General features: G+C 70.6%; 58 protein-coding genes (2 of these 58 only partly in view). 21 read left to right on the top strand and 37 right to left on the bottom strand.

What is annotated here, in order from left to right; genetic code table 11:
• The 6 genes from secA2 to J4573_RS05965 all read right to left on the bottom strand — a co-directional run.
• Positions 1-2,017, bottom strand: the 5' portion of a protein-coding gene (gene secA2 / locus J4573_RS05940) for an accessory Sec system translocase SecA2 (RefSeq protein ID WP_208254212.1). Its footprint begins 512 nt before the window's first position; the window shows 2,017 of its 2,529 coding nt (coding positions 1-2,017); its start codon is at positions 2,015-2,017; the stop codon falls past the left edge of the window.
• 77 nt (positions 2,018-2,094) lie between these two features.
• Complete coding sequence (locus tag J4573_RS05945; RefSeq protein ID WP_208254213.1) at positions 2,095-2,817, bottom strand: hypothetical protein; 723 nt, start codon at positions 2,815-2,817, stop codon at positions 2,095-2,097.
• A 310-nt stretch (positions 2,818-3,127) separates the two neighbouring features.
• Complete coding sequence (locus J4573_RS05950; RefSeq protein WP_208254214.1) at positions 3,128-4,666, bottom strand: glycoside hydrolase family 3 protein; 1,539 nt, start codon at positions 4,664-4,666, stop codon at positions 3,128-3,130.
• Positions 4,663-5,517, bottom strand: coding sequence for a carbohydrate ABC transporter permease (locus J4573_RS05955; protein WP_208254215.1), 855 nt, complete (start codon positions 5,515-5,517; stop codon positions 4,663-4,665). Before J4573_RS05955 ends, J4573_RS05950 begins: the two co-directional genes overlap by 4 nt.
• Entirely contained in the window at positions 5,514-6,485 is a 972-nt protein-coding gene (locus tag J4573_RS05960; protein WP_208254216.1) for a carbohydrate ABC transporter permease, read from the bottom strand. Before J4573_RS05960 ends, J4573_RS05955 begins: the two co-directional genes overlap by 4 nt.
• Positions 6,486-6,662: 177 nt before the next feature.
• Positions 6,663-7,937: an extracellular solute-binding protein gene (locus J4573_RS05965; protein WP_208254217.1), complete on the bottom strand. Its 1,275-nt coding sequence runs from the start codon at positions 7,935-7,937 to the stop codon at positions 6,663-6,665.
• Positions 7,938-8,220: 283 nt separating this feature from the next.
• Here J4573_RS05965 and J4573_RS05970 point away from each other — a divergent pair, with 283 nt between their 5' ends.
• Positions 8,221-9,444 carry an ROK family transcriptional regulator gene (locus J4573_RS05970; protein ID WP_208254218.1) on the top strand — a complete coding sequence of 408 codons (1,224 nt, stop codon included), beginning with the start codon at positions 8,221-8,223 and terminating at the stop codon, positions 9,442-9,444.
• 188 nt (positions 9,445-9,632) lie between these two features.
• Here the strand turns inward: J4573_RS05970 and J4573_RS55165 are convergent, their stop codons facing one another.
• Complete coding sequence (locus tag J4573_RS55165; RefSeq protein WP_279575359.1) at positions 9,633-9,761, bottom strand: hypothetical protein; 129 nt, start codon at positions 9,759-9,761, stop codon at positions 9,633-9,635.
• Between the two features lie 312 nt (positions 9,762-10,073).
• Here J4573_RS55165 and J4573_RS05975 point away from each other — a divergent pair, with 312 nt between their 5' ends.
• From J4573_RS05975 to J4573_RS05985, 3 genes are all read left to right on the top strand, one after another.
• Entirely contained in the window at positions 10,074-10,538 is a 465-nt protein-coding gene (locus J4573_RS05975) for an RrF2 family transcriptional regulator (protein ID WP_208254219.1), read from the top strand.
• A gap of 10 nt (positions 10,539-10,548) precedes the next feature.
• On the top strand, positions 10,549-11,331 hold the full coding sequence (locus J4573_RS05980; protein WP_208254220.1) for a DNA-formamidopyrimidine glycosylase family protein: 783 nt from the start codon (positions 10,549-10,551) through the stop codon (positions 11,329-11,331).
• A 161-nt stretch (positions 11,332-11,492) separates the two neighbouring features.
• A complete protein-coding gene (locus J4573_RS05985) occupies positions 11,493-12,197 on the top strand; it encodes a helix-turn-helix transcriptional regulator (RefSeq protein ID WP_208254221.1) in 705 nt (234 codons plus the stop codon).
• A gap of 128 nt (positions 12,198-12,325) precedes the next feature.
• Here J4573_RS05985 and J4573_RS55940 read toward each other — a convergent pair whose 3' ends face one another.
• Positions 12,326-12,811, bottom strand: a complete 486-nt coding sequence (locus J4573_RS55940; RefSeq protein WP_307796522.1) for a hypothetical protein — start codon at positions 12,809-12,811, stop codon at positions 12,326-12,328.
• Between J4573_RS55940 and J4573_RS55945 the strand changes: the two genes are divergently transcribed.
• Together J4573_RS55945 and J4573_RS05995 are read left to right on the top strand one after the other, a co-directional pair.
• Positions 12,698-13,531 carry a cupin domain-containing protein gene (locus J4573_RS55945; protein ID WP_307796520.1) on the top strand — a complete coding sequence of 278 codons (834 nt, stop codon included), beginning with the start codon at positions 12,698-12,700 and terminating at the stop codon, positions 13,529-13,531. The two genes, J4573_RS55940 and J4573_RS55945, sit on opposite strands and share 114 nt — an antisense overlap.
• Positions 13,528-13,986 carry a hypothetical protein gene (locus J4573_RS05995; protein ID WP_208254223.1) on the top strand — a complete coding sequence of 153 codons (459 nt, stop codon included), beginning with the start codon at positions 13,528-13,530 and terminating at the stop codon, positions 13,984-13,986. The genes J4573_RS55945 and J4573_RS05995 overlap by 4 nt, the downstream gene beginning before the upstream one ends.
• Here the strand turns inward: J4573_RS05995 and J4573_RS06000 are convergent.
• Positions 13,983-14,336: a VOC family protein gene (locus tag J4573_RS06000; protein WP_307796511.1), complete on the bottom strand. Its 354-nt coding sequence runs from the start codon at positions 14,334-14,336 to the stop codon at positions 13,983-13,985. The genes J4573_RS05995 and J4573_RS06000 overlap by 4 nt on opposite strands.
• Before the next feature lie 451 nt (positions 14,337-14,787).
• Here J4573_RS06000 and hemC point away from each other — a divergent pair, with 451 nt between their 5' ends.
• Complete coding sequence (hemC, locus tag J4573_RS06005; RefSeq protein ID WP_208254224.1) at positions 14,788-15,774, top strand: hydroxymethylbilane synthase; 987 nt, start codon at positions 14,788-14,790, stop codon at positions 15,772-15,774.
• Between the two features lie 161 nt (positions 15,775-15,935).
• Here the strand turns inward: hemC and J4573_RS06010 are convergent, their stop codons facing one another.
• Together J4573_RS06010 and J4573_RS06015 are read right to left on the bottom strand one after the other, a co-directional pair.
• Positions 15,936-16,796, bottom strand: coding sequence for an arylamine N-acetyltransferase family protein (locus tag J4573_RS06010; protein WP_243772494.1), 861 nt, complete (start codon positions 16,794-16,796; stop codon positions 15,936-15,938).
• A 77-nt stretch (positions 16,797-16,873) separates the two neighbouring features.
• Complete coding sequence (locus J4573_RS06015; protein WP_208254225.1) at positions 16,874-17,305, bottom strand: PaaI family thioesterase; 432 nt, start codon at positions 17,303-17,305, stop codon at positions 16,874-16,876.
• A 185-nt stretch (positions 17,306-17,490) separates the two neighbouring features.
• Here J4573_RS06015 and J4573_RS06020 point away from each other — a divergent pair, with 185 nt between their 5' ends.
• Complete coding sequence (locus tag J4573_RS06020; protein WP_208254226.1) at positions 17,491-18,381, top strand: LysR family transcriptional regulator; 891 nt, start codon at positions 17,491-17,493, stop codon at positions 18,379-18,381.
• 60 nt (positions 18,382-18,441) lie between these two features.
• Here J4573_RS06020 and J4573_RS06025 read toward each other — a convergent pair whose 3' ends face one another.
• Entirely contained in the window at positions 18,442-18,885 is a 444-nt protein-coding gene (locus tag J4573_RS06025; protein WP_372442810.1) for a RidA family protein, read from the bottom strand.
• A gap of 58 nt (positions 18,886-18,943) precedes the next feature.
• On the opposite strand from J4573_RS06025, the gene J4573_RS06030 reads away from it, so the two are divergent.
• Positions 18,944-19,516: a GNAT family N-acetyltransferase gene (locus J4573_RS06030; RefSeq protein WP_208254228.1), complete on the top strand. Its 573-nt coding sequence runs from the start codon at positions 18,944-18,946 to the stop codon at positions 19,514-19,516.
• Here J4573_RS06030 and J4573_RS06035 read toward each other — a convergent pair.
• Positions 19,479-19,697, bottom strand: a complete 219-nt coding sequence (locus J4573_RS06035; protein WP_208254229.1) for a DUF397 domain-containing protein — start codon at positions 19,695-19,697, stop codon at positions 19,479-19,481. The two genes, J4573_RS06030 and J4573_RS06035, sit on opposite strands and share 38 nt — an antisense overlap.
• 240 nt (positions 19,698-19,937) lie before the next feature.
• Here J4573_RS06035 and J4573_RS06040 point away from each other — a divergent pair, with 240 nt between their 5' ends.
• The 4 genes from J4573_RS06040 (at position 19,938) to J4573_RS06055 (ending at position 22,810) form a co-directional block, all read left to right on the top strand.
• Positions 19,938-20,339 (top strand): ATP-binding protein, encoded by a 402-nt coding sequence (locus tag J4573_RS06040; RefSeq protein WP_208254230.1) that lies wholly within the window; start codon positions 19,938-19,940, stop codon positions 20,337-20,339.
• Between the two features lie 31 nt (positions 20,340-20,370).
• Positions 20,371-21,516: a methyltransferase domain-containing protein gene (locus tag J4573_RS06045; RefSeq protein WP_208254231.1), complete on the top strand. Its 1,146-nt coding sequence runs from the start codon at positions 20,371-20,373 to the stop codon at positions 21,514-21,516.
• A gap of 26 nt (positions 21,517-21,542) precedes the next feature.
• Entirely contained in the window at positions 21,543-22,109 is a 567-nt protein-coding gene (ybiA, locus tag J4573_RS06050) for a riboflavin biosynthesis intermediates N-glycosidase (RefSeq protein ID WP_208254232.1), read from the top strand.
• 188 nt (positions 22,110-22,297) lie between these two features.
• The gene (locus tag J4573_RS06055) at positions 22,298-22,810 is read left to right on the top strand and encodes a hypothetical protein (RefSeq protein ID WP_208254233.1); all 513 of its coding nucleotides are present in this window, start codon (positions 22,298-22,300) and stop codon (positions 22,808-22,810) included.
• On the opposite strand, the gene J4573_RS06060 is transcribed toward J4573_RS06055, so the two are convergent.
• The 6 genes from J4573_RS06060 to J4573_RS55950 all read right to left on the bottom strand — a co-directional run bounded on the left by J4573_RS06060 (position 22,807) and on the right by J4573_RS55950 (position 28,661).
• The gene (locus J4573_RS06060) at positions 22,807-23,202 is read right to left on the bottom strand and encodes an MmcQ/YjbR family DNA-binding protein (protein ID WP_208254234.1); all 396 of its coding nucleotides are present in this window, start codon (positions 23,200-23,202) and stop codon (positions 22,807-22,809) included. The two genes, J4573_RS06055 and J4573_RS06060, sit on opposite strands and share 4 nt — an antisense overlap.
• Before the next feature lie 238 nt (positions 23,203-23,440).
• Entirely contained in the window at positions 23,441-23,908 is a 468-nt protein-coding gene (locus J4573_RS06065) for a Dps family protein (RefSeq protein WP_208254235.1), read from the bottom strand.
• A gap of 268 nt (positions 23,909-24,176) precedes the next feature.
• Positions 24,177-24,533 (bottom strand): helix-turn-helix domain-containing protein, encoded by a 357-nt coding sequence (locus J4573_RS06070; protein WP_208254236.1) that lies wholly within the window; start codon positions 24,531-24,533, stop codon positions 24,177-24,179.
• 111 nt (positions 24,534-24,644) lie between these two features.
• The gene (locus J4573_RS06075; protein WP_208254237.1) at positions 24,645-25,940 is read right to left on the bottom strand and encodes a CinA family nicotinamide mononucleotide deamidase-related protein; all 1,296 of its coding nucleotides are present in this window, start codon (positions 25,938-25,940) and stop codon (positions 24,645-24,647) included.
• Positions 25,941-26,803: 863 nt separating this feature from the next.
• Positions 26,804-27,460 carry a response regulator gene (locus tag J4573_RS06080; protein ID WP_208254238.1) on the bottom strand — a complete coding sequence of 219 codons (657 nt, stop codon included), beginning with the start codon at positions 27,458-27,460 and terminating at the stop codon, positions 26,804-26,806.
• A complete protein-coding gene (locus tag J4573_RS55950) occupies positions 27,453-28,661 on the bottom strand; it encodes a sensor histidine kinase (RefSeq protein ID WP_208254239.1) in 1,209 nt (402 codons plus the stop codon). The genes J4573_RS06080 and J4573_RS55950 overlap by 8 nt, the downstream gene beginning before the upstream one ends.
• Before the next feature lie 321 nt (positions 28,662-28,982).
• Here J4573_RS55950 and J4573_RS06090 point away from each other — a divergent pair, with 321 nt between their 5' ends.
• Entirely contained in the window at positions 28,983-29,519 is a 537-nt protein-coding gene (locus J4573_RS06090) for a hypothetical protein (RefSeq protein ID WP_208254240.1), read from the top strand.
• Positions 29,520-29,958: 439 nt separating this feature from the next.
• Here the strand turns inward: J4573_RS06090 and J4573_RS55955 are convergent, their stop codons facing one another.
• From J4573_RS55955 to J4573_RS06160, 14 genes are all read right to left on the bottom strand, one after another.
• Positions 29,959-31,080 carry a sensor histidine kinase gene (locus tag J4573_RS55955; protein WP_208254241.1) on the bottom strand — a complete coding sequence of 374 codons (1,122 nt, stop codon included), beginning with the start codon at positions 31,078-31,080 and terminating at the stop codon, positions 29,959-29,961.
• A 31-nt stretch (positions 31,081-31,111) separates the two neighbouring features.
• On the bottom strand, positions 31,112-31,630 hold the full coding sequence (locus tag J4573_RS06100; protein ID WP_208254242.1) for a DUF1990 domain-containing protein: 519 nt from the start codon (positions 31,628-31,630) through the stop codon (positions 31,112-31,114).
• On the bottom strand, positions 31,623-32,480 hold the full coding sequence (locus tag J4573_RS06105; protein ID WP_208254243.1) for a YndJ family protein: 858 nt from the start codon (positions 32,478-32,480) through the stop codon (positions 31,623-31,625). The genes J4573_RS06100 and J4573_RS06105 overlap by 8 nt, the downstream gene beginning before the upstream one ends.
• A 155-nt stretch (positions 32,481-32,635) precedes the next feature.
• Positions 32,636-33,250, bottom strand: coding sequence for a CDP-diacylglycerol--glycerol-3-phosphate 3-phosphatidyltransferase (gene pgsA, locus J4573_RS06110; RefSeq protein ID WP_208254244.1), 615 nt, complete (start codon positions 33,248-33,250; stop codon positions 32,636-32,638).
• Positions 33,247-34,653 carry a 30S ribosomal protein S12 methylthiotransferase RimO gene (gene rimO, locus J4573_RS06115; protein ID WP_208254245.1) on the bottom strand — a complete coding sequence of 469 codons (1,407 nt, stop codon included), beginning with the start codon at positions 34,651-34,653 and terminating at the stop codon, positions 33,247-33,249. Before rimO ends, pgsA begins: the two co-directional genes overlap by 4 nt.
• A 186-nt stretch (positions 34,654-34,839) precedes the next feature.
• A complete protein-coding gene (locus tag J4573_RS06120; RefSeq protein ID WP_208254246.1) occupies positions 34,840-35,592 on the bottom strand; it encodes a helix-turn-helix domain-containing protein in 753 nt (250 codons plus the stop codon).
• A 272-nt stretch (positions 35,593-35,864) separates the two neighbouring features.
• Positions 35,865-38,432: an FtsK/SpoIIIE family DNA translocase gene (locus J4573_RS06125; protein ID WP_208254247.1), complete on the bottom strand. Its 2,568-nt coding sequence runs from the start codon at positions 38,430-38,432 to the stop codon at positions 35,865-35,867.
• 140 nt (positions 38,433-38,572) lie between these two features.
• On the bottom strand, positions 38,573-40,258 hold the full coding sequence (locus J4573_RS06130; protein ID WP_208254248.1) for a ribonuclease J: 1,686 nt from the start codon (positions 40,256-40,258) through the stop codon (positions 38,573-38,575).
• Positions 40,255-41,175 carry a 4-hydroxy-tetrahydrodipicolinate synthase gene (gene dapA, locus J4573_RS06135; RefSeq protein ID WP_208254249.1) on the bottom strand — a complete coding sequence of 307 codons (921 nt, stop codon included), beginning with the start codon at positions 41,173-41,175 and terminating at the stop codon, positions 40,255-40,257. Before dapA ends, J4573_RS06130 begins: the two co-directional genes overlap by 4 nt.
• A gap of 333 nt (positions 41,176-41,508) precedes the next feature.
• Positions 41,509-41,715 (bottom strand): hypothetical protein, encoded by a 207-nt coding sequence (locus J4573_RS06140; protein WP_208254250.1) that lies wholly within the window; start codon positions 41,713-41,715, stop codon positions 41,509-41,511.
• 140 nt (positions 41,716-41,855) lie between these two features.
• Positions 41,856-42,890, bottom strand: coding sequence for a glycoside hydrolase family 18 protein (locus J4573_RS06145; protein WP_243772495.1), 1,035 nt, complete (start codon positions 42,888-42,890; stop codon positions 41,856-41,858).
• Positions 42,891-43,003: 113 nt separating this feature from the next.
• Positions 43,004-44,281, bottom strand: coding sequence for a low temperature requirement protein A (locus J4573_RS06150; protein ID WP_208254251.1), 1,278 nt, complete (start codon positions 44,279-44,281; stop codon positions 43,004-43,006).
• Positions 44,282-44,321: 40 nt separating this feature from the next.
• Positions 44,322-45,347 carry a hypothetical protein gene (locus tag J4573_RS06155; protein ID WP_208254252.1) on the bottom strand — a complete coding sequence of 342 codons (1,026 nt, stop codon included), beginning with the start codon at positions 45,345-45,347 and terminating at the stop codon, positions 44,322-44,324.
• 19 nt (positions 45,348-45,366) lie between these two features.
• The gene (locus tag J4573_RS06160) at positions 45,367-46,344 is read right to left on the bottom strand and encodes a DMT family transporter (protein ID WP_208254253.1); all 978 of its coding nucleotides are present in this window, start codon (positions 46,342-46,344) and stop codon (positions 45,367-45,369) included.
• Between J4573_RS06160 and J4573_RS06165 the strand changes: the two genes are divergently transcribed.
• A complete protein-coding gene (locus tag J4573_RS06165; protein ID WP_243772496.1) occupies positions 46,343-47,749 on the top strand; it encodes an aminotransferase-like domain-containing protein in 1,407 nt (468 codons plus the stop codon). The two genes, J4573_RS06160 and J4573_RS06165, sit on opposite strands and share 2 nt — an antisense overlap.
• 120 nt (positions 47,750-47,869) lie before the next feature.
• Here the strand turns inward: J4573_RS06165 and J4573_RS06170 are convergent, their stop codons facing one another.
• On the bottom strand, positions 47,870-48,175 hold the full coding sequence (locus J4573_RS06170; protein ID WP_208254254.1) for an antibiotic biosynthesis monooxygenase: 306 nt from the start codon (positions 48,173-48,175) through the stop codon (positions 47,870-47,872).
• An 80-nt stretch (positions 48,176-48,255) separates the two neighbouring features.
• Between J4573_RS06170 and J4573_RS06175 the strand changes: the two genes are divergently transcribed.
• The 5 genes from J4573_RS06175 (at position 48,256) to J4573_RS06195 (ending at position 52,581) form a co-directional block, all read left to right on the top strand.
• The gene (locus tag J4573_RS06175) at positions 48,256-48,810 is read left to right on the top strand and encodes a CGNR zinc finger domain-containing protein (RefSeq protein WP_208254255.1); all 555 of its coding nucleotides are present in this window, start codon (positions 48,256-48,258) and stop codon (positions 48,808-48,810) included.
• Positions 48,807-49,316 (top strand): GNAT family N-acetyltransferase, encoded by a 510-nt coding sequence (locus J4573_RS06180; RefSeq protein WP_208254256.1) that lies wholly within the window; start codon positions 48,807-48,809, stop codon positions 49,314-49,316. The genes J4573_RS06175 and J4573_RS06180 overlap by 4 nt, the downstream gene beginning before the upstream one ends.
• Before the next feature lie 38 nt (positions 49,317-49,354).
• Positions 49,355-49,918, top strand: a complete 564-nt coding sequence (locus J4573_RS06185) for a GNAT family N-acetyltransferase (protein ID WP_208254257.1) — start codon at positions 49,355-49,357, stop codon at positions 49,916-49,918.
• 117 nt (positions 49,919-50,035) lie between these two features.
• Entirely contained in the window at positions 50,036-51,712 is a 1,677-nt protein-coding gene (locus J4573_RS06190) for an MFS transporter (protein WP_243772497.1), read from the top strand.
• Positions 51,713-51,714: 2 nt separating this feature from the next.
• Positions 51,715-52,581, top strand: a complete 867-nt coding sequence (locus J4573_RS06195) for a 1,4-dihydroxy-2-naphthoate polyprenyltransferase (RefSeq protein WP_208254258.1) — start codon at positions 51,715-51,717, stop codon at positions 52,579-52,581.
• Here the strand turns inward: J4573_RS06195 and J4573_RS06200 are convergent.
• Both J4573_RS06200 and J4573_RS06205 read right to left on the bottom strand, forming a co-directional pair.
• Positions 52,545-53,510: a hypothetical protein gene (locus tag J4573_RS06200; RefSeq protein WP_208254259.1), complete on the bottom strand. Its 966-nt coding sequence runs from the start codon at positions 53,508-53,510 to the stop codon at positions 52,545-52,547. The genes J4573_RS06195 and J4573_RS06200 overlap by 37 nt on opposite strands.
• Positions 53,511-53,615: 105 nt before the next feature.
• The gene (locus J4573_RS06205; RefSeq protein ID WP_208254260.1) at positions 53,616-54,296 is read right to left on the bottom strand and encodes a uracil-DNA glycosylase; all 681 of its coding nucleotides are present in this window, start codon (positions 54,294-54,296) and stop codon (positions 53,616-53,618) included.
• 316 nt (positions 54,297-54,612) lie between these two features.
• Between J4573_RS06205 and modA the strand changes: the two genes are divergently transcribed.
• Complete coding sequence (gene modA / locus J4573_RS06210) at positions 54,613-55,278, top strand: molybdate ABC transporter substrate-binding protein (protein WP_307796512.1); 666 nt, start codon at positions 54,613-54,615, stop codon at positions 55,276-55,278.
• Positions 55,279-55,294: 16 nt separating this feature from the next.
• Here modA and J4573_RS06215 read toward each other — a convergent pair whose 3' ends face one another.
• Positions 55,295-55,736, bottom strand: the 3' portion of a protein-coding gene (locus J4573_RS06215; protein ID WP_208254262.1) for an SRPBCC domain-containing protein. It continues 74 nt past the right edge of the window; only the last 442 of its 516 coding nucleotides appear in the window; its start codon lies beyond the right edge, outside the window; it ends in the stop codon at positions 55,295-55,297.

Genomic DNA, 55,736 nt, shown 5'->3' on the forward strand with positions numbered 1-55,736 from the left:
TGTAGCGCCAGGTGTTGCGGTGGATCTCCAGGTCCACGCCCTCGGCCACGCGCTGGGCATGGCCGACGACCCACTCGGCGCCCTTGTCGTGAACGCGCCCGTCGGCATCGGCGTCCACCTTGAGCTTCTCGTCGGGGGCGTACTGAGTGATCAGGTCGTCCTCAAGGCTGACGAAGAAGATCGAGCCACCGGGGTCGCCCTGCCGGCCGGAGCGCCCGCGCAGCTGGTCGTCCAGTCGGCTGCCGTGATAGCGCCCGGTGCCGATCACCAAGAGCCCACCCAGCCCGGCCACCTCCTTGGCATCAGGACGCTCGGACTCGCAAGGCGCCGTACCGGCGGCAGCAGAGCGTCCGGCATCGGCTGGCGCGGAGGATGCGGAGGATTCCGCGCTGGCACGTGTGGTGGCCTCGGGCGTGGTGCCCTCCGGAGCGGGGAGCTCAGGGGTGGGGGGTGGGGTGCCGCCCAGGCGGATGTCGGTGCCTCGGCCGGCCATCTGGGTGGAGACGGTGATCGCGCCCAGGGCGCCGGCCTCGGCGATGATGGAGGCTTCCTCGGCGTCGTTCTTGGCGTTCAGGACGACGCTGGTCAGGCCGGCGCGGTCCAGGCGGCGGGCGAGGCGTTCGGACTCGGCGACGTCCAGGGTGCCGACCAGGACGGGGCGGCCGGTCGCGTTGGAGGAGGCGATCTCCTCGACGATCGCGACCTCCTTGTCGGTGGCGGTGGCGTAGAGGCGGTCCGGCTGGTCCTCGCGTACGCGGGGACGGTTCGGCGGGATGACCGCGATCTCCAGGTTGTAGAACTCGCGCAGCTGGTCGGCGACGGCGATGGCGGTGCCGGTCATGCCGCAGCGGGTCGGGTAGCGGCCGATGAACTCCTGAACGGTGACCGAGTCGAGGATCTCGCCGCTCTCGGAGGTCTCGAGCTCCTCCTTGGCCTCGACGGCGGCCTGGAGGCCGTCCGGCCAGCGCTGGAGCATGGCCACGCGGCCACGGGAGGCGTTGATCAGCTTCACGGCGCCGTCGCGGACGATGTAGTCGACGTCGCGCTTGAGGAGCACCTGGGCGTGGAGCGCCACGTTCACGGCGACGAGCGTCTCGGTGTTGTCGGACGCGTAGAGGTCGATGTCGCCCAGGGCGTGCTCGACCTCGCGGGCCCCAGCGGCGGTCAGCTGAACGTTGCGGCCCTCGTCGTCGGTGGCGTAGTGCTGGCCGGGGCGCAGGCGGCGGACGAGATCGGCGTACGCGGGGTCGGCGGGGTCCAGGTCGGACGCGCCCGCGAGGACGAGCGGGACCATCGCCTCGTCGACCAGGACGGAGTCGGCCTCGTCGATCAGCGCCACGGCGGGCTCGGGGAGCACGCGGTCGGCGGTGGCGGTGACGAGCCGGTCGCGGAGGAGGTCGAAGCCGATCTCGCTGACCGGGGCGTACGTGACGTCGGCGGCGTAGGCGGCGCGGCGTTCGGCGGGGGTCGAGGACTCCCCGATCGATGCGACCGTGACGCCGAGCATGGCGTACAGCGGGCCCATCCACTCGGCGTCGCGGCGCGCGAGGTAGTCGTTGACCGACATCACGTGGACGTGTTCGCCGCGCAGGGCGTAACCGGCGGCGGCAAGGGCGCCCGCCAGGGTCTTGCCCTCGCCGGTGGCCATCTCGACCACCTGGCCGGAGAGCAGGCCGAGCGTGCCGAGGAGCTGGACGTCGTACGGCCGCTCCCCCAGCGTCCGGCGCGCCGCCTCGCGGCCCAGCGCGCACAGCTCTGCCAGGTCGACGGGCTTGCCGGCTCGGGCGGCTGCCTTGCCCGCGCCCTTGCCGGACCCGCTCTCGGCCTTGCCTGCGAGGGCTTCGGCCTGGCGAGGCCTGGCGCGCAGGGCCGTGGCGGCGGCGGTCAGTTCGGCGTCGCTCAGGGCCCGTACGCGGTCCTCGCGGGCACCGGCCTCGGCGACCACGGCCTCGTACGGTGCCAGGTCGACGCTGCCGGGCTTCTGCGCGATGCGCCGGAATCGGTCACGCAGCGCCATGGTGCCCTCCCCTGCGGGCGGTCTCGGTCACGCCTTCTCCCAACGGGCATACCCGGTGTCTCGTTCCCTCCATGATCTCAGGTCGGGACGTTGTCCTCGATCACCCGGACCTGGGCGGCCGCGCGGCAGCCGTTGGGGAGGCGGTTGAACGCCGGGTAGCGGTCGTGGCCGAGCTCCAGACCGTCCAGCACCCGCCGGCAGGAACCGTCCGCGAGGACGGCGAGCAGGACGTAGACATCGCCCGTATGCCCCCAGTGCTCGCCGATGCCGGTCGACTCGATGTGCCAGCGGCCGTCGTTCGGGACGTCCTCAGCGCGGTAGTCGGCCAGGTAGAACAGCTGGCGGCGGGCGGAGAAGAGGAAGAGCCGCAGGTCGTTGTCGCCGAGGGCGTGGACGGTGCCGAAGACGTCGAAGTCCCGGTCGTCCATCAGCCGCTCGTCGGTCCCCGGCCGGGCGATCGTGACGGCGGGAACGTTCCGGGGCGGGTCGGGCGGCGGTGCCGGGGCCCGGCTGGTGCCGCTGGCCTCGGGGGTGTCGGTCGGCGTCGGCGATGGCGGAACGGTCGGCGAGGGCTCGGGCGCGGCGGGCGTCGGAACGGGCGGGGCCTCCAGAACGGGCGGCGGGCCCTCGTCGTCGGGCTCGAAGAGCCGCACCGCACCGCCGAGCACGAACGCCGCGAGGACCGCGACCAGTCCCAGCAGGGCGAGCTGCCTGCGCTCGGAGTTCTCCAGCTTCCGGCAGAACACCCGCACGCCGTGGCGCAGCCCGCGCCGGGGTTGGATCTTTCCACGTGAACGCACCGTCAGCGAACCCGTCCGGCAGGCCGGACGCGCACCAACCCCATCAGGACCTCCTCGCGGTCGAGCAGCCCCGTCGCACCTGTGTCGGCAGACACCCTGCGCCCCGCTCCGACGAGCGTCAAGCAGATTGCAGATCTTGGTCGGTATGGAGCCGCCCTCACGGCGAGTTTTTCTAGTCCAACAGCCCGCAGTCAGGACGTCCGAAAGCGCAGGAGCCTCCGCCGGGCAGAGCCGCTCTGCCCGGCGGAGACGTACGGCTGACTCGAACGCGAACAACCAACTACGAATGCGACCCCACCAGGAACGGGCGCTAGGCGATCGGGGTTAGGCCTAGGCGTTCGGCGGCGGCCTGGCCATTGGCCTCGGTCGCGCCGTAGGTGGCCAGGTGAACGGCGCCGTCCGGGTGCCAGAACGGGAGGCCCATCTCGACAACGACGGCGTCCGGGCGGGCCTGGAGCAGCGCGGTCGTCAGGGCTCGCTGGGCGGCGTGCCGGTGGGCGTCACGCAGAACGATGACCAGGTCACGGCCGGTGGCACGTTCCAGCAAGGGTCCTGCCTCGTCCGCCGCCCCCTCCGCCCGGACGGCGTCGGGGGCCCAGGGGCTCAACCCCCAGGGCGTCGGCCCGACGGCGATGTTGCCCATCGACTCCAGCTCCACCACCAGCGGGTCGGTGCCGAGCGGACGCAGGTCGCCGGTCACTCGTACGGCACGGCGCGCGGCCTCCAAGCCCACTGAACGGTCGACCACGCCGGCGTTGTGGCCGTTCAGCCACTCCTTCAGGCGCCGGGTGCGCTCGGCCGCCTCGGCGAGGCGCTCCAGCGGCAGGCGTCCGGACCGTACGGCCTCCTCGATCGCCGCGAGCACGGCCAGCAGGCTCTCGTGGTGCTCGCGCGGGCCGAGGCACAGCAGGTCGGCGCCCGCGAGCAGCGACCGCACGGACGCCTCGGGAATGCCGATCGCGCCGCTGGCGCCCTGCATGTCGAGCGCGTCGGTGACGATCACGCCCTGGTAGCCCAGGTGCTCGCGCAGCAGGCCGGTGATCGCGGCGTGCGACAGGGTCGCCGGAACGCCCTGGGTGATCAGCGGCAGGTTGAGGTGGCCGGTCATGACCGCCTGGGCGCCCGCCTCGATGGCCGCACGGAACGGCACCAGCTCGCGCCGGTCCAGCAGGTCCAGGTCGGCGTCGACGAGCGGGACGCCCAGGTGGGAGTCCTCGACGGTCGCGCCGTGCCCGGGGAAGTGCTTGGCGCACGCGGCGACGCCCGACTCCTGCGTGCCGATCACCGACGCGGCGGCGTGCCGGGCGACCAGGGCCGCGTCCGAGCCGAACGAGCGGGTGCCGATCACCGGGTTGTCGGCGGCGGAGTTGACGTCCACCGACGGCGCGAAGTTGAGGTTCACGCCGACCTCGGCGAGCTCGGCGCCGAGCGAACGGTAGACGCGTCGGGTGAGCTCGGGGTCGTCGACGGCGCCGAGCGCCGCGTTCCCCGGGTAGGGGCTGGCGGTGAGGTGCCCGCCGAGGCGGGTGACGTCGCCGCCCTCCTCGTCGATCGTGATGATCGGGTCGGCGGCCTTGCCCAGCTCGGCGGTGAGCTCGCGGAGCGCGTCGGTGCTCGGCACGTTGCCGTTCAGCGCGAACAGCGTGACGCCGCCGAGGCCCTTCTCCAGCTCGTCCTGCAGCCAGCCCGGGACGCGCGCGCCGGAGAACGACGGGAGGAGCGTGCCCCGCGCCAGCCGCCCGATCTCGTCGGCCCGCCCGAGGGCGCCGGCCCGCGCGAGGGCGTCGGCCCGCGCGAGGGCGTCGGCCTGCGCGAGGGCCTCGCCGCTGGTCTCTTCGGCGCGGGTCATCCCTTCACCGCCCCGGCGGTGAGGCCGGACACCATGCGGCGCTGGACGATGAGGAAGAAGATGATCACCGGAATGGTGAGCAGCGTGGACGCTGCCATGATGGGCCCCCAGGCGTTGCCGCTGCGGCCGAAGAAGAACTGCAGCATGATCGGCAAGGTGTACTTGTCTGAGTCGTCCAGGAACGTGTAGGCGAAGATGAACTCGTTCCAGGCGGTGATGAAGGAGAAGATGCTGGTGGCCACCAGGCCCGGCGCCACCAGCGGCAGCAGGACCCGGAAGAACGTGCGGACCGGCCCGGCGCCGTCGATCTGGGCGGCCTCCTCGAGCTCCTTCGGCACGGCGGCGACGAAGCCGCGCAGCATCCAGATCGCGAACGGGATGGCGAAGCCGGCGTAGACGATCACCAGTCCCGGCAGGCTGTTCAGCAGGTCGAGCTTCTTCAGGTCCAGGAAGAGCGGGATGACCAGCGCCTCCAGCGGCACCATCTGCACGATCAGCAGCATGATCAGGAACGTGGTGCGGAAGCGGAACTTGTAGCGCGCGACCGCCGTGGCGGCCATCAGCGCCAGCAGCCCGGAGACCACGACGGTGACCAGCGCCAGGAAGATGCTGTTGCGGAAGTACACCCAGAACGAGTTGGACGCGATGCCGCCGTTCAGCACCAGGTCGAAGTGGTCGAGCGTCGGGTGCGAGGGCAGCGGCTTCGGCGTCGTGCTGAAGATCTCGGTGTTGGGCTTGAACGCGGTCGAGACCATCCAGAAGACCGGGAAGACCGCGACCAGGAAGACCAGGATCCCGGCGGTGTTGAGGACGCCCTTGCGCAGCCGGCGGCGCTGCAGTGCGCGGCTCATTTCGTCTCTCCCTGTCGGACCATGACCCGCACGTACAGGGCCGTGACGATGAGCAGGATCACCGTGAGCACCATCGCGATCGCCGACCCCATGCCGAGCTTGGGGTTCATCGATCCGAAGGCCTCGGAGTAGGCGTAGAGCGACAGGTTGAACGAGTCGCGGTTGGCCAGCCCGGACATGATGAACAGCTGGGTGAAGACCTTGAAGTCCCAGATGATCGACATGACCAGCAGCACCATGAAGATCGGCTTCAGGATCGGGAAGGTGATGCTCCAGAACGAGCGCCACGGCCCCGAGCCGTCCACGCGCGCCGCCTCGTACAGCTCGTTCGGCACGCTCTTCAGGCCCGCCAGCACCGACACCGCGATGAACGGGCAGGCCTGCCAGACCACGCAGATCGTGAGGACCGTGTAGGTCGATCCGGGGGTCGCGAACCAGTTGTAGTCGTCCCAGCCGCCGCCGACCAGCCAGTTCGGCAGCAGCTCCAGGAACCAGTTGACCAGGCCGCCGGTCGAGCCGAACAGCCAGGAGAAGATGATCGCCGCGGTGACCGGGGGCGTCGCCCAGGCCACCATGACCCCGCCGGCGACGAAGCTCGACATCCGCTTCCCGAGCTGGTGCAGCAGCAGCCCGATCAGGGTGCCGACGACCAGCGTCAGGGAGACCGCGACCACCGCGAACAGCACGGTGTGCTTCAGGGTCTGCCAGAAGAACGGGTCGTGGAAGATCGTCTTGTAGTTCTCGGTGCCGACCGACTCGGCGGGCTCGCCGCGCAGCTGGCGGTTGCCCACCTTCTGGAACGACATCTGCCCGATCTGGAACATCGGCCAGAACATCAGCACGGCGATCACGGCCAGCGTGGGCGCGATCAGCAGGTACGGCCCGAAGCGGGGCCGGCGGCGGGAACGGACCGGGCCGGAGGGCTTCCGGCCCGGCTTACCGCGCACCGCTGGAGCGGTGTCGAGCATGGACTCAGTCCGATCAGCCGGGGACGGGCAGTGCGGGGTGGCGCGGGAGGCCAGAGGCCGCGGGGGTGTCCCGGGGCCTTGACCGGTGTCCGGCTGAGAAGCCCCACAGCGGTGGGCTCTCGGCGTTCTGCCGGTCAAGGACCCCGGGACGACCGGGATGAGGAGGAGTCCCGGCCCTTACGGGTTGAGCAGGGTGTTGGCCTGCTCGTTGGCCTTCTTCAGCTCGCCGTCCGACGACTTGCCCTGCATGATGGCCTTGATGGCGTTCGGCAGGACCTTCTTGGCCTGCTCGAACTCGCCCCAGCCCGCGCTGATCGGCGGGAACTTGGTGTTGCCCGCGATCTCGGTGAAGATCTCAAGCTTGGGGTCGGTGAACTTCACGTCCGAGCGCATGGACGAGAAGCCGCTGTAGTCCGCCCAGCCCTGGGCGTTCTTGGCGTTGTTCAGCACGGTGACGTAGTCGAACGCCGCGTCCTTGGCCTTGGAGTCCTTCCAGATGGCCAGGTCCGAGCCGCCCGCCATGACGGGCGCGTTGCCGCCGGCCTTGGTCGGGATCGGGAAGACCGCCCACTTGTCGGCGTCCTTGGAGGAGATCTTCTTCATCTCCTTGTAGGCCCAGCTGCCGTCGAAGTACATACCGGCCTTGCCGAGGGCGAAGTCGCGCTGCGGGCCGTCGAGCTCGTTCTTGCCGATGTACTTCTCGGGGGCGACCTTGTCCTTGGTCACCAGGCCGGTGTAGAAGTCCACGGCCTCCTTGGCCTGCGGCTGGTCGAGCTTGCCGACGAACTTGTCGCCCTCCTTGGTGGCCACGTCGCCGCCGTTGCCCCAGATGAAGCTGAGGAGGGCGTTGGTCTGGTCGCTCGGAACGGCGATGCCCGCGACCTTCTTGGCGTCCTGGACCTTCTTGGCCGCGGCGGCCAGGTCGGCCCAGGTCTTCGGCTGCGCGATCTTCAGCTCGTCGAACCAGTCCTTGCGGAACCACACGCCGCGGACGCCGCCGTACCACGGCACGGCGTAGGTCTTGCCGCCCGACTGGTCGTTCTCCAGGGCGGTCTTGTTGAGGGTCTTGCCGTCCGCCCACTTGGAGTAGAGGTCGGAGATGTCGGCGAGGTTGCCCTGCTCGATGTGCGACTGGACGTCGGTGTTGCCGAGCTCGGTGACGTCGGGTCCCTCACCGCCGGCGGCGGCCTTCTGGAAGGTCGTCGCCACCTGCGGCCACGGCACGTACTTGATGACGACGTCGGTGCCGGGGTGCTTCTGCTTGAACTCGGTCTCGACACCGTCCAGGAACTTGGTCTGCTCCGGGGTGCCCTCGCCCATCATCCAGACCTTGAGCTGGCCGGGGTCCTTGCCCCCGCCGCTCGCGTTGTCGTCCTTCTTGTCACCGCTGCCGCAGGCCGTGGCGGCCAGGGCGATCGCGGCCGTCGCGGCCGCAATCTTGATGTACTTCACTCGGATTCCTTTCCGGCATCGCCTCGGTCGGTGCTCCCCCTGGGGCCAGGAAGCGTAAGCTTCCCAGCCCGTCGGGGCGCTGGAGGGGGCGGAGAACCTTTAGGGTCCAGCCATGCCCGGCTCTTCGTCGCACCGGCCACGGGCGCCCTGTTCGCCAGTCGGCGCTCTAGGCACGCCCCGGTCCACCCGGTCTGGGCGGTCGCGGCGCTTGGCGGTAAACTAACAAGAAACTTTCCTAAACAAAACCGCTCGTTAGCGGATTGAGACTTTGAGGGGTTCGAGCATGCCCAGACGCCCGGGGACGCCGCGGCTGCTGCGGGAACTCAACGACCGTGCCGCCCTGGACCTGCTGGTGGCACAGGGTCCGCTGACCCGTACGCAGATCGGCGAGCACACCGGCCTCTCGAAGGTCACCGCCTCCCAGCTGCTCTCCCGCCTGGAGGAGCGCGGACTGGTCGAGGTCGTCGGAGAGCAGGCCGGCGGCCGTGGACCGAACGCGGCGCTCTACGCCGTGGTGCCATCCAGCGCATATGTGGCCGGCCTCGAGGTCGGGCCCGACGGCGTCACGGCGGGCGTTGCGGACATTACGGGCTGTATCGCGGCACAGGTTACTGTCGACCCGAACGGGGCCGACGACCCCGTGAAGTCGGTGCACAACGCCGTGGTCAAGGCGTGCCGTTCCGCCAAGGTCGCCCTCCCCCGCCTGAACGCCTTCGTCATCGGCACTCCCGGCGTGGTGGACCCGCGCTCGGGCGACGTGCAGTTCTCCTTCGACCTGCCGTCCTGGCACGAGGGCGTTCTCGCACGGCTGAAAACCGACCTCCGGCGGCCCGTGATCATCGAGAACGACGTGAACCTCGCCGCCGTGGCCGAACGCGCGTACGGGCGTGCCGCGGGCGTCGAGGACTTCGCGCTGATGTGGCTCGACCGCGGCATCGGCCTGTCGGTCATGCTGGGCGGCCGCCTGCACCGCGGCCGGTCCGGCGGCGCGGGCGAGATCGGCTACCTGCCCGTTCCCGGCGCCCCGCTCCCCTCCGGCGCGGCCCGGCGCGGCCCCGAGACCGCCGAACTGGGCGTCACCGAGTCCACCACCTGGGGCATCCCGGCCCTGGCCGGTGGCTACGGCGCCCTGCTCGGCGCGGACGCCGTACGGGAACTGGCCCACGCGCACGGCTTCGACGGCGCCACCGCCGTCGACTGCGTCAGCGCGGCCGTCGCCGAGGAGGACCGCGGCGGCGCCTTCCTGGACGAGCTCGCCAACCGCATCTCCTACGGCGTCACCTCGGTCAACATCGTCCTGGACCCGGGCCTGGTCGTCCTGGCGGGCCAGCTGGGCCGGGCCGGCGGCGAACCCCTGGCGGCCCGGATCGAGAGCGCCGTGGGCCGTATCAGCCCGACCAGCCCCACGGTCGCGGTCACCCAGGTCGAGGGCAACGCCGTCCTGAGGGGCGCCCTCCACGCCGCCCTGGAGGAGGCCCGCGACGAGGTCTTCTCCACCTCCGACTAGCCAGAAAGATCGCTCAGCAGCAGGGGCTGGAACATCGAAAGCGCCGCCCGCATCGAGATGCGGCGGCGCTTTGAGGTGTGTTCGGGTCGGAACGCTGGAGCAGGTCAGACCCTACTTGGAGGCCGTAGACGGCTCGTTCGGAGCCGTTCGGCGGCCCGCTTGGAGGCCTAGCTCAGTGCCGGACGCGGCTACTTGGAGGCCGGTACGGCCTCTACCGGCCGGCGACGCGGGTCGTGCATGGCACGGTCCCGGACGGTCTGGTTGATGATCTGGCGCCTGCGACGCTGTGCCGCGGCGGCTCGTGCCGTCGGTGTCATGATGACTCCCCGTTCCGCGGCGACGTCGTTTCCCCGGGTCACCGCTTCTTACCCCGATGACTCAATGGTGCTGAAAAAACAGCCCGGACGGTATCCGCCACAGGGATGATTTGTTGTCAGACCTCTTGGGGAGACTCATCCGTCCCGGGACGCAGGACCCGTCCCACGCGCCCCATCCGCCGCGCGGGACGCTTGCGCGAACGCCCGAGACAGGGTTCGGTGTCCATACCGGTCCACGAGAAGTGGCGCGCGAACGGCCTCGGAGGCCGGGGGTAAGCCCAACCAGTCCGATCGGCAAGGGATAATACGTTCATGCGATTGTCCGCCAGGGTCGACTACGCGCTGCGCGCCGCCGCGGAGCTGGCGGTGGCCGGAAGTCATCCGGTGACCGCCGTCCAGCTCGCCGAGGCCCAGCAGATCCCGCCCAAGTTCCTCGAGAACATCCTCGGCCAGCTGCGCCGCAGCGGCCTGGTCCGCAGCCAGCGCGGACCCGAAGGGGGCTACTGGCTGGCCAGGCCCGCCGAGCAGATCTCCCTGGCCGACATCATCCGCGCGATCGACGGGCCGCTGCTCGGCGTCCGGGGCGAGCGCCCCGAGCACGTCGGGTACGAGGGGCCCGCCCGGTCGCTCCAGGAGGTGTGGATCGCGCTGCGCGCCAGCGAGCGCGCCATCCTCGAGCAGGTCTCGCTCGCCCACATCGCCTCGGGCGAGCTGCCCGGCCCGGTGAGCAAGCTCACCGAGGACCCGGCCGCCTGGGAGAGCCCGTCCCTCATCTGACGGGGGTGCTGTGCCGGAAGGCGACGTCGTCTGGCTGACCGCCCGGCGCCTGCATGAGGCGCTCGCCGGGCGGCCTTTGACACGCAGCGACTTCCGCGTGCCGGCGCTCGCCACCGCCGACCTGCGCGGCCGGACCGTGGGCGAGGCCATCGCGCGCGGCAAGCACCTGCTCATCAGGGTGGAGGGCGGCCTCACCGTCCACACCCACCTGCTCATGGAGGGCACCTGGCGGATCCGCCGCCCCGGCGCCCCGCCCAGCGACCATCGCATCCGGCTGATCCTCGCCAACGCCGACTGGCAGGCCCTCGGCTACTCGCTCGGCATCGTCGAGCTCCTCCGTACGACCGACGAGGACCGGGCCGTCGGCCACCTCGGCCCCGACCTGCTCGGCCCGGACTGGGACCCCGACGAGGCCGTGCACCGCCTGGCCGACGACCCCGACCGCGCCATCGGCGAGGCCCTTCTGGACCAGACCCGCCTCGCCGGTATCGGCAACGTCTACAAGTCCGAGATCCTCTTCCTGCGCGGCGTCCACCCCTGGACGCCGGTCCGCGACGTTCCCGAGCTGCCCGCGATGATGGACCTCGCCCACAAGCTCCTGGACGTCAACAAGGAGCGCCACGGCCACATCACCACCGGAGACCTGCGCCGCGGCCAGGCCCATTGGGTCTACGGCCGCGCGGGCCGCCCCTGCCGCCGCTGCGGTACGCGCATCCAGCGCGCCGAGCAGGCCTCCGACGTAGGCAACCGCACCGCCTTCTGGTGCCCTCGCTGCCAGCCCGAAAAGACGTGACCCGGCTCACCCCGAGACGGTGACACGTTCCCGGGACCGCCAGTGATCGTGAACGCGCCCGCAGGGCGGGGTTCCTGGGTCGCGCCGTGACCGGCGCGCGCGCTTAACGATCTTCGGCAGTAGCCTCTTGGGGTGAAGATGATCTACCTCCGCCCCTCGCCATGAACCGGACCGATCGGCTTTACGCGCTGGTGGAGGAGTTGCGGGCGGCCGCGCCGCGCCCGCGGACCGTTCCGTGGCTCGCCGGGCGCTTCGAGGTGTCGGAACGGACCGTACAGCGGGATCTGCAGGCACTCATGCAGACCGGGGTCCCGCTGCGGTCCGAGCCGGGCCCGTACGGCGGATGGTTTGTCGACAAGGCGATGAGTCTGCCGCCGGTCAACTTCACCGCCGAGGAGGCGATCGCCATCGCGGTCGCGCTGGCGGGTGCGGAGAGCGGCGCCCCGTTCGCCGGCCCGGCACGCGGCGCGATGCGCAAGCTCACCGCCGCCATGCCCGAGGCGGCGATCGCGTCTCTCCGCCTGATCTCCCGGCAGATCCGCATCGGCGCCGAGCCCGTTCCGGCCGACGTCAGCGCCGCCGTCGAACGTGCCGTACGGGAGCACCAGGTGATCTGGCTGCACTACCTCGGCGGCGACGGACGCGAGTCGCAGCGCGAGGTGGAGCCCGCCGGACTGCTGGCCCATCGCGGCCGCTGGTTCCTGATCGGCTGGTGCCGGAGCCGCCGGGCGGTCCGGGGCTTCCGGCTGGATCGCATCCAGGAGGCCCGTACGACCGCCGAACAGGCGCCGCACCGCGACCTCGCCACCCTCCTGGACGTCGACTCGGCCGCCCCCGCCATCCTCGCCGATCTCACGGACGACTGATCCCGCAATTATCCGGGACCGGAGATCAATTCCAATTCACTGCTGAAATGGCACGATCCGGCCTACTCTGGCGGAGTGACAACCGCTTGACAGAGTGTGAAGCTGAGCATGTGACAGCGCCGTTCAGATCATTTTCCCGGTCGCTCACCGTCGAGCGACTTCTCCATCCGATCACAGGCGACGACTTCTTCAGTGAATACTGGGAGAATCGTCCGCTCCTGATCAACCGGAACGACGCACGCCATTTCCACGGGCTGCCGGGGGTCGACGAGGTCGACGAACTGATCACGGCGACGACGTCCGGCCGCGTCCGATCCTCCGACGACCAGTTCCTGGTCAGATCCGAGGGCGACGGCCACGCTTCCAGGCGAGACGTGCCGCTGAACGACCACGGGATCCCCGACATCCAGGACGTCTACCGCGCCTATCACGACGGCTACTCGATCGTCGTCAACCGGATTCATCGAAGATCCGCCGCCGTGGCCGACCTTTGCAGATCGCTGGAAGCGGCGTTCCATCATCGAGTCGGAGTCAACCTCTACTTCACACCCCGCAGCGGTCAAGGCTTCGCCCCGCATACCGACGATCACGACGTTTTCATCCTCCAACTCCATGGCATGAAGGAATGGCACGTCGGTACTCCCGAAAACGACCTCCCCCTACCCGCCATGAAGGAATCCAGCCCACCCCTGGCCGACTTCGAAAAATTCATCCTCCACGCCGGCGACACCCTCTACCTCCCGCGCGGCTTTCCCCACGAGGCCGTCACGGGCGCCAGCTCGTCCCTGCACCTCACGGTCGGCATCCACGTCTACCGATGGGCGGACCTCCTCAGCGAGGCCCTCACCCTCCTGGCCGCCGAGGACGTCGACCTCAGAGCGGCCCTGCCACCCGGCTTCCTGGACGGCCCGCTCCCCGCCTCCCACGCCGCAGACCTGGCCGACCGCCTCGCGAAAGTACTGGCAGACGCAACGTTCACCGAACGTGCCAAGACGAGCTTGGGAACGAGCCTCCTGGCCACCCCCAAGGCGGCTGCCCACAGCCAGTTCCGTTCCCTGGACGCCCTCGCCGCCCTCACCGAGACGGCCGTCGTGTCCCGCTCCCCCGGCATGCTCTGCAGAGTCCGTTTCACCGCGCACGACGCCACGCTCGAGTTCGCCGGCAACTACGTGTCAGGCCCGGCGTTCCTCGTCCCGGCGTTCACCCACATCGCCGAGCACGAACGGTTCGCGATCCGCGACCTGCCCGGCGACCTCTCCGGCGACGACCGCCTCGACCTGGTCGGCCGCCTGATCAGCGAAGGACTGCTCCAGCACGAAAGCGAGAAGCCATGAGCGACAAGGACAGAGTGCTCAGCGACGAGGACCAGAAGGCCCTGCGCGTCTGGCGGGACGCCCTGGTGGTCCAAGACCAGCGCCTGGAGAACAAGGGCGTCCTGAAACTCGCCGCCATGTCCATGGTCGACGAGGACTTCCGCTCCCGCCTGGTGAACGACCCCGAAAGCGTCCTGAAGGACGTCCGCGCCCAAATGGGCATCCCCGAGTCCGTGGCCCTGCGCTTCTTCGACATCACCATGGACACCGTCAACATCGTTCTGCCGCCGCGCGCCGGATCGATGACCGACCGCCCGAAGCCCCTGCGCGACCTCCTCCAGTCACGCACCGCCGAACTCTCCTTCGGCGGGGACGACTTCGACTTCGGCAACCTCACTGACTCCGGCCCCCTGGGCCACGTCGACGGCGGCGACGGCCACCCCGTCGACGGCTCGATCTTCCAGCCGCCCAGCTAGTCCCGGTGCTGGGCGATGTTCAGCACATTGCCGTCCGGCGCCCGAACGAAGAACCGCCGCACACCCCAAGGCTCGGTGGTCAACGGGTGCACGATCTCGTACCCCCGCCGCCGAGCCTCCTCATACGCCTCCTCCACGTCATCCACCTTGATCGTGGCGACCGGATCCTCAGGCGCGCTGGCGTCCCGCGTCACCAACTGCAGATGCGCCCCGGTCTCCGGCGACGTGTACCGAGCCACCCACCCCATGTTGAACTCCTCGACGCCCATCCCGAGGTAGTCCGCATAGAACCCCTTGGCCGACGCGATGTCCTCCACGTGAAGGTCAGCAATCACACCCGTAACCCGCACCCGTCCTCCTCCAACCCGACAACACCACCCCCATCCTCCCAGCCCCACCCCTGAAAAGCAGGGCCCTCGCTAGGGCCCTCGCTAACGCTCGGACAGCCCCAATGGGGCTCCCGCCCCACGCCCCGAAGCTGGGGGCAAGCCCCCAGACCCCGCCCCTTGAAGTGGTTCAACCCCTCCGCCAGGCAGGCCTTCATCAGCGCCGCCTAACGGTTCTCCATCGCCACGCAGATGAACGCCCGTGATCCTCCGAGCCAGGCGCAGATCGCGTAGCCGTCCGCCAAGACGTTGGCGAGCGGCCTGTGCCGACGAGGACGACGAGGAGGGCATCAATGCGCATAGCCTGCCGCTCCCGGAAACCGCCACGGTCATAAGTGGGGGCGGTCGGGGCTGTGGTGATGGGTGGCGAGAAGGTGGAGGAGGTGGAGAGCAAGGCGAGCGAGCAGGGGGCGTGGTGAACGGTCTGGTGCGGGACAGTTCCGATTCGGCGGATACCCGGTCTTCCGGCGTGCCGGGCGGCGGAGTGCTGCGGTTGGGGACGCGGGGGTCGGCGCTGGCGATGGTGCAGGCGGAGGGGGTGGCCCGGCGGCTGGAGGAATGCGCGGATGTGCGGGTGGAGGTGGCGCCTATTCAGACGGCCGGTGACCGGCATCGGGGGCATCTGGGTGAGCTGGGCGGCAAGGGCGCGTTCCTGCGGGAGATCGATCGCGCGCTGGTGACGGGTGCCGTGGATGTCGCGGTGCACTGCCTGAAGGACGTGCCGGGTGATGTGCCTCGGCCGGAAGAGTTGGTGTTCGCGGCTTACTTGAAGCGCGACGACACCTCGGACGTGATGCTGTTTCCGCGGACGGGCAAGGTGGAGCGGCTGGAGGATCTGCCGCTGGGCGCGCGGGTGGGGACTTCGGCGGTACGTCGGCGGGCGCAGCTCTTGCAGCTGCGGCCGGATCTGCAGGTGGAGTATCTGCGGGGGAACGTGGACTCGCGGCTCGGGCGGCTGGACGCCGGAGACTGCGATGCGATCGTGGTGGCGCGGGCGGGGCTGAGGCGGCTGGGGATCGACCGGGCCGGGGAGGCGCTGGACATCGTTCCGGCGATCGGGGCGGGAGTGCTGGCGGTGAACTGCCGGCGGTCGGATCGTGGGGTTGTCGAGCTGGTGCGGCTGCTGGACGATCGCCGTACGCGAGAGTGCGTGGCGGCCGAACGGGCGATGCTGCGCGAGTTGCGGGGACACTGCAACAGCCCGATCGCCGGTCACGCGCGGTATGAAGCTGATGGTCGGCTCAGCTTGCGCGGGATGGTGTTCACGCGCGATGGGGCGGAGTTCGTGCGCGCGCAGCGGTGGTCGGGGCCGGACGCGGGTGAGGAACTTGGCCTCTCGGTGGCCGGCGACCTGCTGCGCAAGGGGGCTCGGGAGCTGATTGACGACATCCCGCACCCGTAGGGCGGCTCGCGGAGGGGTTGAACCACTTCGAGGGGTGGGGGTCTGGGGGCTTGCCCCCAGCTTCGGGGCGTGGGGCGGGAGCCCCATTGGGGCTGTCCGAGCGTTAGCGAGGGCCTTGCTTTGCGGCGCCTTGCTTGCGCAGACGGACAGCCCCTTGGGGGCTAGGCGGAGCGGGTGGCTTGCCAGGCCTCGTGGGTGGCCCTTACTCGTTGCCAGAGGGCGTCTCGGTCGGGCTGGGTGAGGTCTGTGGGGGCCAGGTCGAAGATGTCTGCCAGGGCGGCGAACCATTCGGCTTGGTCGTTGATGGTGCGGGGTGTGCTGTCGCCGGTGCGCAGGAGAGTGCAGCCGCGCATGGTGTCCACTCCGTCGGCGTCGCGGCGTTGGACTACGCAGGTGCGGACGAAGCCCGACTCGGGTGAGGTCGACAGGTAGACGTGTCGGTCGGTGAAGTCGGCGAGCGTGGCCGGTTCGGGGGCGAAGTCGATGCCCGCGAAGCTGCCGCCGGGGTCGTGGTCGAAGCGCCAGCCGCCGGGGTCGGTCTCGGAGGGGCGGAGGCGGAAGCGGAACGGGCCCTCGCGGTATTCGCCGTTGCGGAGCGGGAGGGGGCCGTGGATGCCGTCGCCCAGGCCAGCGTCCACCAGCCAGTCGCCTGATGGGGACTCGGGTGAGGGGAGGTTGCGGACGGTCAGGCCGAGGTGGTTCGCCCGCTGTGAGCCGGGGGTTTCCTCGCCTGGGGTCTGTACGCCGGCGCGATGCCAGACGACCTCGTAGCCGAGTTCCTGGAGGAGGAGCGAGAGCGCGCCGTTCAGGTGGTAGCAGTAGCCGCCGCGGCCGAGCTCGGTGATGCGGGCGGCGGAGTCGTGCGGGTCGATCGAGGTGATCCGGCCGAGCTGGATGTCGAGTGCCTCGTACGGGATGCGCTCGACGTGCGCTTTGTGGAGCGTTCGGAGTGCAGAAACACTGGGACGGCCCGGATCAGTGATCCCGAGCCGTCGTAGGTAGGCGTCGACGTCAATCGTCAATCATGGACTCCTTTGATCGGTCTTGATCGCAAGACTGCCCCTGGGCGGGAGCTTCCGGCAACCCCCGGATGAGTGCCTCAGGCAAGCCCTGGGCGCGGGCGCAGCATCGACGTGACGCGGGCGGTGCAGATCGTACGGCCGTCGTCGTCGGTGATGGAGACGTCGTAAGTGGCGAGGCTGCGGCCGCCGTGCGCCCTGGTCGCGACGGCGGTGACGTGCCCGGACGTGGCGGTGCGGTGGTGGCTGGCGTTGATCTCGATGCCGAGCGCCATCCGGTTGGGCGCGGCGTACAGGGCTGCGGCGAGGCTGCCGGTGGTCTCGGCGAGCACGCACGATGCGCCGCCGTGCAGCGTTCCATACGCCTGGGTGTTGCCTTCGACCGGCATCCGCGTGACTACTCGGTCGGCATCGGCTTCTAGCAGTTCGATGCCCATGCGTTCGTCCAGGCCTGGCTGCGTGGCGCCCAGGTCGCGGCCGAGGTCGACCAGATCGCTCCGATTGTTGATCATGGCTGTCCCTTCGAGAGGCGGTCGGCGCCCGGTCGGGTGGGTGTACGTCCTAGGCCGTCGGGCCCGGCCGGGTCGCCGCCTTCGGGTCGCCGGATCCTGCGCCCTTACGAAGATCCTGCGATGTCGGGCCGATCCAAGTCAATTCTCGGGTTTACTTGCCCAGTCCCAAGATCTAGCTTTGGGTCATGACCTTGGATGACCTGCGCGTGTTCATCGCGGTCTGCGAGACACGGAACCTCAGCGCGGTCGCACGGACCATGTCCTGCAGCCAGTCCGCGATCAGCCAGCACGTCAAGCGGCTGGAGCGGGAGACCGGCCTCGCGCTCCTGGAGCGGAGACCGCGCGGGGTGGCGCCGACGCCGGCCGGGGAGATCCTGCACCGGGCGGCGGCCGACGGGATCGGCGGGCTGGACGGCGCGCTCCGGCAGCTGGAGGACCTGCGCCGTGGCGTGGGCGGAACGATCCGGATCGCCACCGGGGCCACGACCGTGCGGCACTTCATGTCGACGGCGGTGGCGGGCTTCCGCGCCCGGCATCCCGACGTCACGCTGCAGTTCGTGACCGCCGACTCCAGCCGCCGGTGCCTGGAGGCCGTACGCCGGCACGAGGCGGACCTGGCGTGGGTCACGATCGGCCCGCCCCTGCAGGACGTCGAGCAGCGTCCCTCGTACGACATGCCGTGGGTGCTGGCGGTGCACGTCGGCGACGTTCTCTCACACCGCGAGTCGCTCGCCCCGGAGGACCTCGCGGACATCAGCTACATCGAGCTTCCGCGGCACTCGACGTCGCGCGTGCAGTTGGAGACGCATCTGGAACGCCATGGCGTACGGCTCGCGTCGACGACGGGCGTGGCGGACTGGGACACCGCACTGCTGCTGGCCGAGCTGGGGCTCGGGCATGCGGTGCTGCCCGCGCTCCCCGGCTGGACCCACGGGCCGGGCAGCGTTGTCCGGCTGATCCCGATCAACGATCTGCCGCCGCTCAGCGCCGGTTGGGCCGTACGGCAGTGGGACGCCCTCAGCCCACCCGCGCGCGAGTTCGCCGACACGGTGGTCAGCGAGCTGCAGGGGCGATGACGACACACTCAGCCATGCGGAGTTACAGGCTCACTCAGCCATGCGGGGTTACAGGCTCACTCAGCCTTGCGGGGTTACCGGCTCCTCGATGAGGACGGCTACGGCTTCCACCTCTACTAGCTGGTCGTCATAGCCGAGGACTGAAACGCCAAGGAGTGTGCTCGGGGCGTCATGCTCTCCCATATGGTCGCGTACGACCTGCCAGGCCGCGACCAGGTCTGCCTGTGATGAGGAGGCCACGTACACCGTGGTCTTCACTACGTCGGCAAGGGAAGCGCCCGCGCTCTCCAGGGCGGTGACCAGATTGCGCATGACTTGTTCGGCCTGCCCGGCGTAATCGCCGATCGCGACCGTGTTGCCCTCGGCGTCCAAAGGACATGCGCCGGCGGTCCAGATCGCGCTCACCGGTGACTCGGCGACCGCGGCATAGGCGTACTCGGCGACCGGAGCGAGATCCGTGCTGCGGATCAGCCTGACGCCGTTGGCGGGCGGGATCTCGTTCATGATCCGCATTGTCTCAGGATCGCGGGCGTGCCCCGGCCCCGCGAGCTAGGTTGATCTGGTGCCCGATCTTCCCAACGGACTGACCGATCTTCCCAACGAACTGATCGAGCCGCCGCGGCTGGTGTGGCCGACTGCGGCGGTACGTGACTCGTACCTGGCGGGCGAGGGGGCCGACGCTCGGCGGGATGGCACGCCGACGGACTGGATCGGCCCGGCCTCGGAGGACTTCGAGGCCTACGTGGCCAAGCGGCGGGGCGTGCTCACCAGGTGGGCGGTGCCGTCCACGATGTTCTGGTACGTCTCGGGCGAGCACTACATCGGCACGTTCGTCATCCGCCACCGGCTGACGCCCGAACTCGCCGAGGTGGGCGGGCATGTCGGCTATCACGTGGTGAGCACGTGGCGGCGCCAGGGCCATGCGACCCGGATGCTGGCGGAGGGACTGGAGGAGTGCCGCGAGCTCGGGCTGGAACGCGTGCTCCTGACGTGCGCCCACGACAACGAGGCGTCACGCCGGGTGATCCTGGCGAACGGCGGTGTCCCCGACGGTCAGGTCCGGGGCGAGGACCGCTTCTGGATCGACATCGAACCGCCTAAGGGCGATGCGGCAGGTCCAGGGTTCCGCGCTTGATCTCGTTCAGGAACATCGACCACGCAGCGTGATCGAAGGCCAGTACGGCGCCGTTCGGGAGCTTGGAGTCGCGCGTGAGGATCGCCCGCTCCCCCGCCGCGATCTCGACGCAGGCGCCGCCCTGGGGGCCGCTGCGGCTGCTCTTGCGCCACGCGGTCTTCATTGGATCCAGTTCGATCATGGCTTCGAGAGTAACCGTTGGCCGAGCGAACGTGAATCGGTTTCACTGCGGCAAACTCCGTACGCTCAGCGACATGTCGACAGCGGTGAGCGACATGGCGACTTGGTTCATGCGCTCGACCCGGGAGTCTTCGTATTTGTGTGACCATTCGATGACTGCCGTTGCACGGGAGTCATCTATTTCGGCGGCTCGGTCCCGTTCATGCTTGCCTCGGACGGCACAGGGACGAGAGGACCGGGGATGCGCGCGAACACGGCGACGGCGCGGCTCGAGGATCTGACGGTACCCGGGATCGACCGGGCCGTGGGACACGTACGGCGGTGGTTGCGGGACATGGTCGGGACCGATCATCCCCTGCTGTACGAGTTCACCGTGTGCGTCTCCGAGGTGATGACGAACGCGCTGCGTTACAGCGACTCCGGGCGCGGCGGCTCCGTGCGGATCGAACTGGCGGTCGCGGCGGACGAACTGCGCGCGCGGGTCAGCGACGACGGTGGCGCGTCCGGCGCCCCGCACCTGTGCGACCCCGACGGCGAGGGCGAGCGCGGCCGCGGCCTGCACATCGTGAACGCCTACGCCCACGACTGGGGTGTGGAACGTACCGGCCCGGGCTTCACGGTCTGGTTCACCCTGCGAAGTTGATCCGGGACGCCCGGGCTTGCAGTGTGGAGGGATGACCACGCAGGAGCGGATCGATGGCCTTGCCGACGCGCTCACCGTGGCGGGCATGCTCACCGATCAGAGCTGGCGGAACGCGTTGAAGGCCGTACCGCGGCATGTCTTCGCGCCCGAGACGGGCTGGGCGGTGCCGGACCGGCCGCGGTACGAGGGGTTCGCGATCGACCGGGACGCCGACGCGGCGACCTGGTGGGACGCGGTCTACTCCAACACCGCGATCGCGATCCAGCTCGACGACGGCGCGGGCGACCCATTGAGCGGCGCAGGTCAGTGGACCAGTTCGTGCTCGGCGCCCGGCATCGTCGTCGTGTTCCTGCAGGAGCTGCGCCCGCTCGACCACCACCGCGTGCTGGAGATCGGCACCGGAACGGGCTGGACCGCGGGCCTGCTCACCTGGCGGCTGGGCGCGGCGAACGTGACGTCGGTCGAGATCGACGCGGCGCTCGCCGCACGCGCCGCAGGCAACCTCAAGGTCGCCGGGCTCGCACCGAACCTCGTGGTCGGCGACGGCGCGCTCGGGCATCCGGATGGCGCGCCGTACGACCGTGTCCACGTGACCTGCGCGGTGGAACGCGTTCCGCACTCGTGGGTCGCGCAGTGCCGTCCCGGCGGCGTGCTCGTCCTCCCCTGGTCGCCGGGCTGGGGCATCGGCCACCTGGCCCGCCTGACCGCGACCGGCGACGGACGCGCGATCGGCGGGCTCACCGGCCCGGCGGGCTTCATGATGCTCCGCTCGCAGCGCCGCCCGCTCGGCACCCCCGAAGCCTCAGACCCGGCCGACCGTTCGTCCACGCTCTTCGATCCCCGGCTCCTCCTGGCGGAGTCGGCGGGCGCGGAGGTCGCCATCGCCGCCCTGGTCCCCGGCGTACGGTCGCACGTGGAGGCCGCACCGGACGGATCCTGCCGCGTGTGGGCGGTCGACACGCACGGCCCCTCCTGGACGTGCGCCCAGTACGAACCCGGCCGTACCGACTACCCCGTTCAGCAGCACGGACCTCGCCGGCTATGGAACGAGGTGGAAACCGCCTACCTGCGATGGGTCGCGTGGGGCCGCCCCGACCGCGAGCGCTTCGGGCTGACCGTCACCCCTGACGCGCAGGAGGTCTGGCTGGACACCCCGGACTCCCCCATCCGCCCCTAGCCCATTCGTATGCCAGAGTCAGACGCATGCCGAGCACCGAGCCGCGGACCGTCGCGGACGTCTGCCGCCTTCACGACGCGGGCGAACGCCTGAAGTACGTCTACTTCTGGGGTCACCGGCCGCCACGCGACGGCGGCGTGGGGGCGAGCTGCATGAGCCAGTGGTGGGAGGGCCATCCGTTCACCGTCGACGGCCTGACCTACCGCACCGCCGAGCACTGGATGATGGCCGGGAAGGCGCGCCTGTTCGGCGACGAGGAGGTCCTCGCGCAGCTCCTGGAGGCGCGGCATCCGAACGAGGTGAAGTCGCTGGGCCGCAAGATCCGTTCGTTCGACGAGGCGACCTGGGCGGCGCACCGCTTCGAGATCGTCGCGGCGGGCAACACCGCCAAGTTCGGCGCCCACGAAGATCTCAAGGCCTACCTGCTCGGCACCGGAACCCGCGTCCTGGTCGAGGCCAGCCCGCTCGACCGCATCTGGGGCATAGGCCTGGCCGCCGACGACGACCGCGCCGCCGACCCGCACACCTGGGAAGGCGAGAACCTCCTCGGCTTCGCCCTCATGGAAGCCCGAACCCGCCTCACCACGACCTAAGCGCCGCCCGCCCGCCCTCGCCCGTCCGCAGTCCGTCCGCAGTCCGTCCGCCCGCCGCGCGCCCGTCCACCGCCCGTCCCCGCCCGTCTTCCCGCCGCGCGTCCGAGGCCCTGGACCTGCCTGGCTGGCTGGCCAAAGGCGGACGGTGATCTTCCGACACCGAGACGGCCGGGATCACACTGTGCCTCGTGCATGCGACGTTGTTCGTTGTGGCGGTCGTGGTGATCGCCGTGGGCTTCGGGTTCTCCTACTGGGCGTACCAGTCTCGGGAGAACCGGGGCATGACCATCGCGGCCTCGGCGCCGCTGGCCTTGGTCGGTGCGGTCGTGGCCGTCGCCGCCTACGACGGCGACCTGGCCGGCCGGCTCCAACTGGCGGCGTTCTACGTGGGCGGCGCGGGCATGGCCGTCTCGTTCTTCCGATGGCGCCTGCACGGCGACAAGGTCGGCGCCGTCGTGGCACTGGGTGGCTTCGGGCTGTGGATCGTCAACGTGATCGTCCTGAGCGTGCTGGACTCTCAGGGCAAGAACAACGGGCCCGGCTTCCCCAAGCCCACGCTCGCGATCGCGGCCGTCTGGTTCGGCTGGTCGGCGCTGGGCGGCCTGGCCGTGGCGATCAACTGGGCCACGCGGTCCCGTGCCGCGAAGCGACCGAACGATCTGAACAAGCCGAATGAGACAGATCGGCGGAAGACGGTCTAGGAGCCTTCGAGGGAGTCCAAGTAGGTCTTGGCCAGGCGCTTGGGGGCCCGGGCCAGCCAGGCCTCGGCTATGAGCTCTTCGAGGTCCTCTACGGCGATGTTGTCCAGCTGGACCAGAACCGCCGGGTAGCCGTCGAAGTGCGGGGTGGTGAAGAAGACGTCCGGATCGTCGGCGATGAGGGCCTCCTTGACGCCGAGATCGGCCACGCGGGCGCCGAGGATGGGGCCGTCAGGGGCCTTGTCGCCCAGGGCCTCGAAGTCGGACTTGCGGAGGGGACGCTCCCAGACGAAGCCCTTGTCCTTCACGCGCCAGGCGGGCGTGCCCCAGGAGATCTTTTCTCCCGTCTCCGGCAGCGCCAGCGCGATTCGCCGCACGTCGTCCCATGTGGCCATGGTCACAACGATAGACGGCGAAGGCCCGGTCCGAGAGCGGACCGGGCCTTCAGGAGCCTACGCGCGACTGGACCGTCGGTTCTGGACTGAACGGGCCGCTCAGCCCTGGACAGAACGGGCCGTCGACTCACGACTGAGCGGGCCGTCAGCTCTGGACAGAGCAGGCCCTCGGCTCAGGGCTGAGCAGGCCTTCTGTTCAGGGCTGAGCAGGCCGCCAGTTCAGGACGGACGGGGCCGGTCAGTTCTGGACCGAGAACATCCAGTGCTGCTTCTCCAGGGCCGCGGTGATCTCGATGAAGAGATCCTGGGTCACCTGGTCGGTCTCGTCGGTCGCCGCGATGCGCTCGCGGAAGCGGCCGATGATCTGGGCCAGCGTGTCGGTGACCAGCGCCACGACCTTGTCGTCGGCGATGTAGCCGGCGTCGGGCTGCGGCAGGGTGGTGCGGTCGGCGACCGTGCGGGAACGGCCGTCGGGGTTGGTCCCGATCGCCACCGCGCGTTCGGCCACCGTGTCGGTGTATTCGCGGGCCAGGTCGACGACCTCGTCGAGGTGCTCGTGCACCTGCTTGAAGAGGCGGCCGGTGATGTTCCAGTGGGCCTGCTTGGCCACCAGGGAGAGATCGATCAGGTCCACGAGGGCGCCCTGCAACGCCTCACCAGTGATCTTCTGTGCGGTCTCCGGGAGCGGGCTCTTGACCGTCGCCATGATTGGGCTCCTTCCGCGTCATCGTTTTCGGTCTATCCCTTACAACAGGCCCCTACCCATGGAGATGCCGGAGAGACACGTGAGCCCGCCCACAGACACGTGAGCCCGCCCACACCCCCAGCGGGCGCACGGACGGGCTCAGGACGTGCTGAGAAGAGCCTGGCGCTCACGCGACGCAGCCAGCGGCCACGCGACGTTCACACGTCGCGGTCAGCCGACGCGGCCAGCGATCATGTGACGCGGGCGCGCGACGTCAGGCGTTCGGCGGTCAGGCGGCGACCATGTCGCCGCGGAACTCGCCGGTGATCTCCTCGGGCGTCTCGGGGATGCGGTCGGCATCGATGCGGTCGTGCTCGGGCGGTGCGCCGGCCATGACGGGCTCGTGCTGCAGCTCGGCGAGGGCCAGTTGGTCCGCGACCTCCCGTAGGACGTGTGACAGCGGTACGCCCAGGGCCTTACAGATAGAAGAGAGCAACTCCGAAGAGGCCTCTTTCTGTCCACGCTCGACCTCGGAGAGATATCCGAGCGATACGCGTGCCGCCGCGGAAACCTCACGGAGGGTGCGTCCCTGGCGCAGCCGCAGCTGCCGCAGTACGTCACCGAGCAGCTGGCGAAGCAGGACCATCGTCTCGCTCCCTCCCTCAGTTCGGACCATCTGTGTGTTCCACCGTACCCGGCCAGACGGTGGCCGTGGCAGACCGTGGATTTCGTGTTCGCTTGGAACGTAACGCTGTAATCAGCTCTTCTCTTCCCGATCTTCTTGAGCCTCACGGGTCACGCGCTCGACGTCAAGCCCCAAAATTTCGCGTCTCAGCAGGTCAAGGGCGTGTACTACGGTCATCCGCCGGATCACCGCGCGGATCTCGCGGCCCGCTCCGGGCACGGGCAGTCGTGGGCCTGTTACGGACAGCAGGCTTCCAGGTCCGGCCACAGCCAAAAAGACCGTTCCCACGGGGCGGCCGTCCTGCGGTTCCGGACCGGCCACTCCGGTCACGGCGAGCCCGTAGGACGCTCCGAGCCGATCCCGTACGCCCACGGCCATCGCGGCCGCCACGTCCGGATGGACCGCGCCATGCTCACGCAGCAGCTCGGCCGGAACGCCCAGCAGCTGGTGCTTGACCTCCGTCGCGTAGGTGATCTCGCCGCCCAGATAGGTGGCGGACGAGCCCGGCATGGCCGTCAGCTCGGCCCCGATGAGGCCTCCGGTGAGCGACTCGGCCGCCGCCACGGTCTGCCCGCGTTCGGCCAGCAGGCGATGCACCACGCGGTCCAGCGTGTCGTCCTCCGCGCCGTAGATCATCGAGCCGAGCAGCTCGCGGGTGCGCTCCTCGGCGCCCGCCAGCAGCCGTACGGAGTCCGGGCCCACCGCGGTCAGGCGGATCTTCACCTCGGCCGGATCGGGCAGGTAGGCCACCTTGATCCCGTCCATGGCCTCCACCTCGGCCAGCCGGGTCGCGATCACCGACTCCCACACCGCGGCCGTACGGAGCGTCTTGCGGGCCACCTGCGGCACACCCTCGCGCTCGGCCAGCTCGGGCAGAACGACCTCGTCCATGATCGTTCGCATCTCGAACGGCACGCCCGGCAGCGCGTACGCCACGCCGCCTGGCAGCTCGACCCGCAGCCCGGGCGCGCTGCCCGCCGAATTGCCCAGCAGACCAGCCCCCTCAGGCACCTCGGCCATCCGCAGCGCCATCGGCGCCAGCGGCCGGTTCGCCGCCGCCACTCGGTCCCGCAGGCGCTTCTCCAACCCCGGATCCAAGATCAGCTTCACGCCCGCCGCCTTGGCCAGCGCGTCGCGCGTCACGTCGTCGTACGTGGGCCCGAGCCCGCCCGTGGTGATCACCGCGTCGGCGCGGCCCAGGGCCTCCCCCACGGCCGCCACGATCACGTCCAGATCGTCCGCCACGACCACGCTGCGAGTGACCTCGATCCCATGATCGGCGAGCCGCTGCCCCATCCACGCCGCGTTCCCGTTGATCGTGTCGCCCAGCAGCAACTCGTCCCCGACCGTGAGCAGCTCCACCCGCATCGCGTCACTCCTAACCTCGCTCAACCCGCCCAAAACCTACCGTCGCCCACCGACACCGCCCGAGCGAGCCCCACCCCGCGATGCCGCCCGGCCACAGCGCCCCGGCCACCGCCGCCTGGCATGCAAGCTCGGCATGGACTGCCAGCCAGACGTACGGGCGAACGCGCCCCGGCCAGCGCGGCCCGGTGAGCGCGGCCCGGCCGGTGCACCAGTGAACGCGGCCAGGCATGGAAGCTAGGCAGGAGCTGCCAGGCAGACCGCCGGGCGACCGCGACCCGGCCAGCGCGGACCGGGCGGCGCGGACCAGCCAGCGCGGCTGGGCATGGAAGCTGAGCCGGGCTGCCAAACGGACCGGCCGGGCGAACTCGACCCAGCCCGGGCGATGCGGCCCGGTGGACGCGGGCCTGGGCAATGCCGCCCGGCGAACAAGGACCGGCCAGCACGGACCGGCCAGCACGGACCGGCCAACGCAGACCGGCCAACGCAGACCGGCCAACGCAGACCGGCCAACACGGACCGGCCAACACGGACCGGCCAACGCGAACCGGCCAACGCGAACCGGCCAACACGAACCGGCCAACACGAACCGGCCAACACGAACCGGCCAACACGAACCGGCCAACACGAACCGGCCAACACGAACCGGCCAACACGGACCGGCCAACACGGACCGGCCAACGCAGACCGGCCAGGACGGACCGGCCAACACGGACCGGCCAACACGGACCGGCCAACGCGAACCGGCCAACGCAGACCGGCCAGGACGGACCGGCGAACGCGGGCTGGTGAGCGCGGCTGGGCGTGGGGTGCCGGACAGGCGGCCGGGCAGGGTGAGTGCGCCAAGGCGGGCGTGGGTGGCTGGGTCAGGAGGGTTCGGCCACCAGGCCTACCTGGTGGGCGAGTATGGCGGCTTGGACTCGGTTGCCTACTTCTAGTTTGGCCAGGACGTGGCTCACGTGGACCTTGACGGTGCCTTCGCTCATGAAGAGCTTGGCGGCCACCTCGGCGTTGGAACGGCCGTCGGCCAGGAGGCGGAGGACGTCGCGTTCGCGGTCGGTGAGGGAGTCGACGCGGGCGCGTTCGTCGGACAGGTCGCGTTCGGGGGCGGTGAAGCGGGAGATCAGCCGGCTGGTCACGGCGGGCGAGAGGATCGCGTTGCCGTCGGCGACCGTACGGACGGCCTGGATGAGCTCGGGCGGCGGGGTGTCCTTGAGCAGGAAGCCGACCGCGCCGGACCGGAGCGCGTCGTAGACGTACTGGTCCAGGTCGAACGTGGTCAGGACGATCACTTTGGGCGGGCGGTCGGAGCCGGCGAGGGTACGGGTGGCGGTGAGGCCGTCCATGCCGGGCATGCGGATGTCCATCAGCGCCACGTCGGGCATGTGGATCCGGCTCAGCTCGACCGCCTCGGCGCCGTCCCTGGCCTCGGCCACGACCCGGATGCCGGGATCGGACTCCAGGATCGTGCGCAGCCCGTAGCGCAGGAGCTCCTCGTCATCGACCAGCAGCACGTCAATCATCCGAAATCCCCCCGAATGGCAGCACGGCGACGACCTCGTAGCCCCCGTCGTCGCGTGGCCCGGCCTTGAACAGCCCGCCCAGAGCCTCTACACGTTCTCGCAGGCCAATGAGCCCGACGCCGGCACCGGGAAGTCTTCCCGCGGCCTCGCGCCCGTGCGCCCAGGCCTCTTCCGGGCTCGCGCGGCCGTCGTCCGGCCCGGCGTTCTCGCGCAGGTGAGGCGCGGGAGGCGGCCGGGTGGTCACCCGTACGACCAGACTGCCGTCCTGCACGCGCAGCGCCACGCGCACCGGCGCCCCGCCGCCGTGCTTGCAGCTGTTGGTCAGCGACTCCTGGGCCACGCGGTACGCGGTGGCGCCGACGGCGGCGGGCACGGACCCGAGATCGCCGTCCTCGGCCAGCGCGACCTCCAGGCCCGCCACGCGGGCGCCGTCGGCCAGCGCCTTGATCTCCAGAACGCCGTGCTGCGGCGACAGCGGCGCGTCGGGACCCGGCGCGAGATCCAGAACGCCCATGACGCGGCGAAGCTCCTCGAGCGCCTGGCGGCCGGAGGCGCGGATCCGCCCGGCGACCGTGGTCACCCATTCGGGACCGCGACCGGCCGACACCTCCATCGCCCCGGCCTCGACGACCATCAGGCTGACCCGGTGGGAGACCACGTCATGCATCTCCCTCGCGATCCGGGCGCGTTCGTCCAGCCGCGCCCGCTGCACCATCTGCGCGCGCTCGCGGATCAGGGCCTCGGCGTACGCCTCGACGGTCGCGGTGTAGCGCCGCGACAGGACGCCGATGACGCTGCCTCCGCAGTAGAACGCCGACCACATCAGCGCCCTGACCGGCGACTCCCCCGGATCGTTCCGCGAGACCAGCACCTCGCCGACCGCCACCAGCAGCGAGACCGCGATCACCGAGGCGCGCGAGCGGCTGTAGGCGCCCGCCGCGTACAGGCTCAAGATCACGTGCGCGGGCGCGAACGCGACCACGTTGACCACCGCGCAGACCGCCGCCACCGTGATCGGGAAGCGCCGCCTGAACAGCAGCAGGAGCCCGCCGAACCCGGTCACCAGCGCCGCCGCTACCTGCCGGTCGCCGAGCAGGTGGTTGGCCGTCTGGGTGAGCGAGTCGCAGACGCCGAACGCGGTCGCGGCGACCGCCAGGCCGACGTCGGCCCGGTCCGGTCGCCATGCCCCCGGCGCCCTCACGATCGTCCATGTCTCCCGTTCACTGTTCCAGTGAATATTTTCCCTGGACGGCACGGATTTACTCGCCCTCACCGATGCGTCGGCGGCCATTGTTCCCCGGCATTCATGCGGTTCAGCGTGGGCCGCCCCACCTGCGCGGACGGTCTGTCGATCCGGCACCAGACCTATAACTTTCGTCGTAGGCCGGAACCCCGCCGCCTATTACCATCAGCCGAAGAAGCTAAACCTTGGCGCACGTGAACTTGGAAATGTGGTCGATAAGTTCAAGTGCGGGTATCCCACAGAATGAATGGGGGAAAGAGTCGAGCAATTGGGGGCATCTTGAGTATGGCTATAGGCGGCGGCAAGCATCGCACGATCCGCTGGCAGCGCCTCGTCCCGCACTGCCCAGCGCTGCGCCTGGCCACGAGCGCCCTCATCACCGCCTCCGCGTTCCTCTACCTCACCGCGGCCGTCGACGGCGTCGTCGGCCTCGCCTCACCTCCTCCCGACATCGTCACGAGCGGCCTGCAGGACATGCCCGCCCAGCACGACGTCAGCCTCCTGCTCTACCCGCTCACCTTCGCGGGCGCGGCGATCGCCGGCTTGCTCCTGCTGTGGTCCGGGTGCCTGGGGCTCAGGTCGTTCCGCACCCAGCCCGCCTGGCGCCGCCCGCAGATCATCGCGCTGGCGGCGTACGGGGTCGGCGCCGTGGCGTTCACCATCGGCCTGCTCAGCTCGGACGGCGGCGGGCTGAACCACTACATCGACGAGGCCTGGCACGGCCTGAACCCCCTCCAGCCCAGCCTCGTCCTCACCCTGCTGATCGTCATGGTCACCCTCCTGGCCCCCATGCCACCCGAGGAAGACGAGCTCTAAACACCCGCGCCCTCTGCGCCGCGTTCCCCGCGGCCCTATGCGCCGCCCTCCGCGCCGCCTTCGCCACCGCGATCTCCGCCACGCTCTGCGCAGCGTTCCACGCGGCCCTCTCTGCCGTGTTCCCGCGCCGCGTTCCCCGCCACCCTCCGCGCCACCCTCCGCGCCGCCCTGCCCGCCGCCCTCCGCGTCACCTCCGCCACCGCGATCTCCGCCACGCTCTGCGCAGCGTTCCACGCGGCCCTCCGCACCGCGATCTCCGCCACCCTCCGCACCGCCCTCCGCACCGCGATCTCCGCCACGCTCTGCGCCGCGCCGCCCTCTCCGCCGCGTTCCCTGCGCCGCGTTCCCTGCGCCGCGTTCCCTGCGCCGCATTACCCGCGGCCCTCCGCGCCACCGTCCACGCCGCGATCTCCGCCGCGTTCCCCGCCGCTTTCTGGGCTCAGTCGGCGAGAGGGAGGGTGGCTGCGACGCGGAAGCCGTCGTCGGGCAGCGGTCCGGCGGTGAACGAACCGCCCGCCAGCGTGACGCGTTCGCTCAGGCCGACCAGGCCGCGCCCACTGCCGGGGAACGGGTCGGGGTGCGCGACACCGCACGCGGCTCCGTTGACGACCTTGACCTCGAGGCGGTCGTCGAAGAACTCCACGATCACCTGGACCTCGGCGCCCGGCGCGTGCTTGATGACGTTGGTCAGCGCCTCCTGGACGATCCGGTAGGCCGCCGCCTCCGCCCGCCCGCTCACCGGCCGCTGCAACCCGCTGGTCGTCAGCCCGATCCTGATGCCCCGCCGCCCGTACGAGTCCACCAGCGCGGGAATCGCCCCCAGACCCGGCCCGGGGTCGCGCGGCGCGTCCGCCACGGCGGCCTCCCGCGACGGCGTGAGGACGCAGAGGATCTCCCTCAGTTCCTCCAGCGCCGTACGGCCGGTCCCCCGGATCTGCCCGGCCATCTTCGAGACCCACGCGGGGTCGCGGTCCGGGGAGACCTCCAGTGCGCCGGCGTCCACCACGATGAGGCTGACGCGGTGCGCCACCACGTCGTGCATCTCCCGCGCGATGCGTGCCCGTTCGTCGAGCCTGGCCCTGGCCTTTCCCGCCTCCAGGAGCTCCATCCGGCTGCGCTGGTAGTCGCGGAACATCAGCCCGGCGACGACGGCCCCGACGCAGAGCATCACCATCACCAGCGCCCGATCCAGCGACGGCCCGTAGAAGCACAGCACGACCGCGAGCTGCATCACGACCGACAGCCCGCACACACCGGCGACGCGCGACCATGAACGCCCGTACTGCCCCGCCGAGAACAGGGCGGCGACCAGCAGGAACGGCGCGCACACCAGGAAGTGCACGGCCACGCTCACGATCGCCACCGCGATGGGCCACCGCCGCCGGAACAGCAGCGCGAAGGATCCCAGGCCCGCCCCGACCGCCATGACCGTACGGTCCGCCCCGAGCAGGTTGTCCGGTTGGCCGGTGAACGTCAGCGAGTCGCCCACGCCGTAGAGCGCCACAACGAGCGCGAGCACGAGATCGAACACGGAGGAGCGCCGCCACGCTGACCTCGTCACACCGTCACGCTAGAGACCCCTCTCCTCAAGATCAACGACCGCCCCGCGCGGCGATCTTCCGCAGTACGGCGCCGCAACGGCGTCCGTAAGCGCGCTGCCCAACCGGCACCAAGGGCCCCGCGATCCGTGCCGGCACCCGGCACGGCCTGCTGAACGCCGTGACCGTGAGCCAGACGTCCCCGGCCTCGTCCATGGACACCACGAACGCCTCCTCACCGCACTCGGGGTGGCCGGGCAGCGTCCCGTACGCCCACCCCGCGCGGTGGTTCCCGTCCTTCGCCCACACCACCTTGCAGGGAGCCTTGAGCCGCAGAGGCCCGATCCCGAGCCCGACCGTCACCTCGACGCCGGGCGCGACCCGTTCGGCAGAGGCATCGATCCGCACCGGGATCGCACGATGCATCCGGAAGTCCAGCACCGCGTCGGCCGCCCGCCGAAAGACGTCCGGCCCGTTCCCGATCAACGTCCGCACCCGCAGATGGCTGTACCCGTCCGGCAGCGCCCCGCCCTCGGTGGCACCCACCTCGTCGTAAGTGAACCCGTCAGCCATCGAGCTCCCCCTTCCGGACCATCCGCCAGGCCAGCATTCCGCAGAGCCCGAACCCGAACGCGTTCCCTACCCCGTGAGTGGCCGCCATCCAACCGAGCGACGGATGGACCACGCCGGACGCCTCCCCCAGCGCCCACCACAGCGCGAGCACCATCGTGACCGCCAGCACTCCCGCCGACACCAGCAACAACCCTCGCGCAACACCTCCCGCCCGCACGTCGTTCACGATGACCCAGCCCACCAGCCACATGCCGCACGTCAGTACGACCGCGCCGGCGAACTCGACCCACTCCCCAGTGAAGTAGCCCACCAGCACCACGAGCGTCCCCACCGGCACACTCCACGCCGCCACCCCGGCCGCCTTCCCACCAGAGGCCCTGCATACGAGCCCCGCAGTCAACGCCGCCGCGAACCCGGCGAAATGAAAGTGCGCCACCGTCAGCGACAACACCCGCAACGAGAACCCGAAGAGCCGCACCCCACCCCGTTCCGCCACCAACGCAGTAGCCGCCATCACCGGCATCCCGAGAGCAACCCCCACCGCGACCCCACCACCACTCTGATTCTCGATGGCCCAGGTGAGACCCCGAAAGGCGAACGGCGTTCTGTGGATAACCGCCTTGAGCACCACCGCAGCCCCGCAGGCCGCCAAGGGCAGCGTGGCCAGGGCGTAGATCACGGCCAAGGTCACCGCCACCGAACCTCTGGGGAGCCACAGGGAGGTCACGCCCGCGACGGCGCCCGCGAGCCACAGGTGGCGGGTCCAGGCGGGGAGACCGATCAGGGCCAGGCCGAGGGGAACGACGGCGAGCATGCCGGTCATGACGATGACGTTCACGAGCGCGGTCATGGCGACCCCTTATTTGAACGTGTTCAAGCAAGATGAGCCTAGCGCAAGGTGAACACGTTCAAAAAGAGGCGTGCCAAAGTTAGGAGGCATGCCAAAGAAGGAGGGCGTGCCGAAGAAGGAGGGCGTGCCAAGAGAGACGGCGGGCGAGCGCCGGGTTAGGAGGAAGTGGCTTTGCGGCGTAGGCGGTAGGCCTGGAGTACGTAGTCGAGGCCGGTGACCACGGTGACGATGAGGGCGGCGGCCATGGTGGCCCAGCGGAGGGGGTCCAGGGGGCCGGGGAGGATGTAGAAGGTAATGGCGGCCATCTGGAGAGTGGTCTTGAGCTTGCCGCCCTTGCTGGCGGGGATGACGCCGTAGCGGATGACGACGAAGCGCATCAGGGTGATGCCGATCTCGCGGACCAGGATGACGATCGTCACCCACCACCAGAGCTCGCCCATGGCGGAGAGGGTGACCAGGGCGGCGCCGGTGAGGGCCTTGTCGGCGATGGGGTCGGCGATCTTGCCGAAGTCGGTGACCAGGCCGCGGCTGCGGGCCAGGTCACCGTCGATCTTGTCGGTGATCGAGGCGACCGCGAAGACGGCGAACGCGGCCAGGCGCCAGGCCGTGCCGTCCTGGACGAGCAGCCAGACGAAGAGCGGGACGAGCGCGATCCGGGCGGCGGTCAGGTAGTTCGCGACGTTGAAAACGCTGACCGGGGGGTCGGGCGTCGGGATCGCCGCGGGGTCCGGGACGGGGTTCGCCGCGGGGTCGGGCGTGCCGGTGCTCACGGGAGTTCCGCGACCAGGTCCACGCCGTCGGAGGCGACGACCCGGGCGGCGACGATCTCCCCTAGGGCCAGGCCCTCGCCGCGGACGAGGACGGTGCCGTCGACCTCGGGGGCCTGGTGCTCGGCGCGACCCTCGAAGCCCTCGGGGGTCTTGTCCTCGAGCAGAACGTGGATCTCCGAGCCGATGCGGTCCTCGGCGCGCTGGGCGGTGAGCTCGTCCGAGAGGGCCGAGAGCTCCTCGACGCGGCGGGCGACCTCGTCGTGGTCGACCTTGCCGTCGAACGTCGCGGCCTCGGTGCCGTCCTCGTCGGAGTAGCCGAACACGCCGATCGCGTCGAGGCGGGCTGCGGACAGGAACGCGACGAGCTCCTCGAAGTCCTCCTCGGACTCGCCGGGGAACCCGACGATGAAGTTGGACCGTACGCCCGCGTCGGGGGCCAGGGAACGGACCTGCTCCAGGAGCTCCAGGAAGCGCTCGCGGTCGCCGAAGCGGCGCATCGAGCGCAGCACCGGGCCGCTGGCGTGCTGGAACGACAGGTCGAAGTAGGGCGCGACGCCGGGCGTGGAGGCGATGACCTCGATCAGGCCGGGGCGGGTCTCGGCGGGCTGCAGGTAGCTCACGCGGACGCGTTCGATGCCCTCGACGTCGGCGAGCTCGGGCAGCAGCTTCTCCAGGGCGCGCAGGTCGCCCAGGTCCTTGCCGTACGAGGTGGAGTTCTCGCTGACCAGGACCAGCTCGCGGACGTCGTGCCCGGCCAGCCAGCGGGCCTCCTCCAGCACCTCGGCGGGCTGGCGCGAGACGTAGGCGCCGCGGAACGCGGGGATGGCGCAGAACGTACAGCGGCGGTCGCAGCCGGAGGCGAGCTTGAGGGGCGCGACCGGGCCGCCGCCGAGGCGGCGGCGCAGCACGCGGGGGCCGGTGGCGGGCGCCACGCCCTCGGGAAGATCGTCCTGGCCGTGGCCGGGGATGGAGACGGCTGCGGCGTCCCGGTCCACCGGGCTGATCGGGAGCAGCTTGCGGCGGTCCCGCGGCACGTGGGCCTCGCGCCGGCGGCCCTCGATCACGTCGTCCAGCCGCGCGCCGATCGCGCCGTAGTCGTCGAAGCTGATCACCGCGTCGGCCTCGGGCAGCGCCTCGGCCAGCTCGGCCCCGTACCGCTCGGCCATGCAGCCCGCCGCGACGACCTTGGCGCCCGAGTCGTGGGCGGCCAGCAGGGTGTCGATCGAGTCCTTCTTGGCGGCGTCGATGAAGCCGCAGGTGTTCACGACCACCACGTCGGCGCCGTCGGCCGACTCGGTCAGGTCCCAGCCCGCGTCCTCCATCCGGGCGGCGAGCTCCTCGGAGTCGACCTCGTTGCGGGCGCATCCGAGCGTGACCAATGAGACCGTGCGGCGTGTGGACATGCCCCTAACGGTAATGGGCGCAGGCCCCGGAACGGACCAGCGGCCCGCCGAAGGGCACTCCGGCCGAGGTCACGAGGTCACGAGGTCAGACCATGGCCCGGCCGGTCAGCCGATCCTGGGACGGTCAGACGGCGTCGAACGGGCTCAGCCGACCTCCAGGAAGGTCGGACCGGCGTCGAACGAGGGTCAGCCGGCCTCGGGGTCGCTCGGGGTGAAGCTCAGGCGCACCACGCCGCCGCCCTGGTCGGGGGCGCCGAGGTCCTTGCCGTTCACGGTGAGGCGCACGCCGTCACCGTTGCCGATCAGGATGCTGATCTTCTTCTTGGCGGTCCACGACTGGGTGTCGCCGGTGTGGAGCATGCCGCTGAACAGCGACTTGCCCTTGTCGCCGCGCACGTTGATCCAGGTGGTCCGGCGCGCCTTGACCTGCAGCTCGACGTTCTTGCGCGGCGCGGCCGCGATCGGGTCCTTCTTCTGCTTGGTCGCCGCCGGTGACGGCGTCACCGAGCGGCCGGGGCCGGCCGCGACCTGCTGGGCGGAACGATGCTCGCCGCCCTTGTCGCCGCTCACGACCGTGATCACGGCGTAGACCACGACGGCGACGAGCGCCAGCGCCATGGCCGCGCTCCAGTTGGGTGAACGGCGCTCGCGGAAGGCGACCGGCTTCTCGGGCTCGAACGCGCTGACGGCCGAGACGGGGGCGGGAGCGCCGCCGTGCGACTCGTCGTAGTCGCGCACGAGCGGCTCGGGATCGATCCCGATCACCCGGGAGATGCTCCGAATATGACCGCGGGCATAGAAATTGCCGCCGCACAGGGTGAAGTCGTCCCGTTCGATCGCGCGGATCACCGTCTCGCGAATCCGGGTCTGCAGACTCACCTGCGTGACAGTGAGACCGGCCTGCTCTCGCTCCTTCGCCAAGGTCTCACCGATGCTCACGCCGAACCTCCTTTAGAGCGCACCATGACCGTCCCCACACTCCAGCTACACCAGTCTAGAAACCGCAATGCCCGCTGAGCGACAGCCAACACGTTCGAAACAGGGCAAGATTTCGCATCAATCGCGGGAAGATCGTTCGGCGCCTAGGTAGATCGCCGGTGGCCGCCTCCCCACGACCGGATGGATCAGCAGGTCGGCCCCACGATCAGGCGCCGGTCGCGCGATGCGATCGGCCGAGCGCGGCTGCGATCAGCCGTCGCCGGGCTCGGCGATCAGGTGGTGGGGGCGCCGCCGCCTCGGAGGTCGGTGAGGACGCCGGGGAGTTCGTCGGGCTTCACCAGAACGTCGCGGGCCTTGGAGCCCTCGCTCGGGCCGACGATGTCACGGCTCTCCATGAGGTCCATCAGGCGGCCGGCCTTGGCGAAGCCGACGCGGAGCTTGCGCTGGAGCATCGAGGTGGAGCCGAACTGCGTGCTGACGACCAGTTCGATCGCCTGCACGAGCAGGTCCATGTCGTCGCCGATCTCCTCGTCGATCTCCTTCTTGGGACCGGCCGCGGCGGCGACGTCCTCGCGGTAGACCGCCTCCATCTGCCCCTTGCAGTGATCCACGATGCCGTGGATCTCCTTCTCGGCGACGTAGGCGTTCTGGATGCGCATGGGCTTGCTCGCGCCCATCGGCAGGAACAGCGCGTCGCCCTGGCCGACCAGCTTCTCCGCGCCGGGCTGGTCAAGGATGACGCGGCTGTCGGCGAGCGAGGAGGTGGCGAACGCCAGGCGGGACGGCACGTTGGCCTTGATGAGGCCGGTGACGACGTCGACCGACGGGCGCTGCGTGGCCAGGACGAGGTGGATGCCGGCGGCGCGGGCCAGCTGGGTGATGCGGACGACCGAGTCCTCGACGTCGCGCGGGGCGACCATCATCAGGTCGGCGAGCTCGTCGACGATCACCAGCATGTACGGGTAGGGCGTGTAGACGCGCTCGCTGCCGGGGGGCGCCTTGAGCTTGCCCGCCGCTACGGCCTTGTTGAAGTCGTCGATGTGCCGGAACCCGGACGCGGCCAGGTCGTCGTAGCGCCGGTCCATCTCGCCGACGACCCACTCCAGGGCCTCGGCGGCCTTCTTCGGGTTGGTGATGATCGGCGTGATCAGGTGCGGGATGCCCTGGTACATCGTCAGCTCGACCCGCTTCGGGTCGACCAGGATCATCCGCACCTCGTCGGGCGTGGCCCGCATCAGGACCGAGGTGATGAGGCCGTTGATGCAGGTGGACTTGCCGGCGCCGGTCGCACCCGCGATGAGGATGTGCGGCATCTTGGCGAGGTTGGCGACGACCGTGCGGCCCTCGACGTCCTTGCCCAGGCCGACGACCATCGGGTGGTGCTCGTTGGTCGCGGCGGGCGAACGCAGCACGTCGCCGAGCGAGACGATGTCCTTGTCGACGTTCGGGATCTCGACCCCTATGGCCGACTTGCCGGGGATCGGCGAGATGATCCGCACGTCGGCGCTCTTCACCGCGTACGCGATGTTCTTGGTGAGCGCGGTGACCTTCTCGACCTTGACCGCCGGGCCGAGCTCGATCTCGTACCGCGTGATCGTCGGGCCGCGGGTGAACCCGGTGACCTGCGCGTCGATGTCGAACTGCTCCAGCACGCCGGTGAGCGCGTTCACCACGGTGTCGTTGGCCTTGGTGCGCGGCTTGGCGACGCTGCCGGGGCGGAGCATCGCCGGGTCGGGCAGCTCGTAGATCTCGCCGGACGACGACAGCGGCAGCTGCTCCGAGCGCAGCGGCGCGGGGCTCGGGTCGGGGACCTCGGCCTGCGCGGGCGGCTCGTCCTCCAGGTCGGGCGGGGGCGGCGGCAGCGGCGGGCTGAACGGCTCGGGCTCGAAGAGGTCGTCGGCCAGGTCGCGCACCGGCTTGGCCGGCTTCTTGGGCTCGTCCTCCAGCAGCGGGGTGTCGTACGGCTTGGAGTGCTCGCCGACCTCCAGCTCGTCGTCGCCCTTCTTGCCGCGGCGGCGGCGCTTGGGCTTGTCGGCGTCGCCCGCGGCGTCCTCGTCCTCGTGAACGGGGCGGCCCTGCAGGGTGGCGACCGACCACAGCTCGTTCAGCCGGTCGGGGACCTTGGCGATCGGCGTCGCGGTGACGACCAGCAGGCCGAACGCCGACAGCAGGAGCAGCAGCGGCACCGCGACCCAGCCGCTCAGCGCGGCCTCCAGCGGCGCGGACGCGGCCCAGCCGATCACGCCGCCGGCGCCGCGCACCGCGTTCATGTTCTTGGCGGGCGCGGGCACCCCGGCGGCGATGTGGATCACGCCGAGGACGCCGACGCCGAGCGCCGTCATGCCGATGACGATGCGGCCGGTCTCGTCGTTGTGCTCGGGGTGGCGCAGCGTGCGCCAGGCCAGCACGGCCAGCAGCACCGGCAGCGCCACCGCGACGACGCCGAGGCCGCCGCGCACCAGCTTCTCCAGCGCGATCGTGACGACGCCGTCGGGCCGGAACCAGGTGACCGACGCCAGCACGATCGAGCCGCCGAGCAGCGCCAGGCCGAGCCCGTCGCGGCGGTGCTCCTCGTCGAGGTCGCGGGCGCCCTGCCCGTACGCGCGGAACACCGAGCCGACGGCGACCGCCGCCAGCTGGTAGAGCTTGACGACCAGGCCGATGGCGCCGAAGAAGATCTGGGCGATCGGGTCGGGCTTCTGCGGCGGGCGACCGCGGCCCCCGCCGCCCTTCTTGGCGGGGGGACGCTTGCGGGGGGCGGAACCGCCGGACGACTTCCGGGCCGTGCTTCCACGGGTACCCGAGGAGTTCTTCGTACCTCCGGACGCACGAGTGGCCATGATGATGAGACTAACCAAGCCCTCGCGCGGTTCCGCAGACCCGGAACGGCGTGTTGCGACCCCGGAATCCGCGCCGATCTTGCTCTGAGCGCCCTCTCCCGGTGCGCGGAAGGGCGCTCAGAGCAAGATCGGCGTACTGGTCAGACCTCGACGACGACGGGGATGATCATGGGGCGGCGGCGGTAGTTGTCGCTGACCCACTTGCCCATCGTGCGGCGAATGACCTGGTTGAGCTGGTGCATGTCGTTCACGCCGTTCGCGGCCGCGTCCTGCAGGGCCGCCTCGATGCGCTCGATGACCTCGTCGAAGTCCGCGTTCTGGATGCCGGCGCCGCGGGCGTGGATCTCCGGCCCGGCGACCAGCTTGCCCGAGGTGGAGTCGATCCCGATGACGCAGGAGACGAAGCCCTCCTCGCCCAGGATCCGGCGGTCCTTCAGCGAGGTCTCGGTGACCTCGCCGACCGTGATGCCGTCCACGTAGACGTAGCCGGCCGGGACCGCGCCGACGATCTTGGCGTGGCCGTCGGCCAGGTCGACCACCACGCCGTCCTCGGCGATGACGATGTTGTCGTCCTCGACGCCGGTGAGCGAGGCGAGCTTGGCGTGCGCCCGCAGGTGGCGCCACTCGCCGTGGATGGGCATGAAGTTGCCCGGCTTGGTCATGTTGAGCACGTACAGCAGCTCACCGGCCGAGGCGTGGCCGGACACGTGCACCAGCGCGTTGCCCTTGTGCACGATGCGGGCGCCCCAGCGGGTCAGGCCGTTGATCACCCGGTTGATCGCGGTCTCGTTGCCCGGGATCATCGACGAGGCCAGCATCACGGTGTCGCGGTCGGTGATGCGGATCTGGTGGTCGCGGTTGGCCATCCGCGACAGCGCCGACATCGGCTCGCCCTGCGAGCCCGTGCAGACCAGCACCAGCCGGTCGGCCGGGATGTCGTCCAGGTCCTTCTGGTCGACCATGATCGAGTCGGGCACGTCGAGATAGCCGAGCTCGCGCGCGACGCCCATGTTGCGGACCATCGAACGGCCGACGAAGCACACCTTGCGGTTGTTGGCGACCGCCGCGTCCAGGACCTGCTGAACGCGGTGGATGTGCGACGCGAAACAGGCGACGATGATCCGTTCCTTGGCGGTACGGAAGACGTCGTCGATGACCGGCCCGATGTTGCGCTCGGAGGTGACGAAGCCCGGCACCTCGGCGTTGGTCGAGTCCGACATCAGCAGGTCGATGCCCTCGGCGCCCAGCCGGGCGAAGCCCGGCAGGTCGGTGAGGCGCCCGTCCAGCGGCAGCTGGTCCATCTTGAAGTCGCCGGTCGCCAGGACGAGCCCGGCGGGCGTACGGATCGCGACGGCGAGGGCGTCGGGGATCGAGTGGTTGACCGACAGGAACTCGCAGTCGAACGGACCGAAGCTCTGCCGGTTGCCCTCGACGACCTCGACGGTCGTCGGCTTGATCCGGTGCTCGGCGAGCTTGGCCTCCAGCAGCGCCAGCGTGAGCCGCGACCCGACCAGCGGGATGTCGCGGCGCTCGCGCAGCAGGTAGGGCACGGCGCCGATGTGGTCCTCGTGGCCGTGCGTGAGGATCACCGCGGCGACGTCGTCCAGGCGGTCCCGGATGTACTCGAAGTCGGGCAGGATCAGGTCGATCCCCGGCTGCTCGGTCTCGGGGAACAGCACGCCGCAGTCGACGATGAGCAGGCGTCCGCCGTACTCGAACACCGTCATGTTGCGGCCGATCTCCCCGAGCCCGCCCAGCGCGACGATGCGCAGGGCGTTCTCCGGTAGTGCGGGCGGTGCGGAAAGCTCGGGGTGAGGATGGCTCACCGATTGACCTCCGGCATTTTGACTCCCCCATTCAGAAGGTCTTCGTGCAGGCGCGCCGCGAACTCCGGTGATGCCTCGCACAGCGGGGAACGCATCGGTCCCCCCGGCAGGCCCATCAGGTTCAGCGCTGCCTTGACGGCGATGGCGCCCTGCGTTCGGGTCATGATCGCGGCGACCACGGGGAGCAGACGGCGATGGATCGCCAGTGCCCGCCCGGTGTCACCGGCGCGGTATGCGTCGATCATCTCATGGAGATCGGCGCCCACGACATGGCCGACCACGCTGACGAACCCCACGGCCCCCATGGACAGCCACGCCAGGTTGAGCGCGTCGTCGCCGGAGTAGAACACCAGTTCGGCCGAGGCGAGCACCAGGGACCCGGCGAACAGGTCGCCCTTGGCGTCCTTCACGGCCACGATCCGCGGGTGTTCGCCCAGCCTGATCAGCGTGTCGGTGTGGATCGGCACCCCGGAACGGCCCGGGATGTCGTAGAGCATGTTCGGCAGCCCCGTCGCGTCCGCCACGGTTCGGAAGTGGCGGAGCAGCCCCTCTTGCGGGGGCTTGTTGTAGTACGGCGTGACGACCAGCAGGCCGTCGGCGCCGGCCGCCTCGGCCGCGCGCGCGAGTTTCAGCGTGTGCTCGGTGTCGTTGGTGCCGACACCGGCCACCAGGGTGGCGCGGTCTCCGACCGCGTCGATCACGGTCCGCAGCAGGCGGTCCTTCTCGTCGTCGCTCGTCGTCGGCGACTCCCCCGTCGTGCCGCTGACGACGAGCCCGTCGTGGCGCTGCTCGTCGACCAGGTAGGTCGCCAGGCGCGCGGCTCCGTCGTAGTCGACGGCCCCGTCGGCGGTGAACGGAGTGACCATCGCGGTCAGCATCCGCCCGAACGGGGCGCCAGGTGTTGTGCTGGGTGCCATGCACCGAAGGTACCGTTCCCGCAGGGCCCCGTGGACCCGCGTGGACCCGCAGGTCGCCCGGCGTGTGGCGGGGTCGGCGCCGGACGAAATGGCCCCTCTCACCCCCACCGCGGGATGATTCGGTCCGGCGCGGCCTTGACACCGAAAGAACGGCCCTTTTCGGTCCTTCGAACAGGAAGAAGCGGCCACCACACGCTCGGGGGTACGCGCGGTGACCGCTTCTACATCCACATCGTGGCACGCAAATGCCGCGTTACGGGGTAGGTCCGGCCAGTTTCCCGGACTCGGTTGGATAACGCGGGCCGGCGGGCCCGGTCTCCCTCATGGGCCGCCTCACGCACTGCGAGGAACGGCGGCGATCTCCTCGAGTTCGTGCAGACGAGCGCGCAGCTCCTCCACGTTCAGGGTTCGTACGAGCTCGTTCCCCCGGACGGCCCACCAGTGCCCAGAGCCGCCTCGTCCGATCCGCCATCCGGCGAATTCGGCCATCAGCTCACCGAGCCGCTCACCGTCGTGCCACGCGGGCTGCTGACTGCTCATCGGCCTCGTTCCCCACTTCCCTTGACCATCCGCCAGTAGGGGCTTTTGACACGCACCCAGCCCTACCCTCGGGAAGGCGCCCTGAACACGCTTTTTGACCTGGCATTTCGTGAATAAAGGAACGTGACAAGCAGGCTTGCTTAACCGCCAACCTTTGCTGACTCTCGCGGGAGCCAGTTTGCTCGGTAAGAAGCCCATTCCGAGGGGTTTGTGGTCCAGTCCGCATACACCCCGACACCCCACGGTTTCGCGGGTGGACGATCCAGGGCGTCGATGCCGCGCCGGACGCCGCGCAGCGCCACGGTGAGGTCCTCGGCCCAGTCCATGTTCGGCCGGTAGGTGGGGACGCCCATGAACACGGTGGTGCGGTCGCCGATCAGCCGCAGCGTCCACTCGGTGTGCCTTGCGTAGTGCCAGCCCGCGAGCGACTCGGTCGGCAGGCTCACGTCGTACGTCATGATCGCGACCTGGTCGGCCCGGTCGGCGACCTTCCTCAGGAAGTCGGCGGTCGGCCGCGGCGGGTAGTGGTACTTCCCGGCACGCGGCAGCAGGGCCTTGTAGAACGGCTGGGAGGCGTCCAGGAGCGTCTTCTGCTCCAGGGCCAGCGACAGCAGCTTGCCGCGCGGCTCGGTGAGGCGCCGCGTCTGGTCGAGCAGTTCGAGGAACGCCTTGTCGTCGGGGTAGATCGGCTCGAAGTCGTAGTGGATCCCGTCGAAGCCGAGGTCAAGGAAGATCTGGTCGGTTTTGAGGATCTGCTCGCGCACGGCCGGGTCGTTCAGCTGGATGATCCCGTGGCCGCTCACCTCGCGGATCTGCCCGAGGTAGGCCTGCATCCGCACGCCGGGCGCGTACGTGCGCATCGCGGCGACCAGCTTGGCCGCGTTGGGATAGAGGGCGGGCGGGACGGTGCCGTCGGCCTCGACCGGGCCCGCGTGGAAGTAGACGTCGGTGATCCGGTTCTCGCGCAGGAGCGTGCCGTACGCCCGGTACTCGGCGTCGGTGTGCGCCTGGCCGACCCACTGGTGCCGGGCCCACAGGGCGTTCACCTCGGTGCCCCGGGCGTGCGGCTCGGGCTGCCACCACACCCAGGCCCCGCCGACCGCGAGGGCGACCAGGCCGAGAACGTACGCCGCGGCCCAGGCGCAGCCCTTCAGGACGAAACGGATCTTCTTCATCACACACAACGACGCACGATGACCAGCGGAAGTTCACGCCCGCGCCGGAGCACGATGATCAAGCACCGAGCAGGCACCGAGCAGGCACCGAGCAGGCGCCGAGCAGGCGGCGATCACGCGGCGAAGGCGTAGCGCCTGGAGATCGGCCGGTAGGCGACCTGCCAGGCGACCACCGCGAGCATGATCAGCACGATCCACGAGCCGTGCAGCTCGCCGCCCCAGACGCCGACCGCGAGAGCCACCAGCGTGCTCGGCACGGCCCAGCCGAGCATCCAGCGCCACGAGGCCTTCAGCAGCAGCCCGCCGACCAGCCCCGTCGCCAGGTAGAGGGCCACGCCACCGCACAGCACCCAGCGGATCCCCATCGGCGGCGCGTGGTCGGGATGGGCCGCGACCGCGCCCAGCCCGGCCGACATGGCGGTGATCCCCGCCGTGATCGCGTAGTGGCTGGGCATCGCCAGCCGCGCCTCCATGTGGCCGAGGTCGGGAAGCGCGCCCAGGCCGTTCTGCAGGATCAGCCACCACAGGCAGATCAGCAGCACGAACCCGCCGATCGCGGTGACCGCCAGCGGCACCTTCCAGTCCGACTCGGCCGCCGAGTCGACCACCTGGGCGACCGACTCGCCCAGCACGATGATCACGAACAGGCCGAGCCGTTCCCACAGGTGCTCGGTGTGCAGGGGCACGGCCCGGATCTTCAAGGCGGCGCCCAGCCGGGCGCGGCCGGTCCCGCTCGGTTCGTGGCCCGCCTGCCTGCGCATTTCCACGCCCCGGCGCCGCTCATCCTGGCGATCCTGGCGTTCCTGGACCTCCTCCAGGAGCCTGTCGGGGTTGCGGCTGCCCATGATGGCGAAGAACAGGTCCAGGGCGATGCCGAGTCCCCAGAGCCAGAAGCGCACCGGCGGGTCGGCCCAGATCGAGATGATCCACGGCACGGCCCCGGCGCCCGCCTGCCCCACCGGCCAGGACGTGACGACCTGGCCGGTCCGCTGGAGGACGCCCGAGGCGATCAGGCGGCACGACAGGTAGGCCGCGACGAACCACACGCCCCGGTCACCGTCGGCGTGCGGGATGGCCGCGGCCATGACCGCGATGCCGAACATGCCGCGCATCAGCGACCGGGTGCGCGCCCGGTCGGCCACGACGTTGGTGTAGATCGTGAACGAGGTCCACACGCTCCACACCGCGTAGTAGAGCAGCGCGCAGATCGCGACGGTCTTGGCCGTCGGGTGCTCGTGCAGCCGGTGCGCGAGCTGCGCGACGGCCACCACGACGACCAGGTCGAAGAACAGCTCCAGCCAGCTCGCGTGCCGCTCGGCGACGTGCTGCTCGGCGACGTGCTGCTCGCCGTCGATCTCCACACCGTCCGGCTCATGCGCTGCTTCTGCCACGGAGCCGCACTCTAGCGGGAGGTGATCAGAAGACCGCGATTCAGAAGACCGGGATGATGTCCTCGGGGTCGATGAAGCTGACCTCGACGCCGGAGATGTCCAGCTCCGGGATCGCGGGGAACTCGATGCCCCAGCGTTCCACGATGGCGCGGACGCGGGCGATGGCCTGCTTCCAGTTCTCGGCCTGCTCGTCGAACGACAGGACGCCGAGCCCGGCGTCGCGCGCGTGGTTCATCAGTACGCGGTGGTTGTTCAGGAAGTAGGGCGGCAGGTCCCAGAAGCCGTCCGGCGGCTCCCACAGGATCATCGACAGGAACACGAACCCGGCGCGGAGCTGCTTGGTGATCTGCCCCTTGATCTCGTCGTTCAGGCCGGGCCACTCCTTTTCCAGGATCGTCAGGCAGATCTGCAGGTGGCGGGACTCGTCCCGCCCGATGCGCCGGAACATCTCGGCGAAGACCGGATGCCGCGCGCCCGACGCCATCCCGCGGAACAGCGTGGACGCGGCCATCTCGCCCATCATGAAGCTGCAGAACAGCACCGCCAGCGAGTACTTGCCGACGGCGGAGTTGAAGCCCTGCCAGTAGCGGCCGCCGTTGTGGTAGAGCCAGCCGATGTTGTTGTGGGCCGCGCGCTCCAGGTCGTTCTCCGGCGTCCAGTCCAGCGGCGCGCCCGGCCACATCCTCGTGATCGAACGCCGGCAGCACTCTTCGTGGTTCATCTCGTCACGGGTGATCGCGAAGAAGCACTTGCGGACCGGATCCTCCTCGTGCTGTTCGAAGGCGTGGATGGTGGCGCGGGCGAAGACGGCGGGCCCGGAGGCGTCGAAGTTGGCCAGCACGGCGAACCAGTACATGATCCCGAGCCGCTGTTCGGGCGGGAAGTCCTCCGGGTTCAGATCGTCCCAGGGCAGGTCGGCGGGGTCCCAGACCGCGCTCTTGGACTTCTCGTAGATGGCGGCGAGCTTGTCGGTCTCGACCCGCCACTCCATCGGGTAGATGTTCGGCTGCGGGACTTCCGGGGCGGGCCAGAACCCGCCCTCGGGAACGGTCAGCTTCTCTGCCATGCGCGGCGGCTCCTGTGGGTCACTTGCGTGTGACGCTCTTGGTCCCATCGTTCGGTGAGACCGTCACGACCCGCAAGGGCCCTGCCGGAGTGGTCTCTCGCCTGACTCGGGTGCGCTGGGTGAGCGCGACGCAGACGACCACGGCCAGCGCCGTGAGGAGGGTCGTGGCGTCGATGGTCTCGTCCAGCAGGACCCAGGACCAGAGCAGGGTGAGGATCGGCTGGGCCAGCTGCACCTGGCTGGCCCGCGCGATGCCGACCCTGGCCATGCCCGCGTACCAGGCGAAGAAGCCGAGGTACATCGAGCCGAGCGCGACGTAGGTGAAGCCGAACGCGGCGCGGCCGGTCCAGTGCTGGTCGGTCGTGGCGAGCATCCAGAGCGTCACCGGAACGGTGATCGGCGCGGCCACCACCAGCGCCCAGGAGATCACCCGCCAGCCCGGCATCGTGCGGGCCAGCCGGCCGCCCTCGGCGTAGCCGATCGCGCAGGCGACCATGGCGGCGAACAGCAGCAGGTCGGCGGCGGTGAAGCGGCCGGAGCCGCGGATCACAGCGAAGCCGGTCACGCACGCCGCTCCGGCCGCGCTCGCCAGCCAGAACGCGGGGCTCGGCCGTTCCCCGGCCCGCACCACGGCGAGCACGGCGGTCGTGGCGGGCAGCACGCCGACGATGACGGCGGAGTGCGAGGCGGAGGCGCCCTGGTCCAGCGCGAGCGTGGTGAGCACGGGGAAGCCGAAGACGACGCCGCCCGCGACCACGGCCAGCGCGCCCCACTGGCGCCGTCGCGGAAGCGGGGCGCGGACCGCGGCCAGCGCGATCACGGCGGCCAGCGCGGCGACGGCGGCGCGGCCGAAGCCGATGAGGTAGGGGTCGAGGCCGTCGAGCGCGTAGACGGTGCTCGGGAGGGTGAACGAGAAGACCAGCACCCCGAGGGCGGCCAGCCCCAGGCCGCCGAGCGCTATCGTCGAACCATCAGTAGCGCTATCATTGTTTCTCATGCAACAGGATAGCAGTGTGGTCTCGCTGGCCGACAGGCTCCGGACCGAGGTGGGGCGGCTGCGCCCCGGCGAGCGCCTGCCGTCCAGCCGGGCGCTGGTGGAACGCCACCGGGTCAGCCCGGTCACGGTGACGCGCGCGCTCGGCGTGCTGGCCACCGAGGGCCTGGTGGTGACGCGGCCGGGCAGCGGCACGTTCGCCGCCGAACGGCCCGTACCGGCGCCCGAGCCCGCCGACCTCAGCTGGCAGGCGGTCGCGCTCGGCGACCGGGCCGTGGACGCGAGCGGGGTGTCGTGGCTGCTCACGCCGCCGCCGGACGGCACGATCGCGCTGAGCGGCGGCTACCTGCATCCCTCGCTGCAGCCGCTGCGCGCGCTGTCGGCCGCGGGCGGACGTGCCGTACGGCGGCCGGACGCCTGGGACTCGCCGCCCGTCAGCGGGCTGGACGGGCTGCGCGCCTGGTTCGCGCGCTCGATCGGCGGCGACGTCACCCCGGCCGACGTGCTGATCACCTCGGGCGGCCAGCAGGCCCTCACGTCCACGCTGCGAGCGCTACTGCCTCCGGGCGCGCCGCTGCTGGTCGAGTCGCCGACCTACCTCGGCGTACTGGCGATCGCGCGGGCGGGCGGCCTGCACCCCGTGCCGGTGCCCGCCGACGCCGACGGCGTACGGCCCGACCTGCTGGCCGAGGCGTTCGCCATGACCGGCGCCCGCGCGTTCTACTGCCAGCCGACCTACAACAACCCGAGCGGCGCGCTGCTGTCGCCCGAGCGCCGCGCCCAGGTCCTGGCGGTGGCGCGGGCGGCGGGCGCGTTCGTCATCGAGGACGACTTCGCGCGGCACCTGGCGATCGACCCGCCGCCGACCCCGATGATCAACCAGGACGCCGACGGCCGGGTGATCCACGTCGCGTCGCTGACCAAGGCCACCGGCCCGAGCCTGCGGGTCGCGGCGGTGGTCGCGCGCGGGCCGGTCGCCGCGCGGATCCGCGCGATCCAAGTGGTCGAGGGGTTCTTCCCGGCCAGGCCGCTGCAGGAGACGCTGCTGGAGCTGGTCAGCTCCCCCGGCTGGCCGCGCCACCTGCGCGACGTTCGGACCGCGCTGAAGTCCCGCCGCGACGCGCTCGGCGCGGCGCTCGCCCGGGACCTGCCGCAGGTCCGGGCGAACCGCCCGGCCGGCGGGCCGCACCTGTGGGCACGGCTGCCGGACGGCGTGAGCGACCGGTTGCTCGCCGAGGCGGCGCTGCGCGCGGGCGTGCTCGTGAGCCCGGGCTCGATGTTCTTCCCGGCCGAGCCGCCCGCGCCGTACCTGCGCCTCAGCTACGGCACGGCCGCCTCAGAGGCCGAGCTCGCCGAGGGCGTCCGACGCCTTTCTCATTGCTTTCGCGGCCTCGGGCCCCTCGCCTAGCGGCTCGGTGCCCGAACCGCCAAAGCGGCGAACGCGACACGGCTTCGCCGTCTTCGCGGGCGACATCGCCTTCGGATCGCCGCCCCCTCAGGTAACGCGTTCGCGTGCAGGCTGAGGTCGTCAGCCGGACTCCAGAACGTCGTAGTGCGTGACCGTCCAGTCCCGGTCGACGAGGAAGCGGTCGTCCTCGTCGTAGTAGACCGCCTTCTCCGGCTCGTCGCCCGCGAAGGCGCGGATGGCGTCCATCGACTCCCAGAACGTCACGAAGACGAACTCGGTGTTGTCGCCGACGTCGCGCCGGACCAGGTGCACCCCCTTGTTGCCGGCCGTCTCGCGGTAACCGACCAGGCCGGTGCGCCGCATGTAGTCCTCGTACTCGGCGGCGTCCGACTTGCGCGTCCAGCCCTTCCACACCCGCATCAGCATGGACGAACGGTATGCAGATCGACCCGCCGCATGCAACCGGTCAAAACCGAATACCGGTGTCGTAGCTGTAGAATGCGGCCATGGCCGACGAGGCGGGCACCCCGAGCCCCGCGCTGCTGCTGCGCGATTTCGTCAACACGCGCGACGTGGAGTGCGACGCCGACGAATTCGCCACCCCCGCCAAGCTGGCCGGATGGCTGGCGGCCCGGGGCTTGATCCCCCGCCGCGTCCATGCCGACCCTCACGATCTGGCCATGGCGGTCACACTCCGCGAGGGTCTGCGCACGGCCATGCTCACCCACCACGGGCCCTCGGGCGATGAGCTGCCGCCCGAGCTGGACGCGGCGCTGGCCACCCTCCCGTTGCGCGTTCGGATGAACGGCACGATCCCCTCGCTCGAACCGCTCGAAGGCGGGACGGCCGCCGCCGGGCTGGCGCGACTGGCGGCGGCGGTCATGGAGGCGGCGGCCGACGGGAGCTGGCCGCGGCTCAAGGTCTGCCAGGAGAACACCTGCCGCTGGGCGTTCCTGGACACCTCCAAGAACCGCTCCCGCAACTGGTGCTCGATGCGCGTCTGCGGCAATCGCACCAAGACCCGGACGTACCGGGCGCGCCGCCGTACCGTCGGATCATGACGCTCATCCGGACGGCCGGAGTCGCCGACACCGAGGCGATCGAGCAGGTGCGCAGCCGGTCCTGGCGCGCCGCCTACGCGGGCCTGATCCCCCAGGTCCTGATCGACGCCGCCACCGGCCCCGAGGCCCTCGAACGCCGGCGCGCCTCGTTCACCGAACACCCCGAGGTGCACACGCTCCTCGCCTCGACCGACGCCGGCGACCCGATCGGGATGGCGGCGTACGGCCCCGAGCGCGACCTGCCGACGTCCCCGAAGGGCGTCGAGCTCTACTCGCTGTACGTCGTGCCGGAGCACTGGTCGGCCAAGGTGGGCCGGGCGCTCATGGACCGCGTCATCACCGACACGCGCGCGGCCGGGAACGACCTGCTGGTTCTCTGGGTCCTCGACACCAACGAGCGGGCCCGCCGCTTCTACGAACGCGCGGGCTTCGCGCCGGGAGAACCGGCCACCCGCACGGTCTACGGCCGGACGATCGATGAGGTCCGTTACGCCCGCGGCCTCTAGGCTGGGCGACGACTTCTACCGAGAGGACGGCTGACCCGATGGCTGACGTGGGCGTACGTCCCGCGCGGCGGGCGGACGCCGCCGCCGTCGCCGACATCCAGGTGCGCACCTGGCGCCAGGGCTACCGGGACCTGCTCCCGGTCGCGGCGCTGGCCGAGCTGACCGGCGCCGAGGCCCAGGAGACCTGGCGGGACCGCTGGGCCGACGCGGTGAGCTCCCCGCCCAGCCCGCGCCACCGGCTGCTGGTGGCGGTCGCCTCCGACCTGGTCGTCGGCTTCGCCTCGCACGGGCCCGCCGACGACGACCCCGACCATGATCCCGCTCACTCCGCCGAGCTGCTGACCATGCTGGTCGACCCGCTGCACCAGCGCGCCGGGCACGGCAGCCGGCTGCTGGCCGCCACCGTGGACACCCTCCGCGAGGACGGCTTCGACACGCTGATCACCTGGGCCTTCGAGGAGGACAACGTGATGCGCGGCTTCCTCGGCTCGGCCGGCTGGGCCCCCGACGGCCTCGCCCGCACCCTCGACATGGGCGAGCCGGTACGCCAGATCCGCCTCCACACCGACATCCGACCGGCGGAGACTGGGACCGAGACCTGAAGTCCCAGAGTCCGACCTAAATCCGGGGTCGGTGAGAGGCACCCAGGGGGCAGGCATATGTTTGAAGCCGAACGCCCTCCGGGTCGAACCGGGTCGAATGATCAGTTCGGGACTTCCATGACCACCTCAGTGATGCCGCCGCATGCCCCCGCGGCGGAGACGCCGTCCGGCCGCCGCCGCTGGCTCGGCATGGTCGTCATGAGCCTGGGCGTCTCGCTGATCGTGGTGGACGCCACCATCGTGGGCGTCGTCCTCCCGCAGATCGTCGACGGGCTCGGGCTGACCACGACGGACGCCGAATGGGTGACCTCGGTCTACTCACTGGTGTTCGCCGCGCTGCTGATCCCGTTCGGGCGCGCCGCCGACCTGTTCGGGCGGCGCCGGATGTTCATGGTCGGCGTGGGGATCTTCACGCTGGCCAGCGTGGGCGCGGCGGCCGCCGGCTCGGGCGGCGCGCTGATCGGCGCGCGGGCGCTGCAGGGCGTCGGCGCCTCGATGGTGCTGCCGGCCACGCTGTCCACGGTCAACACCGTCTTCCGCGGCAAGGAACGGGCCATCGCGTTCGGCATCTGGGGCTCGCTGATCAGCGGCATGGCCGCGCTCGGTCCGTTGATCGGCGGCGCGCTGGCCACCGGCGGGTCCTGGCGCTGGGCGTTCGGGGTCAACCTGCCGTTCGGCGCCGCGCTGATCGCCGGGGCGCTGGCCCTGATGCCCGAGACGCGGGGCGCCGCCGGATCGCTGCGCGACATCGACTGGCTGGGCGGTGCGCTGTCGGTCTTCGGCCTCGGCGCGCTGGTGTGCGGGCTGATCGAGGGGCAGACGTACGGCTGGTGGCGCGCGACGCGGCCGTTCGAGATGGGGCCGTTCGAGTGGCCGACCGGCGGGGTCTCCCCCATCCCGGTGGTGCTCGTGCTGGGCGTCGTGCTGCTGGCCGCACTGGTCCTGGTGGAACGCGCCCGCCTCGCGTCCGGACGCCCGGTGATGCTGGACCTCAGCCTGTGGCGGATCGCCAACTTCCGGCACGGCAACCTGGCGTCGTCGCTGATCAGCGTCGGCGAGCTGGGGCTGCTGTTCGTGCTGCCACTGTTCCTGCTGGGCGTGCACGGGACGTCCCCGATCCAGATCAGCGTCGCGATCCTGCCGCTGGCGATCGGCGCGTTCCTGTCCGGCGGGTACGCGGGCAAGCTGGCCAACAAGCGCGGCGCGCACCGGGTCGTCCAGCTGGGGATGGTGCTGGAGGTCGTCGCCGTGCTGGCGCTGGGCCTCACGATCACCGCCACGACCAGCGGTTTCGGGCTCGCTCCCTGGATGCTGATCTACGGCATCGGGCTGGGCCTCACCTCCGCGCAGCTGACCAACGTCTCGCTGGCGGGCGTTCCGCACGCCAAGGCCGGGCAGGCGTCCGGCACGCAGTCCACGGCACGCCAGGTCGGCGCCGCCCTCGGCATCGCGATCATCGGAACGGTCTTCGCGACCAGCCTCGGCCACACGATGACGGGCCGCCTGGACCGCACCTCCGTGCCCGCCGAGCGCCGCGCCGCGATCGCGCACGATCTGCGCGAGTCCGCCGGGACGTACGGACGTGATCTTCACGACACGCCCGGGATGGGCGCGGCGGCCCACGCGGCCGACGAAAGCCTGGCCACGGCCACCCGGAACGGGGCCCTCACCACCGCGGCGATCCTCGCGCTCGGCCTGATCATGTCGCTGCGGCTCCGCCCGGCCCGCGCGAGCAGTGATCAACATCGGGCAGAATCGACCACAGCCCCTGACGCCCAAGAGAACCAGCGGTAACCGTGGCCACGCTCTCCCAATGGGTCGCCGGATCCCGGCCCCGCACCCTGCCCACCTCACTCGTGCCCGTCGTCGTCGGCACCGGCGTCGCGATCGGCGCGGACGGCGCCGTCTGGTGGCGCGCCCTGCTCGCGGCGTTCGTCGCGCTCGTGCTGCAGATCGGCGTCAACTACTCCAACGACTACAGCGACGGCGTCCGCGGCACCGACGAGGAGCGGGTCGGCCCGCTCCGGCTGGTCGGGTCCAAGGTCGCCAAGCCCAAGCAGGTGCTGGCCGCCGCGCTCGGGTCGTTCGCCCTGGCCGCCGTCGCCGGGCTGGCGCTGGCCGCCGTGACGACCTGGTGGCTGCTGCTGGTCGGCGCGTTCGCGATCCTGGCCGCCTGGTTCTACACCGGCGGCAAGAACCCCTACGGCTACCGCGCGCTCGGCGAGATCTCGGTCTTCGTGTTCTTCGGCCTGGTCGCCGTGGTCGGCACCGTGTACGTGCAGGTCGAGGGGATCCCGTGGGAGGCCTGGGCCGCGGCGGTCCCGATCGGGCTGCTGGCCTGCGCGCTGCTGGTGGTCAACAACCTGCGCGACATCCCGACCGACGAGGTCTCGGGCAAGCGCACCCTGGCCGTCGTGCTGGGCGACCGCAACACCCGGTTCCTGTACGCGGCGTGCTGCTCGATCCCGTTCATGATCGTGCTGGTGCTGGGCGCCGTGCACCCGTGGGTCCTGATCACGCTGGTGGCGGCGCCGCTGTCGGTGCCGCCCAGCCAGAAGGTGCTGGGCGGGGCCAAGGGACCGGCGCTCATCCCGGTGCTGGGCGAGACCGCCCGCCTCCAGTTGGCCTACGGCGTGCTGCTGGCCATCGGGCTGGCGATCTGACCGGTGGCCCGGGCCCGCCCGCCCATTGTCTCCCTCAGGAACAGCGTCCCGGCCACCGCCATGATCAGCCCGGCGAACACGCCGCAGACCATGGTCATCGCCTCGGCGGCGCTGGTGTGGGTGTCGAACGCGGCGGGCTTGGCGAGCGTCACCAGCCCCATGTAGAACGACCAGGCGAACGTGGCGCCCGCTCCCGTCCAGGCCGCCGTCAGCGGGATCCAGACCGGCCCCGGGCGCTTCGCGCGCCGGACGAGGGCGAGCAGCCCGGCGACCCCGGCCAGCGAGAGCAGGCCCCAGACCGCGTCGACGGTGTGCTGGGTGACGGTCTCGGATTCCCCGCCGAACGCCCAGTAGAGATGGACGGACGCGTACACGGCCGCGGGAGCGATCGCGCCGAGCGTCAGGAACCGCTGGATGGCCAGGCCCGGACCGTTCGGCAGGTCGGCGGTCCGTAGCCGGAACAGCCGCCCCCACCGGTCGCGCGCGTAGAAGACGAAGGCGGTCAGCAGGCCGAGCCCCTGCAGCGTGAAGCCCGTGTAGACGACCGCGTACACCCAGCCCTGCAGGCCCTCGCCGCCCTGCCCGCTCTGCTGGGCCTGCCCGCTGAGGAACTGCAGGAGGACGCCGAACGGGACGCCGAGCACGATGGGCGCGAGCAGGCCGGTCGCGATCCAGATCGGCGCGGCGACGATCCAGGCCGGGATCCTGCGGCCCCACGGATAGGTGAAGGCGAGCGCCACGACGACGGCGATCGCGTCCATGCCCATCGTGATCGCGTTGCCGACGTACAGGGTGGAGTCCTTGGCGGCCTCCAGGTCGTTCCAGCCGACGGTGCTGCCCGCCAGCCAGGCGATCTTGAGCGTGAGGTACGGGACGCAGGCCGCGATGGTCGCGTAGCAGACGGCGAGGCGGAAGCGGGTCGGGTTCATGCCTTCAGCCTGGTCAGCCGCCCGCCCGCGGACCTCCCGCCACGAGGTGAACCCCCTCCCCCGCGAGAGGGAGGGGACCGCGACCGCCTGGCTCAGCGCCCGGCCTTAGCTCAGCGCCCAGTCGATCTCGGGCTCGCCGGCGTCGGCGAGGGCCTTGTTGACGGCGCTGAACGGGCGGGTGCCGAAGAACCGCTTGGCGCTCAGCGGGCTCGGGTGCGCCGACTCGATCACGGTGTGGTGCACGCCGGTGATCAGGCGGGCCTTCTTGCGCGCGTACGCGCCCCACAGCACGAAGACGACCCGCTCGGACTTGTCGTTCAGCGCCCGGATCGCGGCGTCGGTGAACTCCTCCCAGCCCTTGCCCGCGTGCGACCCGGCGTCGCCGCTGCGCACGGTCAGCACCGCGTTGAGCAGCAGCACGCCCTGGTCGGCCCACGGCGTCAGGTCGCCGGCCTTGGCGACCGGGATCTCCAGGTCGGCGGCCAGCTCCTTGTAGATGTTGCGCAGCGACGGCGGCAGCCGCACGCCCTCCCGCACGCTGAAGCTCAGCCCGTGCGCCTGGTCCGGCCCGTGGTAGGGGTCCTGCCCGAGGATCAGCACCCTGGCCTTGTCGTACGAGCAGTGCCGGAAGACGTTGAAGAGGTCCTCCCGCGGCGGGAAGACCGTCTGCGACCCGTACTCCTGCTCGACGAACGCGCTCAGCGCCGCCGTCCCGATCGGGTCGATGAGCGGATCGAGGCGCTCCCGCCAGTCGGCGGGCAGGAGCTCCATCAGGTCGAGCGACATCAAAGGCCTCCGGGGAAGGGATTCTCGGCTGACGAAAACCCTAGTGCGACCCTCTGACACGCCAGCGGCGAATCACCGGGCGCTATGCCATCCGACCCTAGGATGAACGCATATGCCCGACACCCCCGTATCTCTCCTGGGGGGACGACCCCCCAGACCCCCCGGCAAAAGCCGCGTGCCCGGCGACCTCCATTCCGCTGAACTCCACTCCGGCCGCCGGGCACGCGGGCGGCGTCATACCGCCCGTTTCGCGCTATTTCTACTCGCTTCTGGCACCCTCGCGGGATGCGGCGGGTCGTCGTCCGGAGCGCTGACCGTGCTGGCCGGGTCGTCGCTGACGGACGTGTCCAAGGAGCTGGCCAGCTCCTACGAGCAGTCGCATCGCGGCGTGAAGGTGAACTTCGAGCTCGGCGGGTCGCAGGAGATGACGGGCCGGCTGGACGAGCACGATGCGGGGGACGTCCTGATGACGGCGGACGAGCCCACGATGGACGCCGCCGCCAGGTATCTGACGGGGCCCCGGCGGATCGTGGCGCTCGGGTCGATGACGATCGCGGTCACCCCCGGGAACCCCAAGCGGATCCTGGGGCTGAGCGACCTGACCCGGCCGCGCCTGCGGGTCGCGGTCGGCGCGGCGACCAATCCGGCGGGACGGTACGCGCGGGACATCTTCCGCCGGGCCGGGCTCACCGTTCACTGGTCGTCGGAGGAGATCAGCGTGCGGGGCGTGCTGGACCGGGTCCGTACGGGCGAGGCGGACGCGGGGCTGGTCTACATCACCGACCTGCGCTCGGCGCCGGCCGCCGTGGGGAGCGTGCCGATCCCGGCGGCTCAGAACGTCACGGCGACCTTCCCGGCGCAGGCCATCAAGGGCGGGAACGAGAAGCGGGCCCGGTCGTTCGTCGACTGGCTGGTCTCGTCCGATGCCCGCAAGCTCTTCAACAAGTACGGCTTCGCGACGCCCGCCGAGGGCCAGGCCTAGGCGGGCGCGGCCCCTCTCAGGCGCGCTCGGCACGGGCCTTGAGGGCGTTGTTCAGCGCGGCGAACTCGTCCGCCATCTTCAGGTAGCTCCCGGCGACGACCGGCACGAGGGCTCCGCTGAACCTCTCCCCCTGCGTCAGCCGGACCTTGCCCTCACCCGCGGGCTCGATGCGGAAGTAGTGCTCACCGTCGACGATGCCGGGCACGTACATGCGGCCGATCCAGCGCAGCTCGCGGCCCGGGTCGGCGGCCAGCACCTTGGGCTTGAACGTCATGGTGCTTCCGTCGGTGTCGCGGAGCTCGATGTTCAGGGTCTTCCCCTTCACCGCACGGCCCTCGGCCTTGACCATGAACGGGTCCCATTGGGAGTGGCCCTGGAAGTCGGTGAGGATCCCGTAGACCTTGTCGGCCGGGGCGGCGATCTCGACGGAGGTCTCGACCTTGTGGGGGGCGAGCTCC

It is taken from the genome of Actinomadura barringtoniae, from assembly GCF_017573505.1.
GTDB classification, from domain to species: Bacteria; Actinomycetota; Actinomycetes; order Streptosporangiales; family Streptosporangiaceae; genus Spirillospora; species Spirillospora barringtoniae.

Bases quoted from the DNA above. Each gene is read 5' to 3' on its own strand.
- J4573_RS05950 (WP_208254214.1), bottom strand. From the start codon at position 4,666: ATGACCCGCGCCGAAGAGACCAGCGGCGAGGCCCTCGCGCAGGCCGAC.
- J4573_RS05955 (WP_208254215.1), bottom strand. From the start codon at position 5,517: ATGAGCCGCGCACTGCAGCGCCGCCGGCTGCGCAAGGGCGTCCTCAAC.
- J4573_RS05960 (WP_208254216.1), bottom strand. From the start codon at position 6,485: ATGCTCGACACCGCTCCAGCGGTGCGCGGTAAGCCGGGCCGGAAGCCC.
- J4573_RS05970 (WP_208254218.1), top strand. From the start codon at position 8,221: ATGCCCAGACGCCCGGGGACGCCGCGGCTGCTGCGGGAACTCAACGAC.
- J4573_RS55165 (WP_279575359.1), bottom strand. From the start codon at position 9,761: ATGACACCGACGGCACGAGCCGCCGCGGCACAGCGTCGCAGGCGCCAG.
- J4573_RS05975 (WP_208254219.1), top strand. From the start codon at position 10,074: ATGCGATTGTCCGCCAGGGTCGACTACGCGCTGCGCGCCGCCGCGGAG.
- J4573_RS05985 (WP_208254221.1), top strand. From the start codon at position 11,493: ATGAACCGGACCGATCGGCTTTACGCGCTGGTGGAGGAGTTGCGGGCG.
- J4573_RS55940 (WP_307796522.1), bottom strand. From the start codon at position 12,811: ATGGAGTTGGAGGATGAAAACGTCGTGATCGTCGGTATGCGGGGCGAA.
- J4573_RS05995 (WP_208254223.1), top strand. From the start codon at position 13,528: ATGAGCGACAAGGACAGAGTGCTCAGCGACGAGGACCAGAAGGCCCTG.
- J4573_RS06015 (WP_208254225.1), bottom strand. From the start codon at position 17,305: ATGATCAACAATCGGAGCGATCTGGTCGACCTCGGCCGCGACCTGGGC.
- J4573_RS06020 (WP_208254226.1), top strand. From the start codon at position 17,491: ATGACCTTGGATGACCTGCGCGTGTTCATCGCGGTCTGCGAGACACGG.
- J4573_RS06025 (WP_372442810.1), bottom strand. From the start codon at position 18,885: ATGAACGAGATCCCGCCCGCCAACGGCGTCAGGCTGATCCGCAGCACG.
- J4573_RS06035 (WP_208254229.1), bottom strand. From the start codon at position 19,697: ATGATCGAACTGGATCCAATGAAGACCGCGTGGCGCAAGAGCAGCCGC.
- J4573_RS06040 (WP_208254230.1), top strand. From the start codon at position 19,938: ATGCGCGCGAACACGGCGACGGCGCGGCTCGAGGATCTGACGGTACCC.
- J4573_RS06045 (WP_208254231.1), top strand. From the start codon at position 20,371: ATGACCACGCAGGAGCGGATCGATGGCCTTGCCGACGCGCTCACCGTG.
- ybiA (WP_208254232.1), top strand. From the start codon at position 21,543: ATGCCGAGCACCGAGCCGCGGACCGTCGCGGACGTCTGCCGCCTTCAC.
- J4573_RS06060 (WP_208254234.1), bottom strand. From the start codon at position 23,202: ATGGCCACATGGGACGACGTGCGGCGAATCGCGCTGGCGCTGCCGGAG.
- J4573_RS06065 (WP_208254235.1), bottom strand. From the start codon at position 23,908: ATGGCGACGGTCAAGAGCCCGCTCCCGGAGACCGCACAGAAGATCACT.
- J4573_RS06070 (WP_208254236.1), bottom strand. From the start codon at position 24,533: ATGGTCCTGCTTCGCCAGCTGCTCGGTGACGTACTGCGGCAGCTGCGG.
- J4573_RS06075 (WP_208254237.1), bottom strand. From the start codon at position 25,940: ATGCGGGTGGAGCTGCTCACGGTCGGGGACGAGTTGCTGCTGGGCGAC.
- J4573_RS06080 (WP_208254238.1), bottom strand. From the start codon at position 27,460: ATGATTGACGTGCTGCTGGTCGATGACGAGGAGCTCCTGCGCTACGGG.
- J4573_RS06100 (WP_208254242.1), bottom strand. From the start codon at position 31,630: ATGGCTGACGGGTTCACTTACGACGAGGTGGGTGCCACCGAGGGCGGG.
- J4573_RS06105 (WP_208254243.1), bottom strand. From the start codon at position 32,480: ATGACCGCGCTCGTGAACGTCATCGTCATGACCGGCATGCTCGCCGTC.
- rimO (WP_208254245.1), bottom strand. From the start codon at position 34,653: ATGTCCACACGCCGCACGGTCTCATTGGTCACGCTCGGATGCGCCCGC.
- J4573_RS06125 (WP_208254247.1), bottom strand. From the start codon at position 38,432: ATGGCCACTCGTGCGTCCGGAGGTACGAAGAACTCCTCGGGTACCCGT.
- dapA (WP_208254249.1), bottom strand. From the start codon at position 41,175: ATGGCACCCAGCACAACACCTGGCGCCCCGTTCGGGCGGATGCTGACC.
- J4573_RS06140 (WP_208254250.1), bottom strand. From the start codon at position 41,715: ATGAGCAGTCAGCAGCCCGCGTGGCACGACGGTGAGCGGCTCGGTGAG.
- J4573_RS06145 (WP_243772495.1), bottom strand. From the start codon at position 42,890: ATGAAGAAGATCCGTTTCGTCCTGAAGGGCTGCGCCTGGGCCGCGGCG.
- J4573_RS06155 (WP_208254252.1), bottom strand. From the start codon at position 45,347: ATGGCAGAGAAGCTGACCGTTCCCGAGGGCGGGTTCTGGCCCGCCCCG.
- J4573_RS06165 (WP_243772496.1), top strand. From the start codon at position 46,343: ATGCAACAGGATAGCAGTGTGGTCTCGCTGGCCGACAGGCTCCGGACC.
- J4573_RS06160 (WP_208254253.1), bottom strand. From the start codon at position 46,344: ATGAGAAACAATGATAGCGCTACTGATGGTTCGACGATAGCGCTCGGC.
- J4573_RS06170 (WP_208254254.1), bottom strand. From the start codon at position 48,175: ATGCTGATGCGGGTGTGGAAGGGCTGGACGCGCAAGTCGGACGCCGCC.
- J4573_RS06175 (WP_208254255.1), top strand. From the start codon at position 48,256: ATGGCCGACGAGGCGGGCACCCCGAGCCCCGCGCTGCTGCTGCGCGAT.
- J4573_RS06180 (WP_208254256.1), top strand. From the start codon at position 48,807: ATGACGCTCATCCGGACGGCCGGAGTCGCCGACACCGAGGCGATCGAG.
- J4573_RS06185 (WP_208254257.1), top strand. From the start codon at position 49,355: ATGGCTGACGTGGGCGTACGTCCCGCGCGGCGGGCGGACGCCGCCGCC.
- J4573_RS06190 (WP_243772497.1), top strand. From the start codon at position 50,036: ATGACCACCTCAGTGATGCCGCCGCATGCCCCCGCGGCGGAGACGCCG.
- J4573_RS06200 (WP_208254259.1), bottom strand. From the start codon at position 53,510: ATGAACCCGACCCGCTTCCGCCTCGCCGTCTGCTACGCGACCATCGCG.
- J4573_RS06205 (WP_208254260.1), bottom strand. From the start codon at position 54,296: ATGTCGCTCGACCTGATGGAGCTCCTGCCCGCCGACTGGCGGGAGCGC.